Origin of the sequence: Kocuria sediminis, from assembly GCF_009735315.1 — a bacterium.
Classification (GTDB): Bacteria; Actinomycetota; Actinomycetes; order Actinomycetales; family Micrococcaceae; genus Kocuria; species Kocuria turfanensis.
On record NZ_WOGU01000005.1, the window covers coordinates 166,956 to 223,226 of the forward strand.

At 73.2% G+C, this 56,271-nt stretch carries 51 protein-coding genes and 1 pseudogene (1 of these 52 cut by a window edge); 26 read left to right on the forward strand and 26 right to left on the reverse strand.

The genetic code is table 11. The features are described from left to right. The 3 genes from GMA12_RS18850 to GMA12_RS18855 form a co-directional block, all read left to right on the forward strand. Positions 1-1,817, forward strand: a 1,817-nt coding sequence (locus tag GMA12_RS18850; protein WP_240898692.1) for a carboxyltransferase domain-containing protein, incomplete at its 5' end; no start/stop codon positions are given. Between the two features lie 36 nt (positions 1,818-1,853). Further along, positions 1,854-3,200, forward strand: coding sequence for an allophanate hydrolase (locus tag GMA12_RS07775; protein WP_240898693.1), 1,347 nt, complete (start codon positions 1,854-1,856; stop codon positions 3,198-3,200). Continuing rightward, on the forward strand, positions 3,190-3,648 hold the full coding sequence (locus GMA12_RS18855) for an allophanate hydrolase-related protein (protein WP_240898694.1): 459 nt from the start codon (positions 3,190-3,192) through the stop codon (positions 3,646-3,648). Before GMA12_RS07775 ends, GMA12_RS18855 begins: the two co-directional genes overlap by 11 nt. Before the next feature lie 402 nt (positions 3,649-4,050). Here GMA12_RS18855 and GMA12_RS07780 read toward each other — a convergent pair whose 3' ends face one another. The 6 genes from GMA12_RS07780 to GMA12_RS07805 form a co-directional block, all read right to left on the reverse strand. Next, complete coding sequence (locus tag GMA12_RS07780; protein ID WP_156268768.1) at positions 4,051-4,671, reverse strand: methylated-DNA--[protein]-cysteine S-methyltransferase; 621 nt, start codon at positions 4,669-4,671, stop codon at positions 4,051-4,053. Beyond that, complete coding sequence (locus GMA12_RS07785) at positions 4,668-5,168, reverse strand: RNA polymerase sigma factor (RefSeq protein ID WP_156268770.1); 501 nt, start codon at positions 5,166-5,168, stop codon at positions 4,668-4,670. Before GMA12_RS07785 ends, GMA12_RS07780 begins: the two co-directional genes overlap by 4 nt. A gap of 214 nt (positions 5,169-5,382) precedes the next feature. Further along, a complete protein-coding gene (locus tag GMA12_RS07790; protein WP_156268772.1) occupies positions 5,383-6,969 on the reverse strand; it encodes a high affinity choline transporter 1 in 1,587 nt (528 codons plus the stop codon). Between the two features lie 274 nt (positions 6,970-7,243). Next, positions 7,244-8,749: a tripartite tricarboxylate transporter permease gene (locus GMA12_RS07795; protein ID WP_156268775.1), complete on the reverse strand. Its 1,506-nt coding sequence runs from the start codon at positions 8,747-8,749 to the stop codon at positions 7,244-7,246. 1 nt (position 8,750) lies between these two features. Next, the gene (locus tag GMA12_RS07800; protein WP_156268777.1) at positions 8,751-9,323 is read right to left on the reverse strand and encodes a tripartite tricarboxylate transporter TctB family protein; all 573 of its coding nucleotides are present in this window, start codon (positions 9,321-9,323) and stop codon (positions 8,751-8,753) included. Continuing rightward, positions 9,323-10,279, reverse strand: coding sequence for a tripartite tricarboxylate transporter substrate binding protein (locus GMA12_RS07805; protein WP_156268973.1), 957 nt, complete (start codon positions 10,277-10,279; stop codon positions 9,323-9,325). The genes GMA12_RS07800 and GMA12_RS07805 overlap by 1 nt, the downstream gene beginning before the upstream one ends. Positions 10,280-10,566: 287 nt before the next feature. On the opposite strand from GMA12_RS07805, the gene GMA12_RS07810 reads away from it, so the two are divergent. The 3 genes from GMA12_RS07810 (at position 10,567) to GMA12_RS07820 (ending at position 13,597) form a co-directional block, all read left to right on the forward strand. Further along, positions 10,567-10,926 (forward strand): universal stress protein, encoded by a 360-nt coding sequence (locus GMA12_RS07810; protein WP_156268779.1) that lies wholly within the window; start codon positions 10,567-10,569, stop codon positions 10,924-10,926. A 3-nt stretch (positions 10,927-10,929) separates the two neighbouring features. Beyond that, positions 10,930-12,180 carry an MFS transporter gene (locus tag GMA12_RS07815; RefSeq protein WP_156268781.1) on the forward strand — a complete coding sequence of 417 codons (1,251 nt, stop codon included), beginning with the start codon at positions 10,930-10,932 and terminating at the stop codon, positions 12,178-12,180. 181 nt (positions 12,181-12,361) lie between these two features. Continuing rightward, entirely contained in the window at positions 12,362-13,597 is a 1,236-nt protein-coding gene (locus GMA12_RS07820) for a heparan-alpha-glucosaminide N-acetyltransferase domain-containing protein (protein WP_156268783.1), read from the forward strand. Between the two features lie 129 nt (positions 13,598-13,726). Here GMA12_RS07820 and GMA12_RS07825 read toward each other — a convergent pair whose 3' ends face one another. The 7 genes from GMA12_RS07825 to GMA12_RS07850 all read right to left on the reverse strand — a co-directional run bounded on the left by GMA12_RS07825 (position 13,727) and on the right by GMA12_RS07850 (position 20,484). Then, entirely contained in the window at positions 13,727-14,359 is a 633-nt protein-coding gene (locus tag GMA12_RS07825) for an alpha/beta hydrolase (protein WP_156268785.1), read from the reverse strand. Continuing rightward, positions 14,356-15,036: a VOC family protein gene (locus GMA12_RS18860; protein WP_370830743.1), complete on the reverse strand. Its 681-nt coding sequence runs from the start codon at positions 15,034-15,036 to the stop codon at positions 14,356-14,358. Before GMA12_RS18860 ends, GMA12_RS07825 begins: the two co-directional genes overlap by 4 nt. A gap of 24 nt (positions 15,037-15,060) precedes the next feature. Beyond that, on the reverse strand, positions 15,061-15,342 hold the full coding sequence (locus tag GMA12_RS18865; RefSeq protein WP_240898695.1) for a VOC family protein: 282 nt from the start codon (positions 15,340-15,342) through the stop codon (positions 15,061-15,063). A gap of 76 nt (positions 15,343-15,418) precedes the next feature. Beyond that, complete coding sequence (locus GMA12_RS07835) at positions 15,419-16,966, reverse strand: sensor histidine kinase (protein ID WP_156268787.1); 1,548 nt, start codon at positions 16,964-16,966, stop codon at positions 15,419-15,421. Further along, complete coding sequence (locus tag GMA12_RS07840) at positions 16,966-17,715, reverse strand: response regulator transcription factor (RefSeq protein ID WP_206064653.1); 750 nt, start codon at positions 17,713-17,715, stop codon at positions 16,966-16,968. Before GMA12_RS07840 ends, GMA12_RS07835 begins: the two co-directional genes overlap by 1 nt. Positions 17,716-17,934: 219 nt before the next feature. Next, entirely contained in the window at positions 17,935-19,152 is a 1,218-nt protein-coding gene (locus tag GMA12_RS07845; protein WP_162459622.1) for an MFS transporter, read from the reverse strand. A gap of 153 nt (positions 19,153-19,305) precedes the next feature. Then, entirely contained in the window at positions 19,306-20,484 is a 1,179-nt protein-coding gene (locus tag GMA12_RS07850) for an acyl-CoA dehydrogenase family protein (protein ID WP_156268789.1), read from the reverse strand. 188 nt (positions 20,485-20,672) lie between these two features. On the opposite strand from GMA12_RS07850, the gene GMA12_RS07855 reads away from it, so the two are divergent. From GMA12_RS07855 to GMA12_RS07895, 9 genes are all read left to right on the forward strand, one after another. Further along, positions 20,673-21,476: an enoyl-CoA hydratase/isomerase family protein gene (locus GMA12_RS07855; protein ID WP_156268791.1), complete on the forward strand. Its 804-nt coding sequence runs from the start codon at positions 20,673-20,675 to the stop codon at positions 21,474-21,476. A gap of 29 nt (positions 21,477-21,505) precedes the next feature. Next, positions 21,506-22,681, forward strand: coding sequence for a TAXI family TRAP transporter solute-binding subunit (locus GMA12_RS07860; protein ID WP_156268793.1), 1,176 nt, complete (start codon positions 21,506-21,508; stop codon positions 22,679-22,681). Further along, positions 22,671-24,668: a TRAP transporter permease gene (locus tag GMA12_RS07865; RefSeq protein ID WP_240898696.1), complete on the forward strand. Its 1,998-nt coding sequence runs from the start codon at positions 22,671-22,673 to the stop codon at positions 24,666-24,668. Before GMA12_RS07860 ends, GMA12_RS07865 begins: the two co-directional genes overlap by 11 nt. 15 nt (positions 24,669-24,683) lie before the next feature. Continuing rightward, positions 24,684-25,559 (forward strand): enoyl-CoA hydratase/isomerase family protein, encoded by an 876-nt coding sequence (locus GMA12_RS07870; RefSeq protein WP_156268795.1) that lies wholly within the window; start codon positions 24,684-24,686, stop codon positions 25,557-25,559. An 84-nt stretch (positions 25,560-25,643) separates the two neighbouring features. After that, complete coding sequence (locus tag GMA12_RS07875; RefSeq protein WP_156268797.1) at positions 25,644-26,525, forward strand: 3-hydroxyacyl-CoA dehydrogenase family protein; 882 nt, start codon at positions 25,644-25,646, stop codon at positions 26,523-26,525. Positions 26,526-26,571: 46 nt separating this feature from the next. Further along, a complete protein-coding gene (locus GMA12_RS07880; protein ID WP_156268799.1) occupies positions 26,572-27,786 on the forward strand; it encodes a CaiB/BaiF CoA transferase family protein in 1,215 nt (404 codons plus the stop codon). Beyond that, positions 27,783-28,313 (forward strand): acyl-CoA thioesterase, encoded by a 531-nt coding sequence (locus GMA12_RS07885; protein ID WP_162459623.1) that lies wholly within the window; start codon positions 27,783-27,785, stop codon positions 28,311-28,313. Before GMA12_RS07880 ends, GMA12_RS07885 begins: the two co-directional genes overlap by 4 nt. Further along, complete coding sequence (locus GMA12_RS07890; protein WP_156268801.1) at positions 28,310-29,767, forward strand: MFS transporter; 1,458 nt, start codon at positions 28,310-28,312, stop codon at positions 29,765-29,767. The genes GMA12_RS07885 and GMA12_RS07890 overlap by 4 nt, the downstream gene beginning before the upstream one ends. Beyond that, a complete protein-coding gene (locus GMA12_RS07895) occupies positions 29,764-30,999 on the forward strand; it encodes an acyl-CoA dehydrogenase family protein (RefSeq protein WP_156268803.1) in 1,236 nt (411 codons plus the stop codon). Before GMA12_RS07890 ends, GMA12_RS07895 begins: the two co-directional genes overlap by 4 nt. A gap of 42 nt (positions 31,000-31,041) precedes the next feature. Here the strand turns inward: GMA12_RS07895 and GMA12_RS07900 are convergent, their stop codons facing one another. Next, entirely contained in the window at positions 31,042-31,974 is a 933-nt protein-coding gene (locus GMA12_RS07900; RefSeq protein WP_156268805.1) for a LysR family transcriptional regulator, read from the reverse strand. 205 nt (positions 31,975-32,179) lie between these two features. Here GMA12_RS07900 and GMA12_RS07905 point away from each other — a divergent pair, with 205 nt between their 5' ends. Both GMA12_RS07905 and GMA12_RS07910 read left to right on the forward strand, forming a co-directional pair. Then, positions 32,180-33,040 (forward strand): acetamidase/formamidase family protein, encoded by an 861-nt coding sequence (locus GMA12_RS07905; RefSeq protein ID WP_156268807.1) that lies wholly within the window; start codon positions 32,180-32,182, stop codon positions 33,038-33,040. 363 nt (positions 33,041-33,403) lie between these two features. Next, a complete protein-coding gene (locus tag GMA12_RS07910; protein ID WP_156268809.1) occupies positions 33,404-34,783 on the forward strand; it encodes an acetamidase/formamidase family protein in 1,380 nt (459 codons plus the stop codon). A 72-nt stretch (positions 34,784-34,855) separates the two neighbouring features. Here the strand turns inward: GMA12_RS07910 and GMA12_RS07915 are convergent, their stop codons facing one another. The 4 genes from GMA12_RS07915 to GMA12_RS07930 form a co-directional block, all read right to left on the reverse strand. Then, complete coding sequence (locus GMA12_RS07915; RefSeq protein WP_156268811.1) at positions 34,856-35,038, reverse strand: hypothetical protein; 183 nt, start codon at positions 35,036-35,038, stop codon at positions 34,856-34,858. Between the two features lie 161 nt (positions 35,039-35,199). Continuing rightward, positions 35,200-36,759, reverse strand: a complete 1,560-nt coding sequence (locus GMA12_RS07920) for a CoA-acylating methylmalonate-semialdehyde dehydrogenase (RefSeq protein ID WP_156268813.1) — start codon at positions 36,757-36,759, stop codon at positions 35,200-35,202. A 27-nt stretch (positions 36,760-36,786) separates the two neighbouring features. After that, positions 36,787-37,707: a 3-hydroxyisobutyrate dehydrogenase gene (gene mmsB, locus GMA12_RS07925; RefSeq protein WP_156268815.1), complete on the reverse strand. Its 921-nt coding sequence runs from the start codon at positions 37,705-37,707 to the stop codon at positions 36,787-36,789. 172 nt (positions 37,708-37,879) lie between these two features. Continuing rightward, entirely contained in the window at positions 37,880-39,277 is a 1,398-nt protein-coding gene (locus GMA12_RS07930; protein ID WP_156268817.1) for an MFS transporter, read from the reverse strand. A gap of 176 nt (positions 39,278-39,453) precedes the next feature. On the opposite strand from GMA12_RS07930, the gene GMA12_RS07935 reads away from it, so the two are divergent. Beyond that, the gene (locus tag GMA12_RS07935) at positions 39,454-40,365 is read left to right on the forward strand and encodes a LysR family transcriptional regulator (RefSeq protein ID WP_156268819.1); all 912 of its coding nucleotides are present in this window, start codon (positions 39,454-39,456) and stop codon (positions 40,363-40,365) included. A gap of 31 nt (positions 40,366-40,396) precedes the next feature. Here the strand turns inward: GMA12_RS07935 and GMA12_RS07940 are convergent, their stop codons facing one another. Genes GMA12_RS07940 through GMA12_RS07950 form a run of 3 tightly spaced genes read right to left on the reverse strand, consistent with a single transcriptional unit; the run spans position 40,397 to position 44,077 of the window. Continuing rightward, complete coding sequence (locus GMA12_RS07940; protein ID WP_156268821.1) at positions 40,397-41,278, reverse strand: NAD(P)-dependent oxidoreductase; 882 nt, start codon at positions 41,276-41,278, stop codon at positions 40,397-40,399. Beyond that, on the reverse strand, positions 41,275-42,681 hold the full coding sequence (locus GMA12_RS07945; RefSeq protein WP_156268823.1) for a four-carbon acid sugar kinase family protein: 1,407 nt from the start codon (positions 42,679-42,681) through the stop codon (positions 41,275-41,277). The genes GMA12_RS07940 and GMA12_RS07945 overlap by 4 nt, the downstream gene beginning before the upstream one ends. Before the next feature lie 34 nt (positions 42,682-42,715). Next, a complete protein-coding gene (locus tag GMA12_RS07950) occupies positions 42,716-44,077 on the reverse strand; it encodes a GntT/GntP/DsdX family permease (protein ID WP_156268825.1) in 1,362 nt (453 codons plus the stop codon). A 204-nt stretch (positions 44,078-44,281) separates the two neighbouring features. Here GMA12_RS07950 and GMA12_RS07955 point away from each other — a divergent pair, with 204 nt between their 5' ends. The 6 genes and pseudogenes from GMA12_RS07955 (at position 44,282) to GMA12_RS07975 (ending at position 50,173) form a co-directional block, all read left to right on the forward strand. Beyond that, positions 44,282-45,001, forward strand: a complete 720-nt coding sequence (locus tag GMA12_RS07955; RefSeq protein WP_156268827.1) for a FadR/GntR family transcriptional regulator — start codon at positions 44,282-44,284, stop codon at positions 44,999-45,001. A 25-nt stretch (positions 45,002-45,026) separates the two neighbouring features. Continuing rightward, positions 45,027-45,887: a class II fructose-bisphosphate aldolase gene (locus tag GMA12_RS07960; RefSeq protein ID WP_156268829.1), complete on the forward strand. Its 861-nt coding sequence runs from the start codon at positions 45,027-45,029 to the stop codon at positions 45,885-45,887. Between the two features lie 111 nt (positions 45,888-45,998). Continuing rightward, entirely contained in the window at positions 45,999-47,081 is a 1,083-nt protein-coding gene (locus tag GMA12_RS07965; RefSeq protein ID WP_156268831.1) for an aldo/keto reductase, read from the forward strand. A gap of 110 nt (positions 47,082-47,191) precedes the next feature. Then, a pseudogene (locus GMA12_RS07970) lies at positions 47,192-48,091 on the forward strand (nucleoside hydrolase); the annotation flags it as partial. A 39-nt stretch (positions 48,092-48,130) separates the two neighbouring features. Continuing rightward, positions 48,131-49,045 carry a ribokinase gene (locus GMA12_RS18540; RefSeq protein ID WP_206064659.1) on the forward strand — a complete coding sequence of 305 codons (915 nt, stop codon included), beginning with the start codon at positions 48,131-48,133 and terminating at the stop codon, positions 49,043-49,045. A 219-nt stretch (positions 49,046-49,264) separates the two neighbouring features. Further along, positions 49,265-50,173 carry a CPBP family intramembrane glutamic endopeptidase gene (locus GMA12_RS07975; protein WP_370830769.1) on the forward strand — a complete coding sequence of 303 codons (909 nt, stop codon included), beginning with the start codon at positions 49,265-49,267 and terminating at the stop codon, positions 50,171-50,173. Positions 50,174-50,226: 53 nt separating this feature from the next. On the opposite strand, the gene GMA12_RS18870 is transcribed toward GMA12_RS07975, so the two are convergent. Genes GMA12_RS18870 through GMA12_RS07990 form a run of 3 tightly spaced genes read right to left on the reverse strand, consistent with a single transcriptional unit; the run spans position 50,227 to position 52,126 of the window. Then, positions 50,227-50,487 carry a TM2 domain-containing protein gene (locus GMA12_RS18870; RefSeq protein WP_162459624.1) on the reverse strand — a complete coding sequence of 87 codons (261 nt, stop codon included), beginning with the start codon at positions 50,485-50,487 and terminating at the stop codon, positions 50,227-50,229. Further along, positions 50,484-51,356 carry an HNH endonuclease family protein gene (locus GMA12_RS18875; protein ID WP_156268835.1) on the reverse strand — a complete coding sequence of 291 codons (873 nt, stop codon included), beginning with the start codon at positions 51,354-51,356 and terminating at the stop codon, positions 50,484-50,486. Before GMA12_RS18875 ends, GMA12_RS18870 begins: the two co-directional genes overlap by 4 nt. Further along, the gene (locus GMA12_RS07990; protein ID WP_156268837.1) at positions 51,353-52,126 is read right to left on the reverse strand and encodes a hypothetical protein; all 774 of its coding nucleotides are present in this window, start codon (positions 52,124-52,126) and stop codon (positions 51,353-51,355) included. The genes GMA12_RS18875 and GMA12_RS07990 overlap by 4 nt, the downstream gene beginning before the upstream one ends. A gap of 255 nt (positions 52,127-52,381) precedes the next feature. Between GMA12_RS07990 and GMA12_RS07995 the strand changes: the two genes are divergently transcribed. Continuing rightward, positions 52,382-52,759, forward strand: a complete 378-nt coding sequence (locus GMA12_RS07995; protein ID WP_156268839.1) for a hypothetical protein — start codon at positions 52,382-52,384, stop codon at positions 52,757-52,759. A gap of 4 nt (positions 52,760-52,763) precedes the next feature. Here the strand turns inward: GMA12_RS07995 and GMA12_RS08000 are convergent, their stop codons facing one another. Continuing rightward, a complete protein-coding gene (locus GMA12_RS08000) occupies positions 52,764-53,039 on the reverse strand; it encodes a GlsB/YeaQ/YmgE family stress response membrane protein (RefSeq protein ID WP_156268841.1) in 276 nt (91 codons plus the stop codon). Between the two features lie 212 nt (positions 53,040-53,251). Here GMA12_RS08000 and GMA12_RS08005 point away from each other — a divergent pair, with 212 nt between their 5' ends. After that, a complete protein-coding gene (locus GMA12_RS08005; protein WP_370830774.1) occupies positions 53,252-54,358 on the forward strand; it encodes a zinc-binding dehydrogenase in 1,107 nt (368 codons plus the stop codon). Positions 54,359-54,376: 18 nt separating this feature from the next. On the opposite strand, the gene GMA12_RS08010 is transcribed toward GMA12_RS08005, so the two are convergent. Next, positions 54,377-56,271, reverse strand: the 3' portion of a protein-coding gene (locus GMA12_RS08010; RefSeq protein ID WP_156268843.1) for a DEAD/DEAH box helicase. It continues 1,276 nt past the right edge of the window; 1,895 of the gene's 3,171 nt are visible here — the last part of the coding sequence; the start codon falls outside the window, past its right edge — the gene reads right to left on this strand; the stop codon is at positions 54,377-54,379.

A 56,271-nucleotide genomic window follows, 5' to 3' on the forward strand; every position in this document is an offset into this window, starting at 1 on the left:
CCGCCGACATGGAGGAGTTCTACGCCGCGGACTGGGAGGTCCACTTCAACTCCGACCGCACCGGTGTGCGCCTCGTGGGCCCCACGCCCCAGTGGGCCCGCCGTGACGGCGGCGAGGCCGGACTGCACCCCTCCAACATCCACGACACCCCCTACGCCGTGGGCGCGGTGGACTACACCGGCGACATGCCCATCCTGCTCGGCCCCGACGGTCCCAGCCTGGGCGGGTTCACCTGCCCGGCCACGGTGGCCGAGGGGCAGAAGTGGAAGCTGGGCCAGCTGCGCGCCGGGGACCGGGTGCGCTTCGTGCCCATCACCCAGGCGCAGGCCGCGCAGCTGCGCCGCGAGCCCCGCGCCCGGGTGCTCGCCGACCGTGCGGCCGTGGTCGACGGCGGCGTGGTCACCGCCGTGGCCGCCACCGGCGACCGCCCGTCCCTGACCGTGCGCCGCAGCGGGGACGCGAACGTGCTCGTCGAGTACGGCGCGATGACCCTGGACATCGCCTCCCGGATGCGGATCGAGGCGCTGCGCCGGGCCCTCCAGGAGCAGATCGACGACGGCTCGCTCCCCGGGGTGCTCGAGCTGACCCCGGGCATCCGGTCCCTGCAGATCCACCTCGACCCGGAGCTGCTCGGCCTGGACGCGGTCCTGGAGCGGGTGCTGGCCCTCGACGCCGCGCTGCCCGCCACCCACGACCTCCGGCTGCCCAGCCGCACCGTGCACCTGCCGCTGTCCTGGGACGACCCCGCCACCCGCGAGGCCATCCGCCGGTACGAGAAGGGCGTGCGCGACGACGCCCCGTGGTGCCCCTGGAACATCGAGTTCATCCGGCGGATCAACGGCCTGGACTCGGTCGAGGACGTGCGCTCGGTGCTCTTCGAGGCCGAGTACCTGGTCCTGGGCCTGGGCGACGTCTACCTCGGGGCGCCCGTGGCCACCCCGGTGGACCCCCGGCACCGGCTCGTGACCACGAAGTACAACCCGGCCCGCACGTGGACGCCGCAGAACGCCGTGGGCATCGGCGGCGCCTACCTGTGCGTCTACGGGATGGAGGGCCCCGGCGGCTACCAGTTCGTGGGCCGGACCACCCAGGTGTGGTCCACCCACCGGCAGCGCGGGCCCTACGAGGAGGGCACCCCCTGGCTGCTGCGCTTCTTCGACCGGATCAAGTGGTACCCGGTGTCCTCCGAGGAGCTCGAGGGCATGCGTGCGGACATGGCCGTGGGCCGGCTGCCGCTGCGGATCGAGGAGGGCGAGTTCTCCATGGCCGAGTACGCGGCCTTCCTGGCCGAGCACCGGGAGGGCATCGACGCCTTCGAGGCCCGCCGCCGCTCCGCGTTCGACGCCGAGCGGCAGGCCTGGGAGGACGCCGGGGAGTTCGAGCGCGTGGCCGCGCTCGCGGAGGTCGCCGCGGAGGAGGACCTCGCCGTGGAGATCCCCGACGGCTGCGAGGGCGTCGAGGCGCAGTTCGCCGCCAACGTCTTCCGGGTCGACGTCCGGGCCGGGGACCGGGTCCGGGAGGGCCAGACCCTCATGGCGGTCGAGGCCATGAAGATGGAGGCGCCCGTGATCGCCCCCGTGGACGGCGTGGTGCACAGCGTCGTCGTCGAGCCCGGCGCGCACGTGGGCCCGGGCGCGGTGCTGGCCGTGGTCCGCCCGGACACGAACAGTCCGGACACGGACGGCCGGGACGTCGTCGGTGCGGGCACGGACGTGCCGGACGCGTCCGTCACGCAGGCGGCCCCGCAGGCGCCGGCCACGACGGCGGATGCGCCGGCCGCACCCGCGGACGCGCCCGCCGTGGCCCGGACCGCCTGAGCCGCGGCGCGGATCCCGAGAACGAGGAGGACAGAGATGACGACGACCACCACGGCCGCCCCGGCCGGACCCACCCAGGACGGACCCGCGCCGGCGGAGCGCGCCGCCCACGAGCTCGTGGCGCAGCGCTACCGGCTGATCGAGGAGGCGGACCGGCCCGAGGTCTGGATCGGCCTGCGCCCGGAGGCCGACGTGGCCGCGGACGTCGCCCGGGCCCTGGCCGCCCGCGCGGCGGGCGAGCACCTGCCGCTCGCCGGCACACTGTTCGCGGTGAAGAACAACATCGACGTGGCCGGGCTGCCGACCACGGCTGCCTGTCCCGCCTTCGCCTACGAGCCGGCGGCCGACGCCACGGTGGTGCGCCGGCTCAAGGACGCCGGCGCCGTGGTGCTGGGCAGCACCAACCTCGACCAGTTCGCGACCGGGCTCGTCGGCACCCGCAGCCCGTACGGCGCCGTGCGGCACGCCGAGGACCCCGCGCGGATCTCCGGGGGGTCCAGCAGCGGCTCCGGCGTGGCCGTGGCCCTCGGGTTCGCCGACTTCGCCCTCGGCACGGACACCGCCGGCTCCGGCCGGGTGCCCGCCGCCCTGCACGGGCTCTACGGCGTCAAGCCCACCAAGGGCGTGGTGCCCGCCACCGGGGTGGTGCCGGCCTGCCGCAGCCAGGACGTGGTGACCACCATGGCCCGCGAGCTCCGCCTGGCCCGGCTCGCGGCGGACGTCATGGCCGGCGTCGACGATGGCGACGCCCGCTCCCGCGCCTGCGTCCCGCGGCGCGCAGCCGGGCTCGAGCGCGTCATCGGGTACGCCGTGCCCGAGCAGCTGGGCGAGCTCGCCCCCGGCTGGGCCGAGGCCTACGCCGCCGCGGTGCGGCAGTTCGAGGACCGCGGGTTCCGCACCGAGCCGGTCGACGTCGAGCCGTTCCTGGCCGCCGCGGCCCTGCTCTACGACGGCGCGTTCGTCGCCGAGCGCTGGACGGCCGTGGGCGCCTTCGTGGAGGCCCACCCCGGCGAGGTCGACCCGACGGTGGGGCGGATCATCGCCGCGGCCGGGCGGATCCCGGCCCACCGGGTCTTCGCCGACCAGGAGTTCCTGGACGGCTGTGCCCGCACGGCCCGCCAGGTGTTCGGTGCGATCGACGCCCTCGTGCTGCCCACCACCACCTTCCACCCCACCCTCGCCGAGCTCGAGGCCGACCCCGTGGGCGCCAACAGCCGGATGGGCCGCTTCACCAACTTCGCCAACCTGCTCGACCTCGCCGCGCTCGCGGTGCCGGCGGGCCGGGTGGACGACCTGCCGTTCGGCGTGCAGCTGGTGGGCGACACCTTCGAGGACGCCCGGCTCGTGGACGTGGCCCGGGAGGGCGGCTTCGGTGGCTGCTGAGACCGCGTCCTCGCGCACCGGGTCTGCGGCCGCTGCGTCGTCGGCCGCCGGGTCCGGCGCCCCGGAACTGCTGCTCGTGGTCGCGGGAGCGCACCTGCGCGGCCAACCGCTGCACCACCAGCTGACCGAGCGCTCCGCCCGGTTCGTGGAGGCCACCACCACGGCCCCCGAGTACCGGATGTTCGCCCTGGACAGCGTGCCGGCCAAGCCCGGGGTGCTCCGCGTCCCGGGCGGCGGGGCCGCCCTGGCCGTGGAGGTCTGGGCGCTGGACGCCGCGGCGTTCGGCACCTTCGTGGCCGGACTGCCCGCGCCCATGGCCATCGGCAGGGTCCGCCTCGGCGACGGCCGGGAGCTGCCCGGGTTCCTCGTGGAGCCGTTCGCACTCGAGGGCGCGGAGGACATCACGGCCCACGGCGGCTGGGCCGCCTACCGCGAGGCCTCGGTCTGATCGGCGCGGGACCGATTCATCCGGCGCACGGCTCCGGGGACGTACGGTGGCGAGCATGAGCACGGACACCACCGACCTCCACCGGGTGTCCGCCCGGGCCGACGAGCACACCGCGACCACCCCGGCCGAGGAGCTGCCGCCGCGGCACGGGGCGCCGATGACGCACGAGGACACCCGCGCCGCCGGTGGGACCGGGCCCGGTCACCGCCCCGGGGGCAACGCGGAGCTGCTGCGGGCCGCCGGCGCCCATGGCCGGGCCGCGCGGTACGCGGAGATCGCGCCGAGGTCCGGAACCGGTCGCCTCGGCGTCCTGATCCCCGAACCGGAGTGCCTGCGCCGGAACGTCCGAGTCGGAGCTCCTGCGTCGTGCCCCGGGACAACGGGCAAGACGCAGGGTCGGCCTCACGCTGCGGCCTCCAGCTCGAGCAGCGCCGACTTCGCCTCCAGCCCGCCGATGTACCCCCCCAGTCCGCCGTCGCCGCGCAGCACACGGTGGCAGGGGACGACCACCGGCAGCGGATTCGTGGCGCACGCCGTGCCCACCGCCCGCACCGCCTGCGGACGCCCGACCGACCGGGCCACCGCGCCGTAGGTCTGCGTGCTGCCGTAGTCGATGCCCGGCAGGTGCTCCTGGACCAGGCGGCGGAAGCCCCGCGAGAGCGAGCGGTCCAGCGGGAGGTCGAAGTGGGTGCGGGTCCCGGCGAAGTACTCCCGCAGCTGCCTCACCGCCGGCTCCAGGCGGGCCGGCGCGTGCAGGATCCGCGGCCCCAGCCGGCCGGCCAGGTCCGTGAGGACCTTTTCGTGGTCCTCCCGGGCGTAGGCGATCCGGACCAGGCCCCGCTCCGTGGCGGCGAGCAGCAGCGTCCCCACCGGGGTCTCGAGCGTGGTGTAGGCGACGTCGAGAACTCCCGCGGCTGCGGCGGCGCCCTCCAGCCGCCGGTGCAGACGCTCGAGGGTGCTCCCCGGCACGGGGACGGATGCCAGAAGGGCTTCCACCCGCAGATCGTCCTGGTCGGTGCTCATCGGTCCTCTCCTTCGAGGTCGGTCGTGGTCAGGGTCCGGCGCAGGGCGGCCAGGCCGTCGGCGGCGGCCCGGCGGGCGGCCTCCGGGGTGCCGCCCAGCAGCTCGGCGATCTGCCGGTAGGGCAGCCCACCCAGGTAGCGGTAGGCCACGACGTGGCGCTGCCGCGGCGGCAGGGCGGCCACCGCCGCCCACACCGGGGAGTCGTGCTCGGGGACGGCGTCCTGGTGGGCGGGCGGTTCCGGCAGGACGGCCACCGGAACCGCCGCCCTCGCCCGGGCCCGGACCACGTCCACCGCCTTGCGGTGGGCGATGGTGACCAGCCACGCCTGCACGTTGGCCGTGTCCGGGAGGCCGGGATAGGCCCGCATCGCGGCCACGAACGTCTCCGACCACGCGTCCTCGGCGTCCGCGGGGATGCTCAGGACCGCCCGGCAGACCCGCCACACGACCGGGCCGTGCAGGGTCACCAGCGTCTCGAAAGGCTGTTTCGTCGTCATCACCCCGTAGACGTCCGCGAGGGTCGAAACGTGAGATCGAATCGGGTGTTGCTCCGCGCGGATCACGAAGAGTGTGCGTGAGGTGCCGTGGATTCGCCGAGACCCGCGCCGGTGGGGACGCAACCCGGTGCAGGAATCCGCTGCGCCGCCTCGAGCAGGTCGCGCTGAGGGGCCGGCCCCGCCGGGCCGGCCCCTCAGCACGGGCTCCGCGCGCTCAGACGCGCGCCGGGACCTGCGGATCGGCGGCGGGTTCGACGTCGGGTGCGGCAACGGACTCGGCCACCGCCCCCGCGCGCACGCGCGGGGTGAAGCCCGAGGGCGTCTGCTCGCGGTAGAGGCGGTACAGCTCCAGCCGCTGCGTGTCCGTCTCGGCCTGGGGCCGGGCGGCGGTGAGACCCACGAGCACGTAGGTCAGCCAGCCCAGGGCGCCGGCCAGCAGGGTGGCCCAGCCGTCGAAGGCGCTGGTGACGAGGGTGTTCTCGAGGTGGAAGAGCTCGTTGGGGGCGCCGTAGATCGTGGGCGTCAGCGCGAGGAACACCAGCCGGCTGGTCAGGCCGACGCCCGCCGCGGCCAGGGCGGCGCGGGCGCCGGGCCGCTTCCAGAAGGTGCCCAGGATGAAGGACGCCGACAGGCTCGCGAGCATCAGGTCGAAGGCCAGGGTCAGCAGGATCCCGGTCTGGCTGACCCGCACGGCCAGCAGGATCCCGATGAGCACCACCGGGAGCATGGCCAGGCGCGTCCAGCGCAGCAGCGGGTCGTGGGCGCCGGAGATCTCGGTGCGCCGGACGTTGAAGACGTTGCGCACGGTCACGGCCGAGGTGGCCAGGATCGCGCCGGAGGCCGTGGAGAAGGACGCCGCCACGATGCCGGAGAGCACCAGCACCGCGAGCAGCGGCGGAGCGTACTCGCCCAGCAGCGTGTAGAGGATCGGCCCGTCCGCGGCGGAGAGCCCCAGCACGGAGGAGGCGGTGAGGGCCACGAGGGCGAAGATCGTGCCGATCACGGCCGTCGTGCCGGCCGCCAGGAAGCAGGAGCGCTGCGCCACCCGCGGGCTCTTCGCGCCGAAGATCCGCTGCATGAAGTCGATCGCCACGAGGTCGCCGATGCCGAGGGCGACCAGCGTGGCCCAGTTGACCGGGGCGCCGGCCTCCGAGCTGGTGAGCTGCTCCAGGTCGAACGGGCCCATGCCCTCCGGCACCACGATGCCGTAGGTGAGCGCCACCCACACGATCAGCGCCACGGCGGCCACCACGGTGATCACGGTCTGCAGCACCGCGGTGTAGGCGTCGGAGAACAGCCCGCCCGCCAGGGTGTAGCTGAGCACCAGGGCGCTGGCCACCACCACGCCGGCCGCGTACGGCACGTGCGCGAAGTACTCGAGCAGGAACCCGCAGGCCACGAGGTTGCCGGCCAGCAGGAACGTGAAGGCGAAGATCATGATGAGGGACGCCAGGGTCTCCGTGGACCGGCCGTAGCGGATCCGGAAGAAGTCCCCGAGGGTGAGCAGCCGCATCCGGTTCATGGGCTTGGCCAGGAAGAGCCCGGCGAGCAGCAGGCACACCGCCAGGCCCAGGGCCAGGGAGGCGCCGGCCCAGAAGCCGTAGCCGGAGGTGAGGTCCGTGTTGCCCACGGTGGCGTTCGAGTCCACCGCCGCGGCGGTGAGCGAGACCGCGACCAGCGGCATGCCCAGCTGGCGTCCCGCCACGAGATAGTTGGTGCTGTCCCCGTCGACCTTGCGCGCCACCAGCACGCCGATGACGAGCACCGCCAGGACGGTGGTGCCGACCCCGAGAATGATCATGTGCTTCTCCCCGCCTGGACCCCGCCCGAGCGGAGTTTCTGTCAACTGACAGGTAAAGCATGTCGGCGGGGTGCGGCGCCGGAGTTTCCCTTCCGTAACGGTCGTGTTTAACCGCACGAGGCCGTTCAGCGGGCCGATGTGCCGGCCTCCGGGCCCGCCGTGCCCGTGAACCCGGCCGCCAGAGGCCGTTCCGGGGGCGCCGCGGGTGCCGCACAGCGCGCCGCCGCCCGCGTGCGAGGCACGCGGGCGGCGGTCGGAGCAGGTACCGGGGCGGTCACACGTCCTGGCGGGACCGGTTCACGATCTTGGAGCGCACGGTCAGCGCCAGCACGACGAACAGCAGGCCGTAGAGCACCAGCGGGATGGGCCCCGTCACGAAGATCGAGTAGTCGCCGTTGGAGGACAGCAGGGCGTCGCGCATGCTGGTCTCGGCCAGCGGCCCCAGGACCATGCCGATCAGCAGCGGGGCCACCGGCACGCCGTGGCGGCGCATGATGAAGCCCAGCACGCCCAGGCCCAGCAGCAGCAGCAGGTCGAAGATCGCGCCCGAGGTCGCGTAGATGCCCAGGCCGCAGAACACCATGATGCCGGCGTACAGGTACTGGCTGGGGATCAGCAGCAGCTTGGCCCAGTACCGGGCGAAGGGCAGGTTGATGACCAGCAGCACCACCATGGCGATGAAGAAGCTGGCCAGCAGGGCCCAGACGAGCTCGGGAGCGCGGTCGAACAGCAGCGGGCCCGGCTGCAGGCCGTACTGCTGGAAGGCTGCGAGCATGATCGCCGCGGTCGCCGAGACCGGCAGGCCCAGGGCCAGCAGCGCGCCCATGGCGGTGCCGGTGGTGGCGTTGCCGGCGGCCTCCGGGGCGGCCAGGCCGCGGATGGCGCCCTTGCCGAACATCGGGTTCGGGCGGCGGCGGTCGATCCGCCGCTCGAGGTCGTAGGACATGAAGGTCGGGACCTCCGCGCCGCCCACCGGGATGACGCCGAAGGGCAGGCCGATCGCGGTGCCGCGGGCCCAGGCCGGGGCGGCCTCCTTCAGCTCGGCCCGGGACAGGAAGGGGCGCCCGCTGAACTTCATCTGATGGGCCGCGGGATCGCGCCGGATCCGGGAGGCCACGTGCAGCACCTCGCCCAGGGCCAGGACCGCCACGGAGACGGTGACCAGGGAGATTCCGTCGAAGAGGTTCGGGGAGCCGTAGGTGAAGCGCTCCGAGCCGGAGATCGCGTCGATGCCCACCGTGGCGATGCCCAGCCCCAGCACCAGGGACGCCAGGCCCTTGGGCACGGAGTCGGAGACCACCGAGGAGGTCGCGACGAAGGCGAACAGGGCCAGGGCGAAGTACTCGGCCGGGCCGAAGTTCGCGGAGAAGTCGGCGAGCCGGGGCGCCAGGAAGACCACGACCACGGAGGCGACCATGCCGCCGATGAACGCGCCGATCGCGGCGGTGGCCAGGGCCTGCGGGGCCCGGCCGTCCTTGGCCATCTTGTGCCCCTCGAAGGTGGAGGCGATCGCGGAGCCCTGCCCCGGGGTGTTCATCAGGATGGCCATGGTCGAGTCGCCGAACAGGCCGCCGAAGTAGACGCCGGCGAAGAGGATGAACGCCGCGGTGGGGTCCAGCGCGAACGTCATGGGCAGCAGCAGGGCCACGGCCATCGAGGAGCCCAGGCCGGGCAGCACGCCCACCGCGGTGCCGAGCAGACAGCCCACCACGACCCACAGGAGGTTCATCGGAGTCAGCGCTCCGGCGAACCCGTCCATCAACAGGTTGAGTGCGTCCATGTCAGAAACCGCCTCCCAGGAGGCCGGACGGGAGGTTCAGTCCCAGGCCGACCGTGAATGCCAGGTAGATCGCGCTGCTCACGAGCAGGGCGAGCGAGATGTCGAAGAGGGGCCGGCGGCTGCCGAAGCCACGGGCCACGGCCCAGAAGAGCAGCGCGGCGGCGAGGATCCAGCCGAGCACCTCGATGGTGAGCGCGAAGGCCAGGAACCCGCCCGCGCACCACAGCACCGCGGACCAGTCCGAGTGGGTCCGCCAGGTGCGCTCCGAGAGCTCCTCCGGGTGCTCGGGGTGGCGCAGGTAGTGGAGCACCAGCAGCGCGGACAGCACGTAGCCGGCGACCACCAGGATCAGCGGGTAGAACGTGGGGCCGGGGAAGTCCGTGCCCTCCGGGATCTCCATGGTCAGGGCGCCGACCAGCAGGTAGGTGCTGAACGCGGCGACCACCGCGGGCACCACGAGGCCGCTGCGCCCGCTCCACCAGGACTTCTCCGTCTCCGGTCCGGCCCACGGGGGCTGCGTTCCGGTCTCGTGCTCTCCCGCCGCGGCGGTGAACGAGGACGTGGGGGTGCTCATCAGGAAATCTCCTCTACCAGCATGGCGATGCGCTCCTGCTCCGAGGCCATGAACTCGTCGAACTCCTCGCCCGCGAGATACACCTCGGTCCACTTGTTGCGCTCGACGGCCTCCTGCCACTCCGGGGTGGCCACGGACTCCTCGAGCAGCGTGCGCAGCTCGGCGAACTCCTCGTCGGTGATCCCCGGCGGGGCCAGCACGGCGCGCCAGTTCGCCAGGTCCACCTCGTACCCCTGCTCGGTGAGGGTCGGGATCTCGACGCCGTCCAGGCGCTGCGGGGCGGCCATGCCCAGGGCCTTCAGGCGCCCGGCCTCGATCTGGTCCGCGACGTCCATGTAGCCGGAGGTCGCCGCGTCCGCGGTGCCGGTGATCAGCGCCTGGGTGGACTCGCCGCCGCCGGACTTGGGGATGTAGGTCGTCTCGGACGGCTCGACGCCGGCCTCGAGCGCGAGCTCGGTGATGACGAGCTGGTCGAAGGTGCCGCCGCCGGTCCAGGCGACCTCGGCCGGGTTAGCCCGCCAGGCCTGCACGAGCTCGTCGATCGTCTCGTAGGGCGAGTCGGCGGGGACCACGACGACGTCGTACTCCTCGACCACCCGGGCGATCGGGCGCACGTCGTCGTGCGTCACGGCGGAGTCCAGCTGCGCCACCCCGGCGACCAGCCCGGCGCCGGTGACCATCAGGGTGTTCGCCTGGCCCTCCATGGTGGAGAGCTGACCCAGGCCGATGGTCCCCGCCGCGCCCGGGATGTTGACCACCTGGGTGTTGTTCACCAGGCCGTTCGCCCGCATCGCCTGCTGCTGCTCCCGCATGAACGTGTCCCAGCCGCCGCCGGCGCCGGCCGGGGCGATGAGCGTGAGGTTCGAGCGGATGTCCGAGCCCGCGGTCGCGGACTGGAACGAGAAGAAGGCGGCCAGGCCGATCACTGCGGTGGCCACGATGCCGTAGACGGCCATGACGACCGGGTGCTTGCGGCGGGTGCCGGACCGGGTCTGATCTGGTGGTGAGCTCACGGGATCAACTGTCCTTGGTCGAGGAAGAGGAGTACTGGGCTCGGAGTGAGCCGCTGCACAGACCCTAAGTGACCCCCGTCACGTGACCGGTGTTGATCCGGCTTTCGTGCGTACTGATCGTTGTGCAGGTTCTGCGCATTCTGCTCACGGCCGGAGAGATGCGCGTCACAGGTTCGGCCGTAGGGTGGACCTCGCTGTGTCCGTCCACCCCACCCACCACGGAGGCCCCCATGACCGTCGTCGTTGCCCGTACCAGCACCCCCGAGGGCGGGGCCGCGCTCGCGGCCTCGATCGAGGAGGCCCGGCGCCGCCAGGAGGACCTGCTGGTCTTCAACCTCGAGGGCGCCCAGCTCGACCCCGAGGGCAGCGAGCTCGACGGCGTGCCCGTCACCTTCCGCACCCCCGACGCCCGCAACCGGGACGCCGTGGGCGAGCTGCTCGACGCCGCCGAGCAGGTGGACGCCTCCGCCGTGGTGATCGGCGTGAAGCACCGCAGCCCCGTGGGCAAGCTGCTGCTCGGCAGCGCGGCCCAGCAGATCCTGCTCGAGGCCAACGCCCCGGTGATCGCGGTCAAGCCCCGGCGCGCCTGAGAAATGCCGGCGTCCTCGGGGCCGCGCTCCGGGGCCTGGCTGTGGTTCCTCGTGGCCGGCGCGCTGCTGACGCAGACCGCGCTGAACCTGGTCCGGCCGGTCACCACCTACAAGCTGCTCGCCCTGGACGCCGACTCGGTGACGGTCGGCCTGGTCACGGCCGCCTACGCGGTGCTGCCCCTGGTCACCGCGATGTGGCTGGGGCGGATGACCGACCGGGTGCGGGACCTGCGGACCATGGTGATCGCCGGCGCCCTGGTGCTGGCCCTCGGGGCCGTGGGCCTGGCGGTGGCCCCCTCGGTGGCGCTGGTCGCCGCGGCGAGTGCCCTGCTGGGGATGGGGCACCTGCTGTTCACCATCGCCGGGCAGTCCGCGGTCGCCCGGTTCTCCCCGGAGGACCAGCTCGACAAGGGCTTCGGCTGGTTCACCGCCGCGTTCTCCGCCGGGCAGCTGCTGGGCCCGCTGCTGGTCGGCCTGCTGCTGGGCACGGGCAGCGACGTCGCCTCCCCCGAGCGGGTCGCCGACATCACCCTGTCGCTGTGGATCGGGGCCGCTCTGTCCCTGCTCGTGGTGCCGCTGATGCTCCTGCGCCTGCGCGCGACGGGCGCGGAGCGCGGCCGCGCCCGGGCCGACGACGCCGTGCCCGGCCCCGCCACCGGGGAGCTGGAGGTGGTCCAGGACCCGGTGCCGCGGGCCTCGATGGCGCGGATCCTGCGGGTCCCGGGGATCCCGTCCCACATGCTGGCCTCGCTGGCCCTGCTGGGGATGCTCGACATCCTCACCGCGTTCCTGCCGCTGGTGGGGGAGCGGGCGGGGATCTCCCCGGCGTGGGTGGGCGTGCTGCTGGCCGTGCGCGGCGGCGCGTCGATCCTCTCCCGCGTGCTGCTGCCCTGGCTCGCCCACCGCATGTCCCGGAGGGCCCTGCTGCTGGTGAGCCTCTACGGCGCGGGCCTGGCCCTGGCCGCGCCGCCCCTGCTGATCACCGTGCCGTGGCTGGCGGCGCTGTGCCTGTTCGTGGGCGGGTTCTGCCTGGGGCTGGGCCAGCCGATCACCATGACGCTGGTGTCCACCGCGGTGCCCTCCGCGTGGCGGGGCTCGGCCCTGGCGGTCCGGCTCGTCGGCAACCGGGTGGGGCAGGTGGCCATGCCCCTGCTGGCCGGGCTGGTCGCGGCGCCGCTGGGCCCGGCCGGGGCCATCTGGTCCACGTGCGCGGTGCTGCTGGTCAGCGGGCTGGAGAAGTCGCTGCGGCGGTAGGCCGGCGCACCCGGCCGTCCCGGCGGGGCCGCCCCGGCGGGCGGGCCGCCTCGACAGCCGCGGCACAGGATCGCCACAACGGCGGCACAATCGTGCCTGGTCGGATGGGGGACGAGGGCCCCGAGGGCCCGGGCCGGCGGGCCGCACCCGTCGGCACGTCCGACCGAAGGAACGCACCAGCATGGTCAACGTCCACCACCCCTCCCCCGGGGCGCCGCCGTCAGCAGAGGGCCCGGGGCTGCCCGTGCTCCGGAAGCCCCGGCTCGTGGGGGTGGACGCCGCACGGGGTCTGGCCCTGATCGGGATGATGTCGATCCACATCCTGCCCGCCTGGAACCCCGAGACCTACGAGCCCACCCTCCAATGGCAGCTGTTCGCCGGCCGGGCCGCCGCTCTGTTCGCCCTGCTGGCCGGGGTGGGCCTGGGGTTCTCCTCCGGCGGGCGCACGCCCCACCGGGGCCGGACGATGACCGGCGACCGCGTGGGGCTGCTCGTCCGCGCCGTGCTGATCACCGTGCTGGGGCTGCTCGTCAACCAGGTGATGCCGGAGGACCCGCCCGCCTACGACATCCTGCTGTACTACGGGATGTTCTTCCTGCTGGCCGTCCCCTTCCTGCACCTGCCCGCCCGGACCCTGTTCGTCCTCGCCGGGGTGACGGCCGTGGCCGGCCCCGTGCTGATGCAGGCGCTGCGGGGCGTGCTGCCGGCGCCGGCGACCTACAACCCCACCCTCACGGGGGTGCTGTCCGACCCCGGGACCGTGCTGTCCCAGGTGCTGTTCACCGGCACCTACCCCGCGGTCCCGTACCTGACCTACCTGCTCGCGGGGATGGGCATCGGCCGGCTCAACCTGCGGTCGCTGCACGTCCAGGCGCGGCTGCTCGGGGCGGGGCTGGTCCTGGCCGTGGGGGCGTGGCTGGTCTACTGGGTGCTGATCCTCCGGTCCGGCGGCTACGACCAGCTGATGAGCTCCACCCCCTGGCTGAGCGAGGACCGGATCGACGAGATCATCGTGTGGGGCCCGGACCCCGTCCTGCCCGACACGTCGTGGTGGTGGCTGCTGATCCCCGGTCCGCACACCAACACCCCGGTGGCGATTCTCTACGACCTCGGCTCCGGCGCGGCCGTGCTGGGAGCCCTCCTCCTGCTCGCGCGGGTCATCGGCGCGTGGCTGCTGCCCCTGAGCGCCATGGGCTCCATGACCCTGACGCTCTACACCGCGCACCTGCTGGCCCTGGCCGCCATGCTGCACTACGAGGTGCCCCTGCTGTGGTTCCTCATCCACGCCGGTGTCGCCGCCCTGTTCGCGGTGGCGTGGCAGCGGGCCTACGGGCGGGGTCCGCTCGAACGCGTCGTCGCCCGGGTGGCCGGCGCCGGGCGCGACCTCGTCCTGGCACGCGGGCGCCGCCGGGCATAGCCCCCGGAACCGGGCTCCCCGGAACCGGGCGCCCCGGAGCCCTGGCCCCGGGGCGCCCGGGTCCGGGAACCCGGCTCGGGCATCAGGGCGGCGCCGTGCCGATCGCAGGGACGGCGTCCGGGCGCCGGGTCAGGCCCTGGCGGCGAGCCAGGCACGGGCGGCGGCGAGCTCCTCCGCCGTGATCCCGTGCCCGCCCTCGCGCAGCCGCTGGTCCACCTGCGCCCCGCGCCGGCGCAGCGTCCGCGCGAGCCGGGTGGCGCTGTCCAGCGGGGCCATGGGGTCCGCCCGGCCGTTGAGCAGCAGGACCTCGGTGCCGGTCAGCCGCTCCGCCCCGGCGTCCCGGTCGCCGAACGGGTACATCCCGGAGAACGCCACCACCCGGTCCAGGGCCTCCGGGTGCAGCGCGGCGGTGGCCAGCCCGATGTTCGCCCCGTTGGAGAAGCCCACGGCGACCACCGGCCGCCCGGCGAGGCCGTAGTGCTCGCGGGCCGCCTCCAGGAACCCGGCCAGCTCCCCGGCGCGGGCCACGACGTCGTCGACGTCGAAGACGCCCTCGGCGAGACGGCGGAACCACCGGTTCATCCCCTGCTCCTGCACCCGGCCGCGGGGCGCCAGCACCCCGGCGGCCGGATCCAGCGCGTCGGCCAGGGCGACGACGCCCTGCTCGTCGCCGCCGGTGCCGTGCAGCATCAGCAGCACCGGGGAGCCCACCGCGCCCGGGCGGTGCAGATGGGGCCAGCCGGTCACGGCGGGGGCGCTCATCGGCCGCCCCCGTCCGGATCCGCCAGTGCCGGGTTGTTCTCGGCGGGCAGCCGCAGGCGGGCCGCCGAGTGCTCGATGGCCTCGCGGCCGGGCTCCAGCCACGGCGGCAGCTTCAGCGACCGGCCCAGCTCCAGCAGCGGCTCGTCCACGTCGAAGCCCGGGGTGTCGGTGGCGATCTCGAGGAGCACCCCGCCCGGCTCGCGGAAGTAGATCGACGTGAAGTACTGCCGGTCCAGGACCGCCGTGACGTGGTGGCCGCGCTCGACCAGCTCCTGGCGCCACTGCTCCTGCGCCTGCCGGTCGGGGACGCGGAAGGCGATGTGGTGCACGGTTCCGCCCGCGGTCAGTCCCGGCCGGGCCGCCGGGTCGGCGACCACGTCGACGACGTCGCCCGGCGCCCCGGTCCCGGCCGCCAGGCGGATCCGGTCCCGGTCCTCGGCCACGATCCGCATCCCCAGGTCCTCGGTCAGCACGCCCACCGTGCCGGTGGGGTCCTGGACCGTGAGCACCGAGGAGTGCTGGCCGCGCACGGCGTACTCGGCGGGGACCGAGGCGGAGTCCCACGGGTCGCGCGGGTCGGTGGTCGAGGAGGCCACCAGCTCCAGGGACAGGCCGTCGGGGTCGCGCAGCACCAGGCGCTCCTCGTCGGCCGAGGCCCGGACGATGCCGGACTCCACACCCAGGGCCGCGAAGTGCTCCCGTCACCACCCCAGGGTGCCCTCCGGCACGGAGAACGCCGTGGAGGTGGACTGCCCGGCCCCGATCCGGCCCCGGGGCACCCCGCGCCAGGGGAAGAACGTCATGAGGGTGCCCGGCCGCCCGGCCTCGTCGCCGTAGTAGAGGTGGTAGGTCGAGGGGTCGTCGAAGTTGACGGTCTTCTTCACCAGCCGCAGCCCCAGGCCGCGGATGTAGAAGTCGACGTTGCGCTGGGGGTCGCCGGCGATGGCGGTGACGTGGTGCAGGCCTGAGGTCTGGGCGCTCATGGGGTCCTCCGTCGCATCGGGTCCGGCGGGACGGCCCCACCGGCTGATGTTGACATGAACACAAAAAGGCGGACCGCTATTTCGTGGGCGCGGGTCCGGCGGTGTGCAGCGGCAGGCGGACGGTGAAGAGGGTGCGGCCGGGGCGGGAGTCGACGGTGACGTCCCCGCCGTGGGCGGTGACCACGGAGCGGACGATGGACAGGCCCAGTCCGGTGCTGCCCTCCCGGGAGGCGCGGGAGGTGTCCAGGCGGGAGAAGCGCTCGAAGAGCTGGCCCTGGAACGCCGCCGGGATGCCCGGGCCCGTGTCGAGCACGGACGCCTGGGCCCGTCCGTCGCCGGTGCTGCTGACCGCGGCGGTGACCGCGGTGCCGGGCGGGGTGTGCTTGCGGGCGTTGGAGAGCAGGTTGGCCAGCACCTGGCCCAGCTGGGCGGCGTCGGCGCGCACCGGCACGGGGCCGGCGGGGACGTCCAGGGACCAGCGGTGGTCGGGGCCGGCGGCGGAGGCGTCGATGAGGGCCTCGGCCATGAGCTCGGCCAGGTCCGTCTCGCGCAGCTGCGGGGCGCGGCCCTCGTCCAGGCGCGCGAGCAGCAGCAGGTCCTCCACCAGGGCGGTCATCCGCAAGGTCTGCTGCTCGACCCGGGTCAGGGACGCCCGGCCGGAGTCGGTGAGCGGTTCGGTGAGCTGGAGCATGTCGGTGTAGCCGCGCACCGCGGCCAGGGGCGTGCGCAGCTCGTGGGAGGCGTCGGCGACGAACTGGCGCAGCCGGGTCTCGGAGTGCTGGCGGGCGGTGAGGGCGGAGTCGACGTTGTCCAGCAGCAGGTTCAGGGCGTGGCCGACCTCCCCGACCTCGGTGCCGGGCTCGGCCAGGTCCTGGGACACCTGCTGGTCGGCCAGCGACACCTCCCCGGAGGCCAGGGGCAGCCGGGCGACGCGGGCGGCCGCGGCCGAGACCTGCTCCAGCGGCCGCAGCGACCGGCGCACCACCACCGTGCCGGCCACCGCCGTGGTCAGCAGCGCCAGGACGCTGCCGCCGGCCATGGTGGCCACCAGCTCTCCGACGGTCTCGTCCACGGACGTGGTGGGCAGCCCGACCACGAGCACCCGCCCGGCGTCCTCGCGGGCCCGGGCGACCGACTCCACCCGGTACTCGCCCACCGACAGCTCCACCGTGGTCAGCCGGCCCTGCTCCGTGCCCACGGAGCGGGCCCGGTCCCCGAAGCCGCGCTCGTCCGGGGTCTCGGCCTCGAAGGCGCCCGCCGTCCGCAGGGCCTCGACGTCCTCCTCGGGCAGCGGCGCGGCCTCCCCGGACTCGGCGCGGTAGGACGCCGTGCTCACCTCGCCCTCCTGCTTGGTCACCACCAGGATGCCCACCGGCTGGCCGGGGGCGTCGAGCGGGTCCCGGTCCTGGGGGCCGTCGGGGCGGGCGAAGGTGATGGCGCGGCCGGTGGCCTGGCGCAGGGACCCGTCGAGCCGCTCGGCGAGGTCCTGGCGGGTCAGCTCGACGATGGTCGCGCCGAGCACGAGCAGCACCACGGCCAGGATCGTGAGGACACCGGCGATCAGCCGCGTGGCCAGGCGCCGGCGGCGCCGGGGGACCGGCGCGGTGCGGTGGCCGGCCGCCATCAGGGGGCGGGCTTGATCACGTAGCCGGCCCCGCGCACGGTGTGGATCATCGGGGCCCGGCCGGCGTCGATCCGCTTGCGCAGGTAGGAGATGTAGAGCTCCACGATGTTGGCCTGCCCCGAGAAGTCGTAGTGCCACACCGCGTCCAGGATCTGCGCCTTGGACAGCACCCGGCGGGGATTCTCCATCAGGTAGCGCAGGAGCTCGAACTGCGTGGCTGTCAGCTCGACCGCCTCGCCGGCCCGGGTGACCTCGCGGCTGTCGATGTTCAGCACGAGGTCGCCCACCACCAGGGTGGCGCTGTCCTGGGCGGCGGCACCGGAGCGCTGGACCAGCCGGTGCAGCCGGATCAGGACCTCCTCGATCGAGAAGGGCTTGGTCACGTAGTCGTCCCCGCCCGAGGCCAGCCCCTCGATCCGGTCCTCGACGGTGTCCTTGGCCGTGAGGAACAGCACGGGCACCTCCGGGAAGGACTGGCGGATCCTGGCCAGGACCTGCAGCCCGTCGAGTCCCGGCAGCATCCGGTCCAGCACCAGCACGTCCGGGGCGAACGCGCGAGCCTGGGCGACGGCGTCGTAGCCCTCGTGGGCGATCCGGGCGTCCCAGCCGCACATGCCCACGCCCATGGCCACGAGGTCGGCCAGGGCCGGCTCGTCGTCCACGACCAGGGCGCGGATGGGCGAGCCGTCCGGGTGGGTCAGGCGGGGCAGGACCTCGGTGAGGACGGAGAAACTGGACAGGGACGACATGGGGAGCTCCCGGTTCCGGGCGGACGGCGGTGACGGAACCACTCTGCGGCACCAGGGTAGGCGCAGCTCCTGTGGAAGCTGTGTCTCCGCTGTGTCGTGGTGCGCCAGGCGCCGGCCGCTGGGTCCGGCTGCCTCGGCGCGGCGGGCCCGGCGCCGTCCACGGGAGTGCCCGCACCGGCGGAGGGCGGAGGGAGCGGGTTCCCGGGGCGGGGTGCGGGCTCAGCCCGCCGCGAGCGACTGCTGCCGGCGCCGCCGCACGGCGTAGGCCAGGATGAGCAGGCCGGCCAGCGCCAGGCCCACGCCCACCCAGGCCGGGGCGCGGTAGCCCCAGCCGGCGGAGATCACGGCCCCACCGAGGAAGGCGCCCATGGCGTTGGCCAGGTTGAACGCGGCGTGGTTCATGGCGGCGGTGAGGGAGGGGGCGTCCTTGGCCTCGCGCAACAGGCGCACCTGCAGGGAGGTCGTGAAGATCGAGCCCATGATCCCGATCCACAGCGCACCGATCACGGCCGCGGCGGGGACGTGGACGAACAGGGCGAAGAAGGCCAGGGCGAGCCCCGAGACGGCGCCGGCGCCCAGGGCGGTCCTCTCGATCGAGCGGTCCACCAGCGGGCCGGCCAGCAGGGAGCCCACGGTCATGCCCACGCCGAAGACGGCGAGCACCCACGGCACGGTGGCGATGTCCAGGCCGGAGAGCTCGGTGAGGGTGGGGGAGATGTAGGTGTAGACCGCGAACATCCCGCCGAAGCCCACGGAGCCGGCCAGCAGCGTCAGGACCACCTGCGGGCGGGCCAGGGCACGGATCTCCTGGGCCGGGGAGGCCATGCCCTCGTTGCGCGTGCGCGGGACCCAGAGGGCCAGCGCCGCCACGGTCAGGGCGCCCAGCAGCACCACCAGCAGATAGGCGGAGCGCCAGCCCAGGGCCCCGCCGAGGGCCGCGGCGAACGGCACGCCCACGATGTTGGCGATCGTGAGCCCGAGCATCACCCGGGCCACCGCGGTGCCGCGCCGCTCGCGCGCCACGAGGGAGGAGGCCACGACCGCGGCCACCCCGAAGTAGGCCCCGTGCGGCAGCCCGGAGAGGAACCGCGCCACGAACAGCCACTCGAGGGAGGGCGCCGCCGCCGAGAGCCCGTTGCCCACCACGAACGTGAGCATCAGCCCCAGCAGCAGCGTCTTGCGCTCCACCCGGGCGGCGAGCGCGGTGATCAGCGGCGCGCCCACCACCACGCCCAGCGCGTAGAGCGAGATGGACTGGCCCACGGCCGGGATCGAGGCGCCGAGGTCCTCGGCGATGAAGGGCAGCAGGCCCATCGAGGCGAACTCGGTGGTGCCCACGCCGAACCCGCCCATGGCCAGGGCGAAGAGGGCGAGGCGGGTGCCGGCGGGGCCGGGGGCGTTGACCACCTGGAGCAGAGCGGTGCGGGGTGCGGACACGGCGGGACCTTCCGGAGGGCGGCGGTTCGGGCGACGAGCGCGTCATCGAGCCCGCGACGGAGTGGCGGAACTCTCGATGCTACGCGTGCCTCCCGGCGGCCTCCCAGGTCTGCCGGTGTGATCTTCGTCAGTCCGCCCGGCGCCGGCGGGGGCTCAGCGGAAGGCCGCGTGCCCGGTCAGGTGCTGGCCCAGGATGAGGGTGTGCACCTCGTCGGTGCCCTCGTAGGTGCGCACGGACTCCAGGTTGTTGGCGTGCCGCAGCGGGGAGTGGTCGAGGGTGACCCCGTTGCCGCCGAGCATCGTCCGGGCCTCCCGGCACACCTCGATCGCCACCCGGCAGTTGTTCAGCTTGCCCACGGAGATCATGTGGTTCTCCAGCCGGCCCTCGTCCTTGAGCCGTCCGATGCGCAGGGCCAGCAGCTGCCCCTTCTGGATCTCCAGGGCCATGTTCACCAGCTTCTGCTGGGAGAGCTGGTAGGCCGCCAGGGGCTTGTCGAACTGGATGCGCTGCTGCGAGTAGGCCAGGGCGGCCTCGAAGCTGTCGCGCGCGGCGCCCAGGGCGCCCCACACGATGCCGTAGCGGGCCTCGTTGAGGCAGGAGAACGGGCCTCGCAGCCCGGGGTTTTCCGGCAGGAGCGCGTCGGCCGGGAGCCGGACGTCCTCGAGGGTGATGTCGCACTGGATGGAGGCGCGCATCGACAGCTTCGGCTCGATCGGGGTGGCCGTGAACCCGGGGGTGCCGGTGGGCACCAGGAAGCCCCGGACCCGTGCCTTGCCGCTCTCGTCCACGGCCTTGGCCCAGATCACGGCCACGTGGGCGATCGAGGCCAGGCCGATCCAGCGCTTGGCGCCGTTGAGCACCCACTCGTCGCCCTCGCGCACCGCGGTGGTGGCCATCGTGGAGGGGTCCGAGCCGGCGGTGGGCTCGGTGAGCCCGAAGCAGCCGATGATCTCCCCGGCGGCCATGCCGGGCAGCCAGCGCTGCTTCTGCTCCTCGGAGCCGTGCTTGGCGATCGCGGACATCGCGAGCGAGCCCTGCACGGAGACGAACGTGCGCAGCCCCGAGTCCCCGGCCTCGAGCTCCTGCATCGCGATGCCGTACTGCACCGCGGACTTCCCGGCGCACCCGTAGCCCTGGATGTGCATGCCCAGCAGGCCCAGCTGCGCCATCTCGGGCACGATCTCCTGCGGGAAGACGGCGTCGGCGTACCACCCCGCGATGTGGGGGCGGATCCGGCGGTCCACGAACTCGCGGACGCTGTCACGGGTCTCGAGCTCCGCGGGAGCGAGGTCCGCGTCGACGTTGAGCAGATCGGTCGCGGCGGCGGTCATGGGTCCTCCTGGGGAACGGGTGCGGGGCGGGTGCCTCTGTCGAGGATGTCGCACGTGTGACCCGGACAACACCCGTCCCCCGATAATTCCGCCATGGGTATCAGTGGGACGCACATTAGGTATTTGAGGTTTCACAGTGGCTCGTGCGAATGTGATGTGCACTACATCCCGACGTTCGGAGGACCCCCGTGCCGGAGCCGCACCCCACCGCCCTCGAGGCCCCGCCGCGAGTGCGCGTCGAGCGCTCCGGCGCCGTGGCCGTCGTGACCCTGGACGACGAGCGCCGCCGCAACGTGCTCGGCGCCGAGCTGCGCGACCGGCTGCGCGTCGTCCTGGCGGAGCTCGCGGCCGATCCGGCGGTGGGCGCCGTGGTGCTCACCGGCGCGGGCGGCTGCTTCAGCGGCGGCGGGGACCTCGCCTCGATGCCCCCGGCCGGCGCCGCGGAGTCGGCCGACCGGATGGCGGAGGTCGCGGGCCTCGTGCAGCAGCTGGCCGCGCTGGAAAAACCCGTCGTCGCCGCGGTGCGCGGGCCCGCCGCCGGCGTGGCCGTGGGCCTCGTCTGCCTCTGCGACGTCGTGGTGGCCGGGGAGTCCGCCCGGTTCCTGTTCCCCTTCACCCGCCTCGGGCTGGTCCCCGACGGGGGCCTGGTGCACTCGCTGGCCCAGCGCGTGGGCCCCGGCCGGGCCCGGGCGGTCCTGCTCGAGGGCGCGCCGGTGGACGCGCGGGCCGCCCTGGCCGCCGGGCTCGCCGACCGCGTGGTGGCGGACCCCGACGTGCTGGACGCCGCGATCGCCGGCGCGCAGGACCTCGCGCGGCGGGCCCCACAGGCGCTCGCCGCGCTCAAGCGCGGCCTGCGCGAGTCCTCCGGCTCCCTCGGGGACGCCCTCGCCTTCGAGCGGGAGCACCAGCCCGCGCTCTTCGGGACCGCCGACTTCCGGGAGGGCAAGCAGGCCTTCCTCGAGCGGCGCGAGCCCTCCTTCTCCGGGCGCTGAGCGCCCCCACCGCACGACGAAAGGCCGTCATGAGGACAACGAGAACACGGTTCGCCGCCCTGGGCGCCGTCGCCCTGCTGGGCCTGACCGGGTGCACCGCCGCCGCAGGGGAGGAGCCGGTGGGCCCGAACGGGCTGCCGCAGCAGCTGGTGTGGTCCACCTACAACGTGGGCACCGGCACGTACAACGACCTCGCCGCGATCGCGAACACGCTCACCACCGAGGAGGGCGTCCAGGTGCGCCTGATGACCGCGGACACCGGCATCGGCCGGCTGGCCCCGCTGGTCAACGGCACCGTGGACTACTCCCGGGCCGGGGACGAGTACTACTACGCCTTCGAGGGCGACTACGAGTACGCCAGCCCGGAGTGGGGGCCCCAGGACCTCCGGATGGTGTGGGCGCCGCTGGGCAACTACGGGCTGCTGGTGCGCGAGGACAGCGGGATCGAGTCCTTCGCGGACCTGGAGGGCAAGCGGTTCCCCGAGCTGACCGCCAACACCTCGATCAACAACAAGATGGAGGGCTTCCTCAACTACGGCGGCCTGACCGGGGACGACGTCCAGAAGGTCCCCGTCTCCTACGGCGAGCAGATCGCCGCTCTGGAGGCCGGGCAGATCGACGCCCTGTACCAGAACGTGGTGGGCTCCAACATCGACGAGCTCTCCTCCAAGCACGACGTGAAGTGGCTGGGCTTCGACGACCCGGACCCGGCCCGCTACGAGACCTGGGACGAGCTCATGCCCATGGTCTCGGTCGGCGAGGTCACCGACGGCGCCGGGATGGAGAAGGGCGAGAGCGCCCGCGTGCTCGAGTACACGATCCCGCTCACGACCCTGGCCTCCCGGGACGCCGACGAGGTCTACCACCTCGTGAAGTCGATGGTGGAGCACTACGAGAGCTACGGGACCACCACCCCGGACACCCACCGGTTCTCCTTCGACGCCGTCCTGAAGGAGCCGCTGGTGGTCCCGTTCCACGAGGGCACCGTCCGCTACTTCGAGGAGCGCGGCGTGTGGACCGAGGAGCTCGAGCGGAAGAACCAGGAGCTCGTCGAGCGCGGCGAGCGGATGCGGGAGGGGTGGCCCGGCGTCGTCGGGTCCTCCTCGGAGGAGACGCTCGCGCAGGACTGGGCCGAGTGGAAGAAGACGGAGCTGGACACCGAGCCGGCCACCGACCCGAGCGAGGAGACCGACGATGAGAACTGACACCCGGCTGACGACCCCGTGGCGGGCCGCCGTCATCGTGCTGACCGTCCTGGGCGTGCTGCTGGCCATGAACCAGGTCTTCTTCTGGAACGTGGGCGGGCTGTCCCTGCTCACCAACTCCTACCTCTATCTGATCCTGGCCGCCTTCCTGCCGGTCGTGTTCATCGTCAACCCGCTGCGCAAGGTGCCCCTGGCCGCGAAGGTCGGGGCCGGCCGCGACGACGACGCGCCCGTGCCGCACGAGTCCCCGGTCCGCTGGTACGACGTGCTGCTCATGGTGGTCGCGGCGGCGGTGTGCGTGTACTTCGCGGTCAACGGCACCCGGATCAAGAACTTCGGCTGGGAGTTCATGGCGCCCACCACCGCCACGGTGGCCGCCTTCGTGCTGTGGCTCGTGGTCCTCGAGGCCCTGCGCCGCACCGGCGGGACGGTGGTCACCGTGATCGCCCTGCTCTTCTCGCTCTACCCGCTGGTGGCCGAGAGCCTGCCGATCGGGGTGCTGCAGGGTGTGACCTACGACCTGCCCACGCTGGCGCAGGTGCACATCATGGGCGCCGAGGGCGTGCTGGGCCTGCCGATCCAGACCGCGGCGACCATCCTCATCGGCTTCCTGGTCTTCGGCGTGGCCCTGCAGCACACCGGCGGCGCGGACTTCTTCCACAACCTGTCGATGTCGATCTTCGGCCGCTACCGCGGCGGCTCCGCCAAGGTGTCCGTGGCCAGCAGCGCCGCGATGGGCATGATGAGCGGCAGCGCGGTCTCCAACGTGCTGACCACCGGGCCCATGACCATCCCGGCCATGAAGCGCTCCGGGTTCAGTGCCACCTACGCCGGCGGGATCGAGGCCACGGCCTCCTCCGGTGGGTCCATCACCCCGCCGATCATGGGCACCGCGGCCTTCCTGATGGTCTCCTTCGTGGGGGTGCCCTACACGGAGATCCTGGTGGCCGCCACCATCCCCGCCGTCCTGTACTTCCTGGGCATCTACCTGCAGGTCGACGGGTACGCGGCCCGCAAGGGGCTGCGGGGCGAGCCGGCCCACCGGCTGCCCCGGACCCTCACCACCCTGGGCCAGGGCTGGCCCTACGTGCTGGCGCTGGCCCTGCTCACCGGGATGCTGTTCGTCACCGGCTCCGAGGCGCAGGTGCCCTACTGGGTGATCCTGGTGCTGCTCGTGGTGGCCGTCCTGCGCCCGGGCCAGACCTTCGGCCTGCGGGAGTTCACCGACTTCCTCGTGGACTCCGGGCGGACGCTGGGCAACATCATCGGGATCATCGCCGGCGTGGGCCTGATCGTCGGCGGCCTCACCGCCACCGGCGTGAGCCTGTCCCTGGCCCGCGAGCTGGTCTCGCTGGTCGGCGACAACGTGGTGCTCATCCTCATCGCCGGGGCGGTCACCTGCTTCATCCTCGGGATGGGCATGACCATCTCCGCGGCCTACGTGTTCCTGGCGATCGTCATGGTCCCGGCGGTCATCGACCTCGGGGTGAACCCGCTCGCGGCGCACCTGTTCGTCATCTACTGGGCGTCCGTCTCCTACATCACCCCGCCCGTGGGCCTGGCCGCGTTCGCCGCGGCGGGCCTGGCCAAGGCCCCCGCCATGGCCACCAGCGTGGCGGCCATGAAGCTGGGCGCGGTGAAGTACATCGTCCCGTTCGGCTTCGCCCTCAACCCGGCGCTCGTCGCCCAGGACACGCCCGGGCGGATCCTGCTGGCCTTCGCGCTGAGCATCGTGGGGGTGTACGCCCTGGCCTCGGCGATCGAGGGCTGGACGGTCGGCTTCGACCGCCGGATGCCCGTGCTGTTCCGGGTCGCCGCGGCCGTCGGCGGGTTCCTGCTCTTCCTGCCGACCGTCCTCGCCGCCGTCGCCGGCCTGGTCCTCGTGGCCGGGAGCGTGCTGCTGACCTTCCTCACCGTGAAGAGCGCGCCCACCGACGACGACGCCCCTGCCGTCCGGGTCGATGCGCCCGCGACCGCGACCGCCTGACCGAAAGGAGCTGCCATGAGCGAGACCACCACGGACACGACCTCCGGCACCGGGACGACCTCCGGGACCGGGACGACCACCGGCACGGACACGGCCGCGGACACCGGCATCGAGACCGGGACCGGCACCGTCGTCGCCGAGCTGCGGGGCCGCGTCGCCGTCGTCACCGTGACCCGGCCCGAGGTGCGCAACGCCCTGAACGTCGGGGTGCTGGACGGGATCGAGGCCGCCCTCGACGCGTGCGAGCGGCGGGCCGACGTCGACGCGGTGATCTTCACCGGTGCGGGGGAGAAGTCCTTCGTGGCCGGCGCGGACATCTCCCAGCTGGCCGGCTACACGCTGCAGGACGGGCTGCGGGCCCGGATGCAGCGCCTCTGGGACCGGATCCAGGACCTCGAGCTGCCCACGATCGCCGCCGTCAACGGCGTGGCCCTGGGCGGGGGCAACGAGCTGGCGATGTCCTGCGACATCCGCATCGCCGCCGACCGCGCCCGGTTCGGGCTGCCCGAGGCCGGCCTCGGCATCCTCCCCGGCGCCGGCGGCACCCAGCGGCTGTCCCGGCTCGTGGGCCTGGGCCGGGCCCAGGAGATGATCCTCACCGGCCGGATCGTCGACGCCGAGGAGGCCCTGCGGATCGGCCTGGTCACCAGCGTGGTGCCCCCCGGGGAGCTGCTGGACGCCGCGCTCGGCACCGCGGGCACGATCCTGGCCAAGGGGCCGCTGGCCGTGCGCCTGGCCAAGCTCGTGGTGCGCGGCGGCGCCGAGACGGACCAGCGCACCGGGCTGCTGCTGGAGCGCCTGGCCCAGTCCCTGCTCTACGCCGCCGACGAGAAGGCCGAGGGCGCGCGCGCCTTCCTGGAGAAGCGGCCCGCGCGCTTCCGCGACGCCTGAGACGCCCCCCGGCCGGCACCACGGCCGGCACACCGACCACGACCCACCACCCGAGGCCCCGCACGGCCTCCCGAAGGAGCCACCATGAACCCCCAGCCGAGCATCGACGCCGTCCACGACGTCCTCGTCGTGGGATCCGGGGCCATGGGCACCCAGATCGGGGCGGTCTTCGCCCTGGCCGGCTACACCGTCACCACCAGCGACCTCGACCCGGCCGCCCTCGAGCGGTCCCGGGAGGAGGTGCACCGCCGCCTCGGCCGGCTCGCCGAGAAGGGCAGCCGCAGCCGCGAGGACGTCGACGCCGCCCTGGCCCGGATGGCCTACACCACCGACTCGCTGGAGGCGGCCCGCACCGCCGACTTCGTGCTCGAGGCCGCCGTGGAGCGGCTGGACATCAAGCGGCAGCTGTTCGCCGACCTGGACGAGGCCGCCCCCGAGCACACGATCCTGGCGACCAACTCCTCCACCATCCCCTCCTCCCTGCTGATGGACGCCACCGGGCGCGGGGACCGGGTGTGCAACATGCACTTCTTCAACCCGGCGCTCGTCATGGCCTGCGTCGAGGTGGTGCGCAACCCGCAGACCTCGGACGCGACCGTGGAGACCACCCTCGAGCTGGCCCGCCGGCTCGGCAAGCAGCCGGTGCGGCTGAACCGGGAGGTGCCCGGCTTCGTGGCCAACCGCCTGCTGGGCGCCCTGCGGGACGAGGCGCTGCGCCTGGAGGCCGACGGCGTGGCCGGCTTCGAGGACATCGACGTGGCCGCACGCACCGCCCTGGGCCACCCCATGGGCCCCTTCGAGCTCATGGACCTGGTGGGCATCGACGTGTCCTACCTGATCCGCCTGTCCGAGCACGAGCAGAGCGGGGACCCCGCGGACCTGCCGCACCCCTCCGTGCAGAGGCTCTACGAGCAGGGCCGCTACGGCCGCAAGACCGGCCGCGGCTGGTACGAGTACGCCGGCTGAGCGCCGCCCGCGCGCCGCACCCCACCGAACCACGAGGAGAGACGACATGAGCCAGTTCGAGGACCTGCGCGTCCTGCAGGAGATCTTCGGCCGCCCCGGCACCGGCCCGCTCGCCGGGGTGGTGGTCGCGGACCTCAGCCGGGTGCTCGCCGGGCCCTACTGCACCATGCTCCTGGCGGACATGGGCGCCACCGTGATCAAGGTGGAGTCCACCGCCGGGGACGACGCCCGCGCGTGGGTGCCGCCGCACCGGGACGGGGAGAGCACCTTCTTCCTCTCGGTCAACCGGAACAAGCACTCGATCGCCCTGGACTTCGCCGACCCCGAGCAGCTCGCGGTCGTGGAGCAGATCGTCGCCCGGGCGGACATCCTCGTGGAGAACTTCAAGCCCGGCGGGCTGGCCCGCTACGGCCTCGACTACGAGAGCGTCAGCGCGTGGCGCCCCGACCTCGTCTACGCCTCGATCACCGGCTTCGGCACCGCGGGCGGCGCCGACCTGCCCGGCTACGACCTGCTGGCCCAGGCCCTCTCCGGGATGATGAGCCTCACCGGCAGCCAGGACGGCGAGCCGTACCGGGCCGGCGTGGCCCTGTTCGACGTCATCACGGGCCTGCACGCGGCCACCGGGATCCTGGGCGCCTTCCACGAGCGCCAGGCCTCCGGGGCGGGACAGCACGTGGAGCTGAACCTGCTCACCTCGGCCCTGTCCGGGCTGGTCAACCAGTCCGCCGCCTACGTGACCGGCGGCAGCGTGCCCACCCGGATGGGCAACGAGCACCCCAGCCTCTACCCCTACGAGCCGTTCCCGGCCCGGAACAAGGACATCGTCATCGCCGTGGGCAACAACGGGCAGTTCGCCCGGCTCTGCCGGTGCCTCGGGGCCCCGGAGCTGGCCGAGGACGAGCGGTTCCGCACGGTGTCCGCGCGCAACGCGAACCGGGTGGAGCTGCGCCGGCTGATGATCGACCGGCTCGCCGCCCGGGACGCCGAGGACTGGTTCGAGCGGCTCAAGGCGGTGCAGGTGCCCTGCGCCCCGATCCTCGGGGTGGACGAGGGCGTCCGGTTCGCCGAGGGGCTCGGCCTGGACCCGGTGGTCGTCGCCGGGTCGGGGGACCGCGAGATCCCCACGGTCCGCCACCCGGTGGAGTTCAGCCGCACCCCGGTCGACTACACGCAGGCCCCGCCGCGGCTCGACGGCGACCGGGACCGGGTCCTGGCCTGGCTCGAGCGCGGGCGGCCCGCGGTGCGGAAGGCGTCGTGAGCGCCGTGCACCGCACCGTGCTGCCCGTGCGGTGGTCCGACCAGGACCTCAACCGGCACGTCAACAACGCCCGCGTGGTGACCCTGATCGAGGAGGCCCGGCTCTCGGCCGTCGCCGCCTGGCTGGGGGAGGACGGCGTCCCGGACCCCGCCCGTCCCCGGGTGGTGGTCTCCCTGTCCCTGGACTACCTGCGGCCCATCGACCACGGCCCGGAGCTCACCGCCCACGTCTGGGTGGCCGGTCTCGGCCGCTCCTCCTACACCGTGGCCTACGAGCTGCGCCAGCACGGCCGGGCCGCGGCCCGGGCCCGGACCGTGCTCGTGCAGACGGACCCGGCCACCGGCCGGTCCGTGCCGCTGCCCGAGGGGGTGCGCTCGGTCCTGGCGGGCCTCGTCGTCCCGGACCCGGACCCGGAGGAGCGGGCCGGGGCGGCTCCGGAGCCGGAGCGCGGCCCGGAACCGTCCCCGGAGTCGGCGCCGGCCCGGGAGCCCGCCCCGGCGCCGGATCCCGTGACCGCGCGTGCATGAGCGCGTCGGTGCGGCCCGGGCGGGGCGTGCGGCGGATCGCGTACCCGGCGCTGCTGGCCACCACCGCGCTGGGGACCATGTCCTCCAACGTCATCAACGCGCCGCTGTGGGTGATCCGCACCGACCTGGGCATGACGGCCCAGCAGTCCGTCCTGGCCGTGAGCGCCTTCACGATCGCCATGGCCACGGCGGTGCCGCTGGCCGGCTGGCTCGGCGACCGGCTCGGGGTGAAGACCTTCCTCATCGCAGCGCTCGGGGTGATGGTGCTCGCGGAGCTCACGGCGGCCTCGGCCACCGGCCTGGACACCCTGGTCGCCGCCCGCGCCGTGCAGGGCGCGGCGTGCAGCGCGATCCCGCCGTGCGTGCAGGCCGCCCTCGTCAGCACCTGGCCGGAGCGCACGGCGCAGACCATGGGCGCGTGGGCCTCGGCCATCGGCGTGGGTCAGGCCGTGGGACCGCCCTTCGGCGGGCTCCTCACCGAGGCCCTGGGCTGGCGCTGGGTCTTCCTGGTGCACGCCGGGCTGGTGCTCGTGCTGATGGTCCTGCTCGCGGCGTCCATGCCCCGGACCGGGCGGCGCCGCCCGCCCATGCACGTGGCCGCGATGGCCTGGCTCGTGGTGGGCGGCGGCTCCACGGCCACCGCCGTGCTGCTGGCCGGGCAGACCGGCCCGTGGACCGCGGTGGCGCTGCTCGCGGTCTGCGCGGTGCTCGGCTGGTGGCTGTTCGCCCACCTCTCCCGGCGCCGGGCCCGCCGGGCGGCGGCGGACGGCACGGCGCCCCGGCCCCTGCTGGACCCCGCCCTGCTGCGGGACCCGGCCTATCTCACGGCCGCGGCCGGGGCGGGGCTGGCCATGGGGACCCTGGCGGTGGCCATCGTGGCCGTGCCGCTGTTCCTCGGCGCCGAGCTGCGGCTGGGGCCGGCGCAGATCGGGGGCGTGGTCTTCACGCTCGCGCTCGCCATGACGGCCGCCGGTCCCGCCGCCGCGCGGGTCGGCCGGCGGCGGGGCAGCCGGGTGCAGCTGGGCCGCGGCGCCGTGCTGGTCGTGCTGGCCGCCCCCGTGGTGACCGTGGCCATGGCGACCTCCGGGCTGGGCACGGCCCGCTGGGTGGTCGTGTCCCTGGTGGTGCTGGGGCTCGTGCTCGCCGGGACCGGCATCGCCTTCGCCCAGAGCGCGGCGGCCACGGAGCTCGTCCTCTCGCCCGCCGGCCGCTCGGGCACCGCCGTGGGCATCCACAACATGATCCGCTTCCTCTCCATGGCCGCCGGCTACTCCGCGGTCTCCCTGGCCTGGGCCACCGGCGCCTCGCTGCTCGTCTTCCCCGCGCTCGCCGTGGCCGCCCTGGGCCTGCTCCTGCTGCTGCGGGCCACCCGGGGCCCGGAGCCGGCCCCGGCGCCCCCGCCCCTTCCCACCACCGCGGGTCCTGCGACCCGCCGACGAAAGGACCGACCATGACCACCACCTCCAGCGCTCCCTCGACCGCGTCCCCGGACGCCGTTCCCGCCGGCGCCGCGACCTCCGACTACTTCCGGCTCGACGACGACCTCAGCCCCGAGGAGATCGCCGTGCGGGACCGGGTGCGCGCCTTCGCCGAGGGCCAGGTGCTGCCCCTGATCAACGACTACTGGGAGCGCGCCGAGTTCCCCTGGGAGCTGCTGCCCGGCCTGGCCGAGCTGGGCATCATCGGCACCACCATCCAGGGCCACGGCTGCCCCGGGATGAGCCGGAAGGCCGCCGGGATGGTCGCCCGCGAGATGGCCCGGGTGGACGGCAGCATCAACACGTTCCTGGGCGTGCACGGCAACCTGTGCATGGGCGCGCTGAACATGCTCGGGTCCGAGGAGCAGAAGGACCGCTGGCTGCCGGCCATGGCCCGGCTGGAGAAGACCGGGGCGTTCGCCCTCACCGAGCCCGAGCACGGCTCCGACTCCGTGGCCTTGGAGACCACCGCCCGCCGGGACGGGGACTCCTGGGTGATCGACGGGCACAAGCGCTGGATCGGCAACGGGCACGCGGCCGACGTGGTCGTGCTGTTCGCGCGCAACACCGAGGACGGGAAGGTCAACGCCTTCGTCGTCGAGAAGACCGCCGCCGGGGAGCACCCGGCCGGCTACCGGCCCGAGGTCATCACCGGGAAGGTGGGCAAGCGGGCGATCCAGCAGGCCGACATCGTGCTCGAGGGGCTGCGCGTGCCGGCCGCCAACCGGCTGGAGCACTGCCGGTCCTTCAAGGACGTCTCCCGGGTGCTGCAGGCCACCCGCGGCGGTGCCGCCTGGGAGGCCGTGGGGCACGCGATGGCCGCCTTCGAGATCGCCGCCGACTACGCCTCCCGCCGGAAGCAGTTCGGCCACCCGATCGGCAGCTACCAGCTCGTGCAGTCCCGGCTGGCGAACATGCTCAGCGAGCTCACCGCCATGCAGCTGCTGTGCGACCGGATGGCCGAGCTCGCCGACCGGGGGCAGCTGTCCAACGCGCAGGCCTCGATGGTGAAGATGGCCACCGCGCAGAAGGGCAAGTGGATCTGCAACGAGGCCCGCGACCTGCTCGCCGGCAACGGGCTGCTGCTGGAGAACCACATCATCCGGCACATGACGGACATGGAGGTCGTCTCCACCTACGAGGGCACCGACTTCATCCAGGCGCTGCTCGTGGGCCGGGACATCACCGGTATCTCGGCCTTCAGCTGACCGTCCGGCACGGGGCGGTCATGCCGGGGGTCACGGCCGGGGTCACGGCGCCGGGAGCGGGTCCTCCGGGACCGAGGGGTCGGCGGGTGCGGGGAACACCGTCTCGGAGATCTCGATGACCGACTGCAGCGCGGGGTTGGGGTCCCCCCGGCGCCAGATGAGCCGGACCTCCACGGGCTTCTGCTCCCGGGTCAGCGGCTTGTAGACCACGCCCCGGGAGGGGACGTTGTCCCGCACGCTGGAGAGGATCAGGGAGATGCCCATCCCGGCGCCCACCAGCACCACCAGCGTCCAGGAGTCTGGGGCCACCTGCACGATCCGCGGGACGAAGCCGGCGTTCATCGCCAGGGTGTTCAGCCGGTTGGGCAGCGTGGCCCCGGCCCCTCCGGGCAGGACGATCCAGGCCTCCGCGGCGAGGTCCTCGACGTCGACGGTCTCGCGGCCGGCCAGCGGGTGGCTCTCCGGCAGCGCGATGAGCAGCTCCTCGAGGGCGACGAGCCGGGAGTCGACCTCCGGGGGCAGGAAGTCCCAGCGGCCGATCACCAGGTCGAGGGAGTCGTCCAGGACCTTCTGCAGGCCGAGGTGGGAGAACTGCGAGCTGTAGAGCTCCAGGCTGATCCCCGGGCGCAGCCGGCGGACCTGCCGCGCCAGCTCGCCCACCGCCTGGTTCACGGAGGCCCCGGCGAAGCCCAGCCGGGCCCGCCCGATCTCGCCCTCCTGGGACCTGCGGACCACGTCCTTGATCCGCAGGGCCAGCATGACCAGCTCCCGGGCCGGCTCGAGGAGGGCCTCGCCCTGCGGGGTGAGCGTCACGTGGCGGGTGCTGCGCTCGAACAGGGTGGCGCCCAGTTCGGCCTCCAGCTGCCGGATCAGCCGGCTCAGGGGTGGTTGCGCCATGTGCAGGCGCTTGGCCGCCCGGCCGAAGTGCAGCTCCTCGGCGACGGCGAGGAACGCCTGGGCCTTGTGGACTTCCATCCCGCCAGACTATGGCGTGCCGCGACGGCGGGACGGCCGCGTCCTCGTCGCAATCGTCATGTATGGGGCTTGTGCGGCGGTCCGTGGCATGCTTCGTCTCGTTATGGGCGCCGTCACGTCGCGGAAACGTGCCGTGCCCGGTGCAGTAACACGGCTTTCCTACAGTTCGGAGCAGCATCCCTCGCCCCGCCCCCAAGGAGCACCCATGACCGAGCACGCCGGACCAGGACCCGCGCCCACCCTGCCGCACGGGCGGCGGCCGGCGCTGCGCGTGGTGGGCGGCACCGCGGTGGACCCCGCCGGCACCGAGGAGGAGCGGGCGCGGGCCCGCGCCGCCGCCGCGCGCGCCGCCCACCCGTCCACCGGGATCGGCGTGCCCGGGTTCGGCCGCCCGCAGCCCGCCGCCACGGATCCCGGCGTCCCGGGGGCCCCGGACGTCCCGTCGGCCCCCGCGCCGCACCGGGCGCCGGAGCGCCCGGAGGAGATCCCGGCCCTCGACGGCGCCGGCCCCCACCTCGCCACGGGCCGGGCCTTCCTCGCCGCCGCCCGGCCCGGGGACGTGCTGCGGGTCGAGGTGCTGGGCCTGACCGGCGGGAGCGCGCCGCTGGAGTCCGGGTGCACCGCCTACCTGCCCGTCCGCACCCAGGGCACGGCCTTCTGCCCCCGTGAGCTGTGCCGGGCCCTGGGCTCGGCCGAGGAGGACCCGCGCGGCTCCTTCCGGCTCACCGTGTGCCCGGCCGGCACGCAGGACCTGCCGTCCGTGGCGCACCGGCACCCCTTCGCCGAGACCGACGAGCACTGGATCGTCGTCGGGCACTCGCGCGTCGAGGCGCCCGAGGCGCCGGCGGGCCGGACCGGAGCCGGGGACGACGAGCGGTCCTTCTGCATGACCACGGCCATGCTCCGGGCGGTGAGTGCCGGCGTGGAGTTCCTGCAGCGGGACCGCGGCCTGGACCGGCCGATCGCCCACGCCTACCTCTCGGCCACCGCGCAGTTCGCCGTCACCCGTCTGGGGGACGGCACGGTCGGCGCGCACGGGCGGATCCGCAAGGCCGACTTCTCCTGACACCGCGGGAATCCGCGCCGATCCCCTCGGCGTGTGCAGTTGCAATGGTCATATTGCGCATGCATTCACTACGACCACGCTCCAGCCTCTACGCTGGGTGACGCAGGTCACACGGGCGTCCGTGCGCGGTTCCGACGACGAGGTCGGGCTGCCTGCCGCCGGCCGGAGCACCACGGCCGGGGCGCCCGGTGACCTGTCCAACTCCCTGCCCCGCGCTCCCGCCGCGGCTCCCTTCGCGCGCTGCCCGGCGGCAGCTGCCTGCGCCGTCACCGCGCCGAAACCCGGCCGCGCCGAGTCCGTAACACCGTCTCCCTAGGGTCGTAGTCATTCGACGACCCCGCTGCTGACCTCAGGAGACCACCCATGCGCGAGCACCTCGCACGACGAGCCGCCGACGAACTCCAGCGCGGCCTCGGCCGGCGCACCTTCTTCCGGGCGGCCGCCGGCGTGGCCGCCGCCGGTGCCGTCACCACCACCGGCGCGGGCGCCGCGGTGGCCGCCGCCTCGGGTGCCGGAGCCGGGTCCTCGTCGTCGGGGGGCGGGCGGCCCGGCTTCCGCGGCACGGTCCTCCAGCCGAGCCGGGGACCGATCCCCGGTGACCACTACCTGCCCTCCGAGGTGGACCGCGTCCTGTGGGGCTACGTGCCGTCCGTGGACGCCGAGCCCGCGCTGCGGATGCGCTCCGGGCGGACGATCACCATCGACGCCGTCTCCCACGAGGGGATCCTCGAGGACCAGGGCCGGGACCCGGTGGAGTTCTTCGCCGGGCAGGGCGTTCCGAGGTCCCGAGTGCTCGACGACGCGGTGGAGATCGCCCGCGACTACGACCGCACCGAGCGCGACTTCGACCGCGACGGCCCGCACGTGGTCACCGGGCCCGTGTTCGTGGAGGAGGCCCGGCCCGGCGACGTGCTGAAGATCGAGACCCTGCGCGCGGACCTGCGGGTGCCCTACGGGGTGGTCTCCAGCAGGCACGGCAAGGGCGCGCTCCCGGGGCCTGCCCGCGGGGGCCCGGTGGCGGACCTCCTCGTGGAGGACATCCTGCCGGCTGTGGGCACGGACGGTCGCGCCACCGGGAACCCGGAGGAGTACGGCAACGTCTCCACGTTCACCCCGGTCGAGCACGGCCAGGGCGTCATGGCCGGCGGGGCGGTGCGCTTTCCGCTGCGCCCGTTCATGGGCATGATGGGCGTCGCCCACCAGCGGGGCGCCGGGCCCACGGACGACCTGCTGAACTCGATCCCGCCCACCCTCGGCGGCGGCAACATCGACATCCGCCACCTCGGCGTGGGCTCCACCTTCTACCTGCCCGTGCAGACCGACGGCGCCCTGTTCTACGTCGGCGACCCGCACATGGCCATGGGCGACGGCGAGGTGGCGTTCACCGCGATGGAGGGCTCGCTGCGCGGGACCTTCCGGCTCACCGTCTGCCGCGCGGGGGAGGGGGACGCCCCGTCCGTGGCCCACTCCTACCCGTTCGCCGAGACCGCCGAGCACTGGATCCCCATCGGGCTCTCCGACCCGGACGGCGCGGGCGGCGGCGCGCAGAACTCGGACCTGGACGTGGCGATGCGCCGGGCCGTGCTCAACGCCCTCGACTTCCTCGAGCAGGACAAGGGCATGGAGCGGGCCGTGGCCTACGCCTACCTCTCGGCCGCCGCCGACTTCGCGATCTCCCAGGTGGTGGACCGCACCGTGGGCGTGCACGGGCTGATCCGCAAGGCCGACTTCGACCGCTCCTGACCGCTCGGCGCCCCGCTGCTCGGGCGCCCGGCGGCGCCGGGCGCCCGCCGGGAGGGCCGAGCCCCGCCGGGCTCAATCCTCCCGGTCGGCGTAGCGGTCCCGCATCCGCCGGTACAGCGCGAAGGTCCCGAGGTAGGCCAGCGCGGCGAGCACCACCGTGGGCAGCCACTCCTGGGCGTCCAGCGAGGTCAGCAGCACCCCGGCCGAGGTCAGCACCAGGGCCAGCACGAGCAGGCTCGCGACGATCGTCTTCACGGGCGTCCTTCCGGGCGGGTGCGGGGGTCCTCCCAGCCTAGCGAGGCCGCCGACCGGCCCGCCGCGCGCGAGTGACCACGTCCGCCCCGACCGACCACGGGATGTCGTGGTCGGTCGGGGCGGACGTGGTCACTCGGCGATCGGGGTGCGGCGGGGCGCCGTCAGTGGGTCGGGAAGCCCAGGTTGATCTGGGACTCCGAGGGCTCCGGCCAGCGGGTGGTGACCAGCTTGCGGCGGGTGTAGAAGTTGAACGACTCCGGCCCGTACATGTGGGTGTCGCCGAACAGGGACTTCTTCCAGCCGCCGAAGGAGAACGCGCCGATCGGCACCGGGATCGGGACGTTGATCCCCACCATGCCCACCTCGATGTCGAACTGGTACTCCCGGGCGGTCTTGCCGTCGCGGGTGAACACGGCGGTGCCGTTGGCGAACTGGTTGGAGTTGATCAGCCGCACGGCCTCGTCGTAGCTGCCGACCCGCACGACCGACAGGACCGGGCCGAAGATCTCCTCGTCGTAGACCTTCATCCCCGGCTTCACGTGGTCGATGAGCGACACGCCCGTGAAGAAGCCGTCGCCCTCGAACTCCTGCTTCGTCCCGTCGACCACGACGGTCGCGCCCTCGGCCTCCGCCCCCGTCACGTAGCCGTTGACCCGCTCCAGGGCCTGCGGCGTGATGAGCGGGCCCATCTCCGAGGCGGGGTCGGTGCCCGGGCCGATGGTCAGCTTCCCGACCCGCTCGGTGATCCGCTCGATCAGCGGGTCCGCCGTGTCCCCCACCGCCACGACCACCGAGATGGCCATGCAGCGCTCCCCGGCGGAGCCGTAGGCGGCCGAGACCGCCGCGTCGGCCGCGCCGTCGAGGTCGGCGTCCGGCATGACCACCATGTGGTTCTTCGCCCCGCCCAGCGCCTGGACGCGCTTGCCGTGGGCGGCCGCGGTCTCGTAGATGTACTGGGCGATCGGGGTGGAGCCCACGAAGGACACGGCCTTCACGAGCGGGTTGGTCAGCAGCTCGTCCACCGCCACCTTGTCCCCGTGCACCACGTTGAGCACGCCCGGGGGCAGGCCGGCCTCGGCGAAGGCCTCGGCGATCCACACGGAGGCGGAGGGGTCCCGCTCCGAGGGCTTCAGGACCACGGTGTTCCCGGCGGCGATCGCGGTGGTGATCATCCACAGCGGCACCATGGCCGGGAAGTTGAACGGGGTGATGCACGCGACCACGCCCACCGGCTGGCGGATCTGGTGCACGTCCACGCCGGTGGCGGCCTGCTCGAGGTGCTCGCCCTTCAGGTGGTGCATCAGCCCGGTGCAGAACTGCACGTTCTCCAGTCCGCGGGCGATCTCCCCGGCCGCGTCCGAGAGGACCTTGCCGTGCTCGGCGGTGACGATCTCGGCCAGCTCCGGGGTGCGCTCCCGGATGATGTTCTCGACCTTGAACATGATCGCGGTCCGCTTGGCCAGGCTGGTCGCCCGCCAGCCGCGCAGCGCGGCCTCGGCGGCCTCCACGGCGGTGGCGACCTCCTCGGCGGAGGCCAGCAGCACCTGCTTGGCCACCTGCCCGGTCGCGGGGTTGTAGACGGGTGCGGACCGCTCGGAGCCGCCGTGGCGCCTCCCGTCGACGAAGTGCTCGATGACCTCCCCGGCGCCCCGGGGGTCCTGGGCGCCCTGCTCGGCGTCCTGCTGCGCGCGCGTCTCGGCGCTCTGCTTGGTGTCCTGCATGGTGTCCTCCTGTGGTGTGGTCGCCGCTCAGGCCTTCTCCGGGTCCCAGCCCGGGATCTTCCCGTCCGGGGCGGCGTACTTGGTGATGAGGGAGCAGTCCTTGTCCCCGTAGCCCTCCTCGATGAGCTGCTGCAGCCGCTCAGCCACGAGCTCCGCGGCGGGCAGCCGCACGCCGGTCTGCTCGCCCGCCATCAGGGCCAGGCCGGCGTCCTTGGCCGCGAGGGTCGCGCTGAAGGTCGCCTCGAAGTTGTTGTTGGCCGCGGCGGAGTCCACGATGCCGGGCACCGGGTACCAGGTCTGCAGGGCCCAGGAGTTGCCGGAGGACACCGAGGCGATGTCCCAGAACACCTTCGGGTCCAGGCCCAGGCGGTCGGCGAGCACGGAACCCTCGGCGCAGGCCTCGAGGCAGATGAACAGCATCATGTTGTTGACGATCTTGGCCGACTGGCCGGTGCCGGCCTCGCCCGTGGCCACGATCTTGCGCGCCATCGGCTCGATGCAGGCGGAGGCGGCCGCGACGTCGTCGGCCTCCCCGCCGACCATGAACGTCAGGGTGCCGGCGGCGGCGCCGCTGATCCCGCCGGAGACCGGCGCGTCCACGAAGCGGAAGCCGGCCTCCCGGGCGGCCCGGTGCAGCTCCAGCGCGGTCTCCACGTCGATCGTGGAGCTGTCCACGAGCAGCGCGCTCTTCGGCGCGAGCGCGATGACGCCGGTGTCCCCGAGGTAGACCGCCCGGGCGTGCTCGCCCTTGGGCAGCATCGTGAACACGACCTCCGCCCCCTGGAGGGCCTCCTCCATGCTGTCGAACGTCTGCACGCCCTGGTCCCGGGCGGCGGCCATGGCGTCGGCGCTGACGTCGTGGCCGCGGACCTCGTGGCCGGCCCGGACGAGGTTGGCGGACATCGGATTGCCCATGTGGCCGAGGCCGATCCAGGTGATGGTGGTCATCGTGTGTTCCCTTCAGCAAGGTCGTGAACTGCGAGGTCGTGAGCTGCGAGGTCGTGAGCTGCAAGGCTGTGACGTGCGGGGCGCCCCGCAGCGGGGGTCGTGCACAGCGCGCCCAGCGGCGGACCGGGGAACCGGTCCGCCGCTGGGCGCGGGCGGGGCAGGACGGCGGAAATCAGGAGGTCCGGTCCCGGGCGGCCTTCTCCTCGGAGAGCCGGCGCCGGTCCTCGGCGTCGACGTCCTGGAGGGAGATGCCCTTGGTCTCGCGCAGCGTCGCCACCGCGATCAGGGTGACGAGGCAGGCCGCGGCGATGTAGACGGCGATCGGCACCCACGAGTTGAACTCGCGCAGCAGGGCGGTCGCGATGATCGGGGCCAGCGAGCCGGCCACGATCGAGGTCACCTGGTAGCCCAGGGAGACGCCCGAGTAGCGCATCCGGGTGGGGAACATCTCGGCCATGATGGCCGGCTGCCCGGCGTACATGAGCGCGTGGATCATCAGGCCCAGGGTGATGGCCGCGAGGATGATGAAGCTGTTGTCGGTGTCGAACATCGGGAACGCGACGAAGGCCCAGACGGCACCCAGCGCGGCGCCGGCGGCGTACATCGGGCGCCGGCCCACCCGGTCGGTGGCCCGGCCGACGAGCGGCACGCAGATCGCGTGGATCACGTGGGCGATCAGCAGCAGCAGCAGGATCCGGCTGGTGTCCACGTCCCGCTGGGTGGACAGGTAGGTGATCGAGAAGGTCACCACCACGTAGTAGAGGATGTTCTCCGCGAAGCGCAGGCCCATGGCGCCGAAGACGCCGCGGGGGTAGCGGCGGAAGACCTCGCCCACGCCGTAGGCCGCGGACTTCTCCTCGCGGACCTCCTGCTGGGCCTCCTTGAAGATCGCGGCGTCGGTGACGTGGGTGCGGATGTAGTAGCCGATGGCCACGATGACGATCGAGAGCCAGAAGCCCACGCGCCAGCCCCAGGAGAGGAAGGCTTCCTCGGAGAGCGTGAACGAGAGGGTGAGCAGCACGATCGTGGCCAGCAGGTTGCCCAGCGGCACGGCGGCCTGCGGCCAGCTGGACCAGAAGCCGCGCTCCTTGTTGGGGGAGTGCTCGGCCACGAGCAGCACGGCGCCGCCCCACTCGCCGCCCACCGCGAAGCCCTGCACGAAGCGCAGCACCACGAGCATGGCGGGGGCCCAGTAGCCGACCTGCTCGAAGCCGGGCAGGCAGCCCATCAGGAACGTGGCGGCGCCGACCATGACGATCGAGATCTGCAGCAGGTGCTTGCGGCCGTACTTGTCGCCGAAGTGGCCGAAGACGATGCCGCCCAGCGGACGGGCGATGAAGCCCACCGCGTAGATCAGGAACGCCTTGAGGATGCCGTCCAGCGGGTTGCCGGTGTCCACGAAGAACAGCTGGCCGAAGACCAGCGTGGAGGCGGTGGCGAAGAGGAAGAACTCGTACCACTCCACGACCGTGCCGGCCATCGAGGCCGCCACGACCTTCTTCAGCCCGCCCCGGTTCTCCGGCGAGTCGTTCGGGTCCGCCGAGGCGGCGACCCTGTCCTCAGTGCTCATGGGATTCTCCTGCTGCTGGATGAACGGTGACTGTGGTCACATTGTTTGCCTACAGTGTGCGGATATGTGTTGCGCTTCACAATGACCATGCGCTCGCGGTGCCTGTGCAAAAATGCACATGACGCCCGAATGTGCGCAGTCGCCCGTGCTGCGCTCCGCCCCGGAGGAGAAGCCCCTTGTCACACGGCGCTGACGACCTCCTGCTCCTGCTCGCCGTGGTCCGCCACGGGTCCTACGCGGGGGCCGCGGCGGATCTCGGGCTCAGTCACACCACCGTGTCGCGGCGGATGGCCGGGCTCGAGAAGGCCGTGGGCGCCCGGCTGCTCGTGCGCTCCGGGGACATGTGGGAGCCCAGCGAGCTGGGCCGGAAGTTCGTGGCCGCCGGCGAGGAGATCGAGCACGCCGTGGACGCCCTGCCCCTGGGGCCCGGCGGGCGCGGCAACTCGATCAGCGGCGTGGTGCGGGCACTGGCCCCGGACGGCTTCGGCGGCGTGGTCATGGGCGCGGCCATGCGGCGGGTCGTCCAGGAGCACCCCGGGGTGCGGCTGGAGATGATCAACGCCGCCCGGCGGGCGCAGACGAACCCGGTGGGCATCGACCTGGAGGTGGTCGTGGGGCGCCCGGAGGTCTCGCGCAAGGAGGCCTTCCACCTGGCCGACTACTCCCTGGGCGTCTACGCCTCGCAGGACTACCTCGCCGCCCACCCGCCGCTGCGCACGCCCGAGCAGGTGCAGGAGCACCCGCTGATCTACTTCGTGGACTCCATGCAGGACGTCGCGGAGCTCGACATCCCGCGCCGGCGGTTCCCGCGGATGCGCCAGGGCGTGGGCGCGACCTCCTCGGTGGTGCACGTGGAGCTCACCCGGGCCGGCGCCGGGATCGGGCTGCTGCCCTGCTACCTCGCCGAGCGCGTCCCGGAGCTGGTGCGGCTCTTCCCGGAGGAGCTGTGGTTCCCGGTGGAGTACTGGGTGGTCTCCCGGGCGGACCTGCTGCGCCGCCCGGCCGTGCAGGCCGTGATGACCGCCGTCCGCGCGGCGGTGGCGGAGATGCGCGAGGAGCTGGTCGCCGCCCCGGGCCCCCGGGCCTGACCGCCCCGGGGGCGGGGCCACCCGGGGCGGGCTACCGGGAGCGGAGGATGTCGTAGACCGAGGAGTCGTCGTGCCGGCCGTGGCCCTCGCGGCGGCCGCGCACGTAGAGCTGCTCGGCCGCCGAGGCCAGCGGCACCGGCTGCTCGACCGCCCGGGCGGCGTCGGTGACCAGGCCCATGTCCTTGACGAAGATGTCCAGGGCGGAGCGGACCTCCGCCTGATCGCCCTGCAGCATCCGCGGACCGCGGTCCTCGAACATGAAGGACGTGGCGGCCCCGGTGGAGAGCACCTCCAGGCACTGCGCCGGGTCCAGGCCCATGGAGTCGGCCAGCGCCAGCGCCTCGCCCGCCACGGCGATGTGCACGCCGCACAGCAGCTGGTTGACCACCTTGAAGCGCTGCCCGTCGCCCACCCGGGGCCCGACCACGGGCGCGTTGGCGGCCATCGCGTCCAGCAGCGGCCGGACCGCGGCCACGTCCTCCTCGGCGCCGCCGACCATCACGAGCAGGTCCCCGGTGGCGGCCCGCGCCGTTCCGCCGGACACCGGCGCGTCCACGACCCGCCGCACCCCGCGGGCCTCGAGGCCCTGCGCGCAGGACTCCACGGCCTGGGGCCCGACGGTCGCCATCACGAGCAGTACCGTCTCCGGGGCGAGGGACCCGGCGATGCCCCGCTCGCCGAACAGGACGTCGTGCAGCTGGGCGCCGGTGGCGACCATGACGACGACGACGTCCGCGCCGGCCGCCGCCTCGCGGGGATCCGGCAGCAGCGCCACGGCGTCGCCCACGTGCTCCTGGGCGCGGGGCGAGACGTCGAAGCCGCGGACGGGGAAGCCGGCGCGGGCCAGGGTGAGGGCCATGGGGGCGCCCATGGCGCCGAGGCCGAGGAAGCCGACGGACAGGGGTGTGCTCATGACGGGTTCTCCTGGGATGCAGAGGTGCGGGGATGTGCGGTGGTGCGGGCGCGCTCGGCGGCCCGGTCGAGGACGTCCACGACGTCGGCGAGGGCGGACTCCCCGCCCACGTTGCCGGGGAAGACCACGTAGGGCCCGCCCTGGGTGGTGGCGGGGGCGTCGGTGGGCTGGAACAGGGAGATCTGGCCGGGGAAGAACTGGCCGGTCACGCTCGCCCGGCGGATGCCCAGGCCCCGGTGGGCGACCTCGTGGGAGGTGATCCCGCCCTTGGCCACGACCCACGCCGGGCGGGACCGGGCCACGACGTGCACGACCTCCACGAGGGCGTCCGAGACGGAGCGGGCGATGGCCAGCGACTCGTCGGGGTCCTCCGTGCGCACGAGCTCGCGGCTCGTCCACACCACCGCGTCGCGGCTCGCCAACGCCTCGACGATGCGCGCGGCGGCGTCGGCCACGTGGCCGGGGCGGGCGTCGTCGTCGAGCAGGGTGGGCACGTCCAGCTCCACCTCGAAGAGGTCCCGCCGGGCGCGCAGCTCGGCCAGCTGGCGGTTGGTCAGCCCCACGTGGGAGCCCACGGCCACCAGCCCGTGGGGCAGCCGCCCGCGCCCCACCGTGATGTGCTCGGGCCCGAGCACCCGCGAGTCCGTGAGCCCGGCCAGCGGGCGCACGAAGGACGGCCCGCAGCGGGTGACGAACGTGCGGCCCTCGGCCTCGAGCACGGCCAGGGCCTGCGCCACCGTGTCCAAGTCGGCGTAGTCGGTGGCGTTGACCACCACCCAGGCCCGGTCCATCGCCCGGCGCAGGATGTCCGCGACCGCGGCCGTGCCGCCGGCGCGGATGTCCTCCAGGCCGACGGACAGAATCGCGTCCCGCTCCAGCGCCCCGCCGGAGCGCTCCACGAGGAAGTCCTTGAGGTCGGAGGAGGAGTAGCCGAAGGTCGCGTCGGCGGCGAAGTCGGTCTCGCCCACGGGCATCGGCTTCCCCTGCAGGACGGCGTAGTGGACGTCGTCCTCGGTGTAGCGGCCGGCCTCGATCATGGCCGGGGCGAAGAGGAAGCCGTCGACCGCCACGCCCTGCTCGGCGAGCACGTCGGCCAGGGCGGTGGGCTCGGCGATGACGTGCCCGCGCAGCGTCGAGTCGCTGCGGGAGACCAGGTGGGGCAGCGGCAGCCGCTCGGCGGCGAGCTCCTGCAGCACCGCCGAGACGAGCGCGGTGTTGATCGCCACGGCCTCGGCCTCCGGGCGGGCGCGGCTGTTGGTGAGCACGAAGCAGGTGCGCCCGGGGTGCCGGACGACGTCGAGGACGGGAGCGGGGTCGAGCTCGAGGACGACGTCGACGTCGTGGACGCACTGGGACCCGGTGGGGTCGTCGTCGAGCACGAGCAGGGTGCGCGGGGTGGTCATGCGGAGAGCTCCTTGCGGCGGGGCGTCGGGGCGGTCAGGAGAGGACGAGCCACAGGACGGACACCACCAGGAACCCGACCAAGGACGTGGCCGTGCACAGCACGGAGTAGGTCCGCAGGGCGGTCCCGACCGGCACCCGGAAGTAGCGGCTCCAGACCCAGAACAGGGAGTCGTTGACGTGGCTCAGGGCCATGGAGCCCACGCCGATGGACAGCGCGAGCATGGCCATCTGGACGGGGGAGAGGCTCTGCGCCGCGGCCAGGGGCGCGATCAGCGGCGCCGTGGTGAGGATCGCGACGGTCGCCGAGCCCTGCGCCGCCCGGATGAGGGCCGCCATGATGTAGGCCAGCACGATGACGGGCAGCCCGGTCCCGCCGAGGACCTCCGCCACGGCCTCGGAGACGCCCGTCTCCCGCAGCACGTAGCCGAACATGCCGCCGGCGCCGGTGATGAGGATGACGGCGGCCACCGGCGGGAGCGCGGAGTTGATGACGTGCTCGGTCTCCTCACGGCCCCAGCCGCGGCGGTAGCCCAGCAGGACCGAGGCGGTGATCACGCCGATGAGCAGGGCCATCGGGGACGCGCCGACCATGGAGAGCACGGTGCGGATCCCGTTGTCCTCGGGCAGCACCAGCGCGCTGGTGGTCTGCAGCATGATCAGCACGAGCGGCAGGGCGATCATCGCCAGCACCAGGCCGGTGCTGGGCGCCTTGGTCTGCACCACGCCGGTGCGGCCGGTGCCGCCGACGCTCTGCAGGACGTCGTCCTGCGAGATCTCCACGTGGGCGGTCCGGGCCAGCCGCATGGCCAGCCAGTGGCCGAACAGCCACATCGGGATCGCCGGGATGAAGGACAGCAGCAGCACGAGGCCGATGTCGGCGCCCAGCAGCTCGGAGCCGCCCACGATGCCCGGGTGCGGCGGAACGATGACGTGCACGGTCAGCATGGCGATCACGATGGGCAGGGCGTAGGCGAGCATGTTGCCGCCGAGCCGGCGGGCCACGCCGAAGACGATCGGGATGAGCACGATCAGCCCGACGTCCACGAACACCGGGATGCCGAAGATGAAGCCGGTGGCGCCCAGGGCGAAGGGCGCGCGCTTCTCCCCGAACTTGTCGAGCAGCCAGCGGGCCAGGACGTCGGCGCCGCCGGAGACCTCGATGATGCGGCCGAGCATGGCGCCGAGGGTGACGATGAGGGCGACGCTGCCCAGGGTGTTGCCCATGCCGGTGGTCAGCGTGGGGACGACCTCGGGGAGCGGGATCCCGGCGGCCAGGGCGAGCGCGGCGGCGGCGATCATGAGGGCCAGGAAGGGATGCACCCTGCCCTTGATGATCAGTCCCAGGATGACCACGACGGCGGCCAGTCCCAGCAGGACGAGTGTGGTGGTGGTCATGAGATCCTCGTTGAGCTCCGGGCCCGCAGGCCGACCTGTAAGATGTCAGACATCTTATGTGAGGTACGACACGTGGTCAACGCTCGGCCTCCCCCGGGGAAAAGACCAGACATCTGACATGACTCGGTTGCTAGGCTTTTCCCCCAGAGGCGGGAGCGTGCACAGGCGCCGCTGTCAGCCGTCCACCGCACCCAGAGGAGCACCATGGCCCGCCCGTCCCTGGTCGACCAGGTCGCCGACGCCCTCCTGGACCGGATCGTCGCGGGAGACTTCCCGCCCGGGTCGGTGGTGCCCGGCGAGATCGACCTCAGCGCGGAGCACCAGGTCAGCCGCATGACGGTGCGGGAGGCGATCAAGACCCTGGGCGCCCAGCGCATCCTGCGCGTGGAGCGCGGGCGCGGCACGTTCGTGAACCCCGTGTCCCGGTGGGCGTCCCTGGACGCCGTGATCCGGGCGGTCTCGGAGGGGCAGGACGACGCGGCGGCGGCCGTGCAGCTGATCGAGCTGCGCCGCTTCCTGGAGACCGGCGCCTGCGAGCTGGCCGCCGGGCGGCTCTCCGCCGAGGAGCTGGACGGTCTGGCCCGGGACGCCGACGCCATGGAGGACGCCCACCGGGCCCAGGACGTGGCGGCCTTCGTGACCGCCGACCTGCGCTTCCACGAGCGGATCCTGCAGGCCTCGGGCAACGTGTTCATCGCCGTGCTGTTCGAGCCCCTGCACCGGGTGCTCACGCAGCGGCGGGCCCAGACCTCCCGCGTGCCGGAGATCCAGGCCCACGCCATCGCCGAGCACCGCAAGATCGTCTCCGCCCTGGCCTCCGCCGACCCCGCCCGGGCCCGGCAGGCCATGGACGAGCACATGCAGCAGACGCTCGCCGACCTGAAGACCTACGTGCTCGGGGACGCCTCCCCGGCCGACCGCTGACCGCATATCCCGAAGGACTGTGCCCATGCGCGCCCACCTGCTCGACGTCGTCACCTCCGCTCTCGCCGCCCACACCGCCGTGCCGGCGCTGAGCACCTACGACTTCACCACCGCCCAGGCCGTGGTGGCGGCCAGCGAGCGCGCGGGCCGCCCCGTGATCCTCCTGGTCCCGCCCAAGGCTGCCGCCGGGACCGCCGGACGCCGCCTCATCACCGCGCTGCGCGGACTCGCCGACGACGCCGCCACCTCCGTGTGCGTGCAGCTCGACCACGCCGTGGACCTGGACCTGATCGAGCACGCGGTGGCGGCCGGCGTCGACGCCGTCCTGGCCGACGGCTCCGCCCTGCCCGCCGCCGAGAACGCCGCGTTCGTCGCGCGGGCCCGGGAGCTCGTGGGCCCCGGCGTGGTGGTCGAGGCGGAGCTCGGCAGCCTGCCCGGGGACGAGGACACGGCCGGGACCTCCGCGGCCGGCGGCATGACCGACCCCGGCGAGGTCCCCGGGTTCCTGGACGGGTCCGGCGCGGACCTGCTGGCCGTGGCCGTGGGCAACGTGCACGGTCACTACCGGGGCACCCCGCGGCTGCACTGGAGCCGTCTGGAGCAGATCTGCGAGGCCGCCGAACGGACCCCGCTCGTGCTGCACGGCGCCTCCGGGATCCCCGAGACCATGCTGGTCCGCGCGCCGCTGGCGGGCATCGGCAAGATCAACATCAACACCGAGCTGCGCTCGGCCGTCTTCGCCGCCCTGGCGGACCGGGTCGAGCAGCGCCGGTGCCGGGGCCTGAACCTGTGGGCGCTGCTGGAGGACTGGACCGAGGCGGTGGGCGAGTTCACCACGCTGGCCCACCGGCTGACCACCGCCGAGGCCCGCTCCCGGAATTCCTGAGCCCCGGTTCGTCGTTGCCGCATACCGTGCTCCCGGGCGCCCGGCCCGCCGGCCGCCCGGGAGCACCCGCAGGAAGCACCACCACCGCACCACGAGCAGAGGAGTTCTTCCATGGAATACACCCGACTCGGCAGCTCCGGCCTGTACGTCTCCCGGCTGGCCCTGGGCACCATCCCCTTCGGCTCCGGCGGAGGGTTCGAGAAGATCGCGGGGCTGGGCCCGGACGAGGCCCGCCGGCAGATCGACGAGGCCCTGGACCGCGGCGTGAACTTCATCGACACCGCCAACCTGTACTCCGGCGGGGACGCCGAGCGGGTGCTGGGTGAGGTCCTGGGCAGCAAACGGGACGACGTCGTCCTCACCTCCAAGGCCCGCACCCCCACCGGGGACGGCCCCAACGACGGCGGCGCGAGCCGGATCCACGTGACCCGGGCCGTCGAGGACAGCCTGACGCGGCTGAGGACCGACCACCTCGACCTGCTCTACCTGCACCAGTGGGACGGGCAGACCCCGATCACCGAGACCATCTCCACCGCGAACGAGCTGATCCGGGCCGGGAAGATCCGCTACTGGGGCGTGTCCAACTACAACGGCTGGCAGCTGGCCAAGACGGTCTACGAGGCGCGGCTGGCCGGGCTGGAGGGCCCGGTGGCCCACCAGGCCTACTACACCCCGGAGGCCCGGGAGATCGAGTACGAGATCGTCCCGGTCGCCCGCGACCTCGGGCTCGCGACCTTCGGCTGGAGCCCGCTGGGGGAGGGCCTGCTCAACGGCAAGGTCCGCCGCGGCACCGAAACCCCGTCCGACACCCGCCAGGGCACCGGCTGGCCGGAGCCCCACGTGGTGGACCGGGGCCGCGCCTACGACCTCATCGAGCTCTTCGACGAGATCGCCCGGGAGCTGGGCTGGACGATCCCCCAGGTGGTGATCTCCTGGATCCTGGGCCGCCCGGGCATCGACGGGACCGTGATCGCCGCCCGGCGGTTCGAGCACCTGCAGGAGGACCTCGACGCCGCCGAGCTGACGCTGCCGCAGGAGGTCCGGGACCGGATCACGGCCGCGTCCCAGCTGCCCGCCTACTACCCGCTGTGGCACCGGCTGCTCAACGGCCAGGACCGCCCCGAGCCCGCGGAGGCGGAGTTCTACGCCGAGCAGCGCGGCCACGTCCTCGGCGAGGACCCGGCCCAGGAGTAGGCGCACGCGGAGGACCCCCGGGCGGTCGGTGCCGCCGGCGGGGTTCCGCGTACGCTGGCCGGAGCGCTGCGAGGTCCCCCTGGCCTCGACCGACCCGAAGGATGAGAGCGATGACCGATCCGGCCACCCGGCTGCTCTACCTGGACTGCGACACCGGCATCGACGACGCCGTCGCCCTGGCATACCTGCTGGCCACCCCCTCGGTCGACCTGCGGGGCATCGGCACCGTCAGCGGCAACACCGACGCCCTGACCGCCGCCCGCAGCACCGTGGACCTGCTGGCCCTGCTGGACCGGACCGACATCCCGGTCGCGGTCGGCGCCCGGGATGCTCTCCGCGACCGGTTCGGCGGGGGCGCCCCGGCGGTGCACGGCGCCAACGGCACCGGGGACGTGGAGCTGCCGCGGGCGGCCGCCGAGCCGGTGGCCGAGGCGGCGGACGCGATGCTGATCCGGCTGGCCCACGAGCACCCGGGCGAGCTGCACGTGCTGGCCACCGGCCCGCTGACCAACCTCGCCCGCGCCCTCCGGCAGGACCCGGCCCTGCCCGGGCTGGTCGCCGGCGTCACCGTCATGGGCGGCGCCGCCCTGGTCCCCGGCAACCGCACGCCGGTCGCCGAGGCCAACATCTCGCACGACCCCGAGGCGGCCGCCGAGGTGCTCGCCGCCGCGTGGGAGGTGACCCTGGTGCCGCTGGACGTCACCATGGACCACCGCCTGGCCGAGGACCAGCGGCAGCAGCTCGCCGCGATCGACCACCCGGCGCTGCCCGCGCTCGCCGCGATGCTCGAGCGCTACGCCGACTTCTACACCGGGGTCTTCGGCCGCCCGCTCTCCGCCCTGCACGACCCCCTGGCCGCGGCGCTGGCGGCCGGCACCGTGGAACCGTCCCTCGCGCCGCGGGTGACGGTCCAGGTCGACACGACCGACGGGCCCGGGCGCGGCCAGACGATCTGCGACCTGCGGGGGCGGTTCGCCGGCTACCCCGCGCCCGCCGGAGCCCGGTGCCGCGTGGTGCTCGAGCTGGCCGAGGACTTCGCGCCGCACCTCCTGGACACGCTCCGCCGGCTCGGCCCGGCCGCGTCCGCCGAGCCCTCCCGGGCCGCGCTCACCGTGGTGGGCAGCATCAACCTCGACCTCACGGCGGTGTGCGAGCGGCTGCCCGCGCCCGGGGAGACCGTCGCCGGCGCGGCCCTGCAGCGGCAGCCGGGCGGCAAGGGCGCCAACCAGGCCGTGGCCGCCGCACGGCTGGCCGGCCGCGCCCGGATGGTCGGCGCCGTCGGCGACGACCCGGACGGCGGCGTCCTCCTCCGCCACCTGGCGGCCGCCGCCGTCGACACCACCGGCGTCCGCCGCGTGCCGGCACCGACCGGCACCGCCCTCATCACCGTGGACCGCCACGGGGAGAACCAGATCACCGTCTGCGCCGGGGCCAACGCCGAGGTGTCCCTCGAGGACGTGGTCTTCGCCCCGGAGGACGTCGTGCTCTGCCAGCTGGAGATCGAACTCGACACCGTGTGCGAGACCGCCCGGCGGACGCCGGGCTTCTTCGCCCTCAACGCCGCCCCGGCCCGGCCCCTCCCGGCCGAGCTCGTGGACCGATGCGATCTGGTGATCGTGAACGAGACCGAGTACGCCCGCCTCCCCGAGCTGGCCGGAGCCAAGCTCGTCGCGGTGACCTACGGCGCCCGCGGCTCGGCCCTCTACGCGCACGGGCGGCAGATCGCCTCCGCCCCCGCCCAGGAGGCCGCCGTGGTCAGCACGGTCGGCGCCGGCGACGCCTTCTGCGCCGCGATGGTGCTGGCCCTCGCCGCCGGGATCGACCACGGGACGGCCCTGCGCGCCGCCAACGCGGTGGGCGCCCACGCCGTCGGCGACGCCTCCTCGCAGCCGGAGTTCTCCCCGCTGGCGCACTACCTGCCGTCCCCGGCCGACGGCGGCACTCCCTCCGTCGGTTCCTCCTGACCGTCCGCGACACCGGCCCGACCCCCGGCCTCGGGGCCCGGGGTCGGTGCCGAGAACTACGCTGGGAACATGACCTCGCAGCCTCCGCGGCGACCGGCACCCTGGCAGCCCGATGCCCCTCCTGCGCCCGCGCCCTCGGGCGTCCGGCCTCCCGGTCCTGCGGGGTGGCCCGCGGCCCCGTACCCGGGGCACTCCGGCGGCGCGGTCCCGCCGTCCGGCGTGCCGACGCCGCCGCCGGTCACCTACGCGGAGTTCTACCGCACACCCCGCAACCGCTGGTGGAAGGGCCTCACCAGCATCCTGGTGCTCTGCGCGGCGGTCTTGCTGTTCTCGGTCGTGCTGACCTTCGGCGCCATGGGGATCGACCTGGTCCTGGGCTCCACCACGATGGACGACCTCGCGAGCGGGCAGATCACCATGACGCCGGTGCTGCTGCTGGCCAGCAATCTCACGCTGGTGCTCTCGGCCGTCGTCGCCCTGCTCCTCCACCGGTACCTGCACCGGCAGCCGATCGGGACCCTGCACTCTGTGCTGGGCCGCTTCCGCTGGGGCTGGTGCGGGCGAGCCGCCCTGGTGGTCGTCCCGCTGTTCGTGGTCTACGTGGGGCTCGTGGCGCTCGTCGAGGCCCCGGGGGCGCTCTCCCTGGACGCGACCGCGTGGGCCTTCCTCGCGGTCGTCCTGCTGACCACGCCCCTGCAGGCGGCGTCCGAGGAGTACATCTTCCGCGGCGTGATCCAGCGGTCGGCCGGCTCGTGGGTCTCCGGCACGGTCCCGTCCCTGGTGCTCGGCACCGGTGTGAGCGCGGTGCTGTTCTCGGTGGCGCACTTCGCCACCGACGTGTGGCTGATCGTCTACTACCTGGTCTTCGGGATCGCGATGTCGCTGCTCACCCAGGCCACGGGCGGGCTCGAGGCGGCCTCGCTGGTGCACGCGGCCAACAACGTCATGCTCTTCCTCGTGGCCACCGCCGCGGGCCGGATGAGCGAGGGGCTCGACCGCTCGGCCGGCGCCGGCGGCCCGTTCATGCTGGTGCCGATGCTGGTCATCTCGGCCATCGCCGCGGTCCTGATCGTCCTCGCCCACCGGCGCGGACTGGTCCACCGGGCCGCCCCGCCGGCGACCGCCTGAGGCCGCGGCCGCCTGACCACGTTGCGGCCGGCGCCGCGAAGCCGGGCACCGCCCTACAGCCTGCCGCTGTTGATCCGCCGGAGGCGCCGGCCCAGGAAGAGTCCGTCCAGCAGGGACCAGAGGCCGAGTCCGCCGAGCGTGACGGTCATGGCAAGGCCCTTCTTCCAGTCCCCGATGTAGTAGCGGTGCGCACCCAGCCACCCGAAGAACGTCCACAGCAACCAGGCATCGGTCGGGTTCCTCGGGGCCCGCCGGCGACGGGACGTCCGGTACCCCGCAGGGGGCGCACCGATGATCGGGGCGTCATGGATCACCTGGGGTCCTCGTTCCGGTGGTCGGTGGGCAGCTCCTGGTCCGGGCACGCCGACAGGACCTCGGCCATGACCGCCTTCTCCGAGGCGGTCACCCGCAGCTCGTACTTCGCCTTCACGGCGATCTGGGTGGCCACGTACTCGCAGTGGAACGACCGCTCCGGCGGCAGCCACTCGTCGGCCGAAGCGTCGGACTTGGCCCCGTTGAGGGAGCCGTCCACGGCCAGCAGGTTCAGCGGGTCGTTGTAGAACTCCACCCGCTCAGCCGGGGAGAGGGCCTCCGCCCCGGAGGCCCAGGCGTTCCCCGCGGCGACCACGTGATCGATCTGCACGTCCGAGGACGTGGCGACCCCACGGGTGAAGGGAATCGAGGCGCCGGTGTAGGGATCGGTCAATCGTCCGGACGTCACCCGGCACCCGTCGTCGGACGCCACGTCGTCGAGGTCACGGGCGAGGATCTCGTTGCGCGTGTCCACGCAGTCACCGTCGGCGTCGGTCCAGTCGCCGAACCGGGCCTGGCGGTCGTAGCCGGACATGGAGCCACGACGGGCGGCGACCTCCAGGCTCGCCAAGGCGTCCAGGGCCGCCGACGACGGGGCATCGTCCGCCGTGGCCGTGGCCGTGGCCGTGGCCGTGGCCGTGGCCGTGGCCGTGGATGCCGGTGCTGACGGGGCGCCGCCCACCGCCGACGCCGCGGGCATCGACCCGGCGACCAGATCGGGCGGTGCCAGCGTGACGACGAAGGCGAGCACGGTGCCCACCATGGCCAGGTGGGCGGGCACGGCCAGGAGCCACTTGCCGAGCCTGACGTCGCGCCGGGAGGTGAAGGCGGTGCTCCCCGGATCGGACGGCGAGTAAGGGGCGGGGGTCATCGACCGACGTCCTCGGCCGCGGCGTCCCAGGCGGCGTGCGCGTCACGGGTCCTGGTGGGCCGGTAGGTGTTCCGCAGCTGGTCGAACGCGGCATTGCGCTGCTTGGCCAGAAAGGCCGCAGCGCCTTCTGTGGCGGCGTCCTCCCGAACTCGCTCCCGGGCAGCCGTGATGGTCTCCATGATCCGCTCCGCCGCCGCGGTGCCACCCTCGAGATAGGCGTCGCGGACCTCACGATCCTCGTGGAACAGGTACTGCTCGCTCGTCTGACCCCGGGCGGCGTCGAACGGGTTGTCGGCCAGGTCGGAGACCCTGGCAGCCATCCAGTCCAGGCGGGCATCGACCTTCTGCCGCCAGGCAGGGGTGACCGCCAGCGGCCGGATGGCCCACACCTCCGCACCGTGCGCGCGGAACTTCTCGACGTTCCAGTCGGCCCGCGGCGTCACGGCCAGCGTCCGGGGAAGAGTGGAGAGCTCGCTGATCGCCTTCTGCGTGTTCCCGGGGCGGAGTTGCCACTGCAGCCACGCCGTGCGCATGTCCTCCGCGCCGGCGCGCCGGGCCGCCGCCACGACTCTGTGCTCGGGCCGCCGCGACGGAGGGCGCTCGGTCCCGTGGAGCATCTTCTGCGCGGAGGTGGTTACCGCCCTGCCCAGCACGAAGACCAGCCGCAGGGCCAGCACGAGGAGGCCCAGGGCGGCAAAGAACATGCCCACGGGCGGAACGAGCTGCAGCAGCACCGGCAGGAGCTCGGGCAGCGAGTCAGTGGTGGTCATGGCGGATCCCCCGAAGTCATGCAGTTGCTTAAGCAATGACTCTAGCTGCACTCCTCGACAGGCCGTCTCGGGCGCCGTCACAGAACGGACATATCCGACAGCCGGACTGTCGCTCTCCGTTCGCCGAATACTCCGGCCCGCAGCATCCGAATCGGGCGCTGTGGGGGTGGTCGAGTGGCGCACCGGCCGGGAGATGCCTGGGAATTCTGGGGCGCCGCACGGTGACCCGGACGGCCGGTCGTTAGGCTCGGATCCGTGACCGGACTCCGTGGAGCGGCCCTGCTCGAAGTGCTCAGCGCCGCCGCCACCAACACCGGTGTGGCGCTGGTGGTGGCGGCCCTGCTCATCCGGTGCCTCTACCTCGGCTGGCACCGGACCGAGGCCCTGCACGTGCTCACGGACGGGAAGTCCTGCCTGCGGTGGCACACCACCCGCTACGAGATCCACGAGGAGCCGTGGCCGGACCCGCCGGCGCCCGTCCCCGCCCCGGGGGCCGAGGTGACGGTCTACTACCGCGTCCGCGATCCGCACCGGTGGGCGCTCACGGCCCCCTACCGCATGACGCGGTGGCTGTTCTGGACCGGCGCCGTCCTCACGGTGATCGGCCTGCTCCTGCCCCTGCTGCTCGGCTGAGCGGTCAGCGCACGGCCCTGCTGCGGGCGGCCCGGTTGCGCCCGGCCAGGCTCTCGGCCACGCCGATCAGCAGCACCGCGGCGATCACGGCCACGATGAAGCCCAGGACGTTGAGCTCGAAGATGTCGCCGGTGCCCAGGGCGCTGGCGATGACGCCGCCGATCACCGAGCCGGCCAGGCCCAGCAGCAGCGTGGCGATCAGGCCGAGGTGCTGCTTGCCGGGCTTGACGAGACGGGCGAGGGCGCCGATGACGAGTCCGGCAACGATGAAGCCGATCATGGGGGGTCTTCCTTCTCAGGTCGGGGGTCCCGGCGGCGACGGGGGTTCTCCTGCAGTGCCGCACCCCGATACTACGCATACTGCCGATTCCTCCGCACGGGCCGGGACGGGCGGTCCCGCGGCGGAACCGTCCGGCGCACGTCCTCGATAACTCCCGGACCGGGCGGTACGGTGAACGGCGTCACAGCCCAGCACCGAGACCGGAGGTCGTCGTGAAGATTCGTGGAGCCGTCCTGGAGACCATGGAGGCCTCGGCCCCGTACGCCGAGTCGCAGCCGCTGCGCGTCGAGGAGCTCGAGCTCGGCGAGCCCGGGCCCACCGAGCTGCTCGTGCGGATCACCGCCGCCGGCGTGTGCCACTCCGACCTCTCCGTGGTCAACGGCAACCGGCCGCGGCCCCTGCCGATGCTGCTGGGGCACGAGGCGGCCGGCGTCGTCGAGCACGTGGGTGCCGAGGTCACGGACCTCACGGAAGGCCAGCCCGTGGTGATGGCGTTCCTGCCGCGCTGCGGCGAGTGCGCCGCCTGCAGGACGGAGGGGCTGCTGCCGTGCACGGTCGGGTCGAAGGCCAACGCCTCCGGCACCCTGATCGAGGGCTCCCAGCATCTCACCTCTGAAACCCGCGGCACCGTCTACCACCACCTGGGGGTCTCGGGGTTCGCCACCCACGCCGTGGTGGACCGCCGCTCCGTGGTGCCCGTGGGCGAGGACGTCCCGGCCCCCATCGCGGCCGTCATGGGCTGCGCGGTGCTCACCGGGGGAGGGGCCGTGCTCAACGCGGCGCAGGCCACTCCCGACGACGCCGTGGCCGTGGTCGGCCTCGGCGGCGTGGGACTCGCCGCGGTGCTGGTCGCCAAGGCCGTGGGCTGCCGCCGGGTGATCGCCGTGGACGCGCTGGCCGAGAAGCTGGAGCTGGCGACGGAGTTCGGTGCCGATGAGGCGCTCACCCCGGACGAGCTCGTGGCGCTGGAGGACAAGCCGCGCGTGGTGATCGAGGCTGCCGGGCACCCCCGGGCGTTCGAGACCGCGTTCAACGCCACCGCCGTGGGCGGGGTGACCGTCACCGTGGGCCTGCCGGCGCCCGGCGCGATGTCCCAGATCGAGCCGCTGAAGATCACCGCCGAGGCCCGCCAGATCATCGGCAGCTACCTCGGCTCCGCCGTGCCGGCGGTGGACATCCCCAAGTACGAGCAGATGTGGCGCGACGGCGCGCTGCCGCTGGAAAAGCTGATCACCTCCCACATCCGGCTCGAGCAGATCAACGAGGCGATGGACGAGCTGGACGCAGGGCGGGCGGTGCGGCAGGTGATCGAGTTCTGAACCTCGCCGTCCGCGCCTCTAACTGAGCGGCGCTACCGTGCTCGCGGCCGAGAACACGGGGGACGGCATTGGGCGGCGCAGTTTCCAGATAATCGACATGGGTTTGGACCCTTCGTGGGACACGTAGTCGACGGGACCCAAGAAAACGTATGGCGAGGTGCCGGCCTCCTGCGTTGGGGAATCGCGGACAAACAGCATGATGTGACTGTCTTGCGCGGTGTGGTGCTGATACCGCTGTCCCGCTGCGCACTCCGGAGTGGTCTGGTTCTGCGACTCCCAGTGGAAGAGCGTCTCAGAGATCGCATAGTCCTTGTACATGGTGTTGGGCGAGAAGTCCTTCTCCGACTTGTGGAGCGTGACGAGAAGCGCCTCGCAGCGTGATGACGGAATCCAGGACACTCCTTCGCGCACTGTGCCGGGAGTGCGCTGCCCCTCTTCCCCCATGCCCAGACCGGCCAGAAGTTCTTCTCGGGTGTAGTGCGCATGGGTCTGCAGGGGGATGTCGGCATACCCATTGCCCAGCGGTCGCGGCAGGTTGCGGGCATTGTCGGCGGTGACGTCGATGAGCTGCGCCAGCTCGTTCCGCAGGATGGCGTGCGATCGAAGCAAACGGAGGCCGCTTTCCAGGTTGTCCGGCCCGCCGCTCTTCGAGCCTTGCGGCCAGAAAGAGTAGTAGAGCATGCGTGCCATTCGCTGCTTCCTGAGCGGCAGAGACGATACCGGCGGTGCATCCGGTTGAAGTAGGACCTCATAGGACCGGAGGCGGGCAGGATCGTCCACGTTGAGAAACGCCTTGGCGCGCTGCAGCAGAGTAAGGACTTCAACCTCCTGATCTGCGGGCGGCCACAGAACATCGGGGACCAATCCACCGGCACGACGGAGGGTGTTCCAGGTTGTCGGTCGACCGTCGAACTTGCTCCGGCGGTAGATGTCCGATGCCTCGGAAAGAGAGTCCGCCAAATACTGGCGCAGGGTGTACGACTCAGGCACAGGCTGCTGCGCCGCCAGGTCCTTGATCTCGTCGACCACCTGCCTCGTGGTCAGGCGTAGCTGCCGCTTGACGTTGTTGAGCACCACGGACTGGGCGACCGTATCGAAGACGATCTGCGTGCCAGAGGGGAGGAAGGAAAAGCCATCCTCCAAGTCCTTGGCCAGACGCGTCCGGCTCGACCCCGTCACGGCACGGTACTTCATATCGAATCGGAACTCTCGGTGCTGAAACCCAATGAAGTCCAGAACGGTCAGTACCGGCTTGTCAGGAGCCAGTCGCAGACCGCGCCCCAGTTGTTGCAGGAACAACGTGGAAGATTGCGTCGGTCGCAGCAGGAGAATGGTATCGACTTGCGGAATATCGAGACCCTCATTAAACAGATCGACGGCAAAGACGGCGCGCAATTCCCCACGCTGCAGCGCTTTGAGCACAGTCCGTCGCTCGTTACTGGAACTCTCCCCCGATAATGCCGCGGACGGCAGCCCGGACGTCGTGAACTTCCGTGCCATGTACTCCGCATGTTTGACGGAAACGCAGAAGCCGATGGCTTTCATGTGGTGCGGATCGAGCACCTTGTCGTTGAGAGCCTGCAGCACCTTGGCAGTGCGTGCGTCATTGCCTGTGTAGACGGCATCCAGTTCTTTGTCCTCGTATCGGCCCCTCCGGAACTGAAGAGATGAAAGGTCGACACCATCGGAGACGCCGAAGTAGTGGAACGGTGTCAGCAGTTGCTGATCGAGGGCATCCCACAGGCGCAGTTCGCTGGCAATGCGGTCCTCGAAAAACCGCTCCGCGACGTTGACGCCGTCGCCGCGCTCTGGCGTGGCGGTGAGGCCGAGGAGTTCCTGGGGACGGAAATGCTCAATGATCTTTCGGTAGGTCGGAGCATCGGCATGGTGGAACTCGTCGATGACCACCACGT

Bases quoted from the DNA above. Each gene is read 5' to 3' on its own strand.
- GMA12_RS07775 (WP_240898693.1), top strand. From the start codon at position 1,854: ATGACGACGACCACCACGGCCGCCCCGGCCGGACCCACCCAGGACGGA.
- GMA12_RS07780 (WP_156268768.1), bottom strand. From the start codon at position 4,671: ATGAGCACCGACCAGGACGATCTGCGGGTGGAAGCCCTTCTGGCATCC.
- GMA12_RS07785 (WP_156268770.1), bottom strand. From the start codon at position 5,168: ATGACGACGAAACAGCCTTTCGAGACGCTGGTGACCCTGCACGGCCCG.
- GMA12_RS07790 (WP_156268772.1), bottom strand. From the start codon at position 6,969: ATGATCATTCTCGGGGTCGGCACCACCGTCCTGGCGGTGCTCGTCATC.
- GMA12_RS07795 (WP_156268775.1), bottom strand. From the start codon at position 8,749: ATGGACGCACTCAACCTGTTGATGGACGGGTTCGCCGGAGCGCTGACT.
- GMA12_RS07800 (WP_156268777.1), bottom strand. From the start codon at position 9,323: ATGAGCACCCCCACGTCCTCGTTCACCGCCGCGGCGGGAGAGCACGAG.
- GMA12_RS07805 (WP_156268973.1), bottom strand. From the start codon at position 10,279: ATGGCCGTCTACGGCATCGTGGCCACCGCAGTGATCGGCCTGGCCGCC.
- GMA12_RS07810 (WP_156268779.1), top strand. From the start codon at position 10,567: ATGACCGTCGTCGTTGCCCGTACCAGCACCCCCGAGGGCGGGGCCGCG.
- GMA12_RS07815 (WP_156268781.1), top strand. From the start codon at position 10,930: ATGCCGGCGTCCTCGGGGCCGCGCTCCGGGGCCTGGCTGTGGTTCCTC.
- GMA12_RS07820 (WP_156268783.1), top strand. From the start codon at position 12,362: ATGGTCAACGTCCACCACCCCTCCCCCGGGGCGCCGCCGTCAGCAGAG.
- GMA12_RS07825 (WP_156268785.1), bottom strand. From the start codon at position 14,359: ATGAGCGCCCCCGCCGTGACCGGCTGGCCCCATCTGCACCGCCCGGGC.
- GMA12_RS18865 (WP_240898695.1), bottom strand. From the start codon at position 15,342: ATGAGCGCCCAGACCTCAGGCCTGCACCACGTCACCGCCATCGCCGGC.
- GMA12_RS07835 (WP_156268787.1), bottom strand. From the start codon at position 16,966: ATGGCGGCCGGCCACCGCACCGCGCCGGTCCCCCGGCGCCGCCGGCGC.
- GMA12_RS07840 (WP_206064653.1), bottom strand. From the start codon at position 17,715: ATGTCGTCCCTGTCCAGTTTCTCCGTCCTCACCGAGGTCCTGCCCCGC.
- GMA12_RS07850 (WP_156268789.1), bottom strand. From the start codon at position 20,484: ATGACCGCCGCCGCGACCGATCTGCTCAACGTCGACGCGGACCTCGCT.
- GMA12_RS07860 (WP_156268793.1), top strand. From the start codon at position 21,506: ATGAGGACAACGAGAACACGGTTCGCCGCCCTGGGCGCCGTCGCCCTG.
- GMA12_RS07865 (WP_240898696.1), top strand. From the start codon at position 22,671: ATGAGAACTGACACCCGGCTGACGACCCCGTGGCGGGCCGCCGTCATC.
- GMA12_RS07870 (WP_156268795.1), top strand. From the start codon at position 24,684: ATGAGCGAGACCACCACGGACACGACCTCCGGCACCGGGACGACCTCC.
- GMA12_RS07875 (WP_156268797.1), top strand. From the start codon at position 25,644: ATGAACCCCCAGCCGAGCATCGACGCCGTCCACGACGTCCTCGTCGTG.
- GMA12_RS07880 (WP_156268799.1), top strand. From the start codon at position 26,572: ATGAGCCAGTTCGAGGACCTGCGCGTCCTGCAGGAGATCTTCGGCCGC.
- GMA12_RS07890 (WP_156268801.1), top strand. From the start codon at position 28,310: ATGAGCGCGTCGGTGCGGCCCGGGCGGGGCGTGCGGCGGATCGCGTAC.
- GMA12_RS07895 (WP_156268803.1), top strand. From the start codon at position 29,764: ATGACCACCACCTCCAGCGCTCCCTCGACCGCGTCCCCGGACGCCGTT.
- GMA12_RS07900 (WP_156268805.1), bottom strand. From the start codon at position 31,974: ATGGAAGTCCACAAGGCCCAGGCGTTCCTCGCCGTCGCCGAGGAGCTG.
- GMA12_RS07905 (WP_156268807.1), top strand. From the start codon at position 32,180: ATGACCGAGCACGCCGGACCAGGACCCGCGCCCACCCTGCCGCACGGG.
- GMA12_RS07910 (WP_156268809.1), top strand. From the start codon at position 33,404: ATGCGCGAGCACCTCGCACGACGAGCCGCCGACGAACTCCAGCGCGGC.
- GMA12_RS07920 (WP_156268813.1), bottom strand. From the start codon at position 36,759: ATGCAGGACACCAAGCAGAGCGCCGAGACGCGCGCGCAGCAGGACGCC.
- mmsB (WP_156268815.1), bottom strand. From the start codon at position 37,707: ATGACCACCATCACCTGGATCGGCCTCGGCCACATGGGCAATCCGATG.
- GMA12_RS07930 (WP_156268817.1), bottom strand. From the start codon at position 39,277: ATGAGCACTGAGGACAGGGTCGCCGCCTCGGCGGACCCGAACGACTCG.
- GMA12_RS07940 (WP_156268821.1), bottom strand. From the start codon at position 41,278: ATGAGCACACCCCTGTCCGTCGGCTTCCTCGGCCTCGGCGCCATGGGC.
- GMA12_RS07945 (WP_156268823.1), bottom strand. From the start codon at position 42,681: ATGACCACCCCGCGCACCCTGCTCGTGCTCGACGACGACCCCACCGGG.
- GMA12_RS07950 (WP_156268825.1), bottom strand. From the start codon at position 44,077: ATGACCACCACCACACTCGTCCTGCTGGGACTGGCCGCCGTCGTGGTC.
- GMA12_RS07955 (WP_156268827.1), top strand. From the start codon at position 44,282: ATGGCCCGCCCGTCCCTGGTCGACCAGGTCGCCGACGCCCTCCTGGAC.
- GMA12_RS07960 (WP_156268829.1), top strand. From the start codon at position 45,027: ATGCGCGCCCACCTGCTCGACGTCGTCACCTCCGCTCTCGCCGCCCAC.
- GMA12_RS07965 (WP_156268831.1), top strand. From the start codon at position 45,999: ATGGAATACACCCGACTCGGCAGCTCCGGCCTGTACGTCTCCCGGCTG.
- GMA12_RS18875 (WP_156268835.1), bottom strand. From the start codon at position 51,356: ATGACCCCCGCCCCTTACTCGCCGTCCGATCCGGGGAGCACCGCCTTC.
- GMA12_RS07990 (WP_156268837.1), bottom strand. From the start codon at position 52,126: ATGACCACCACTGACTCGCTGCCCGAGCTCCTGCCGGTGCTGCTGCAG.
- GMA12_RS08000 (WP_156268841.1), bottom strand. From the start codon at position 53,039: ATGATCGGCTTCATCGTTGCCGGACTCGTCATCGGCGCCCTCGCCCGT.